The following is a 42,667-nucleotide window of genomic DNA, read 5'->3' on the forward strand; positions in this document are numbered from 1 at the left end:
TCTGACCTACCAGCTCACCAGCCAGCTGGGGCTGAGCCTGGCCGAGGCCGCGGTGATCTCGGGCGCCTCGGGACTGGTGGGCTGGGCGGGACAGATCTTCTGGGGGACGCTGAGCGATCACCGTGGCCGCAAGTTCGCCCTGGGCATCCTGACCATCGGCTTCTCGGTCTGCGTCGCCCTGTGCATGTTCATCGACAGCCGCGCCATGGCCTGGACCCTGCTGCTGGCCTGGGGCCTGTTTCGCAATTCGCCCTATGTGGTGCTCTATTCGCTGGCGGTGGATTCCTCGCCGCGCGCGGCCGGCAGCGGCCTGGGGCTGCTCATCGGCGTGGGGCTGGGCCTGGCGGGCTTTCTGGTGGGGCCGGTGGCCGGTTACGTGATCGAGCATTTCGGCTGGCATTGGAGCTACGCCATGCTCGCCCTGAGCTGCCTGCTGGCGCTGATACCGCTGCGCTTCGTGGAGGAGACCCGCCATGGCGCCACCTGAGTGCCTGTTCGACCATAGGGATGAACTGGGTGAGGGCCCGGTCTGGGATGCCCGGCAGCAGCGGCTGCTGTGGGTGGATATCCTCGCCGGGCGGCTGTTGCGCGCGGCGCCCCAGCCGGCGGCCCCGGTCGACATACTGGGCTTCGGCCGACCGCTGGGTTGCGCCGTGCCCCATGTCGACGGCTCCACCTGGCTGGCCCTGAGCGATGGCGTCTGGCGCCTGGCCGCCGGTGCCTCCCAGCCGGTGCCGATCGCACAGCCGCCCCAGGCGGTCCATGGAGCGCAGCACCGCTTCAATGACGGCAAGTGCGATGCGCTCGGCCGTTTCTGGCTGGGTACCACGCTGCTCGACGAGGCACCCGGCGGCGGCCGGCTGTATCGCCTGGACCTGGATGGCCAGCTGCAGCCGATGCTCGACGGCATCACCGTGTCCAACGGCCTGGGCTGGAGTCCGGACAACCGCACCTTCTACTACATAGATTCGCCCACCCGCCGGGTACAGGCCTTCGATTTCGATCTCGCCAGCGGCGCGCTCGGCCGCGGGCGCACCCTCATCGACTTCGGCGAGCAGCCCGGCGTGCCCGATGGCCTGGCCGTGGACAGCGAGGGGGCGCTGTGGATTGCCCACTGGGACGGCTACCGCCTGAGTCGCTGGAGCGCCGAAGGCGAATTGCTCGCCTGGGTGGAGCTGCCGGTGGCGCGGGTGACCTCCTGCGCCTTCTACGGCGAGCGCCTGGAGCAGCTGCTGATCACCACCGCCCGGGTGGGCCTCGATGAGTCCGCCCGCCAGGCGCAACCCCTGGCCGGACGTCTCTTTAGCCTCGATCCCGGCGTGACCGGCCTGGCGGTGTCCGCCTGCCGCGTGCGGGTTCCAGAGCACCTCCAGGAGTCTGCATGACGCTACCCCTCGTTTCGTCCCCGCTGACCCGCATCGGCCTCATCGGCGAATGCATGGTCGAGTTGCGCAGTCAGGGGGATGGCCAGCTGGGCCAGGCCTTTGGCGGTGACACCCTCAATGCCGCCGTTTATCTGCGACGGCTGCTCGGGGATGACCCGGTGCAGGTCGATTACCTCACCGCGGTGGGCGACGACAGCCTGAGCCAGGCCATGCGCGCCCGCTGGCGCGAGGAGGGGCTGAGTGACGCGCGGGTGCGGGTGCTGCCCGGACGCCTGCCAGGCCTCTATCTGATCCAGACCGATGCCGACGGCGAGCGGCGCTTTCTCTATTGGCGCGGCGAGGCGGCGGCGCGGGAATGTTTCGACGGCGCCGAGGCCCAGCCGCTGCTGGCGGCCCTGGCGGAGTACCAGGTGCTCTATCTCAGCGGCATCAGCCTCGCGGTGTTGACCGACACCGGCCGCGAGCGGCTGCTGGAGGCGCTACGCCAGGCGCGCGCCGCCGGCACCCGCATCGTCTTCGACAACAACTACCGGCCGCGGCTGTGGCCGAACCTGCAGGCGGCGCGCACGGCCTATCGCCGGCTGTTGCACCTCACCGATGTGGCGCTGGTGACCTGGGAAGACGACGCCGCGCTGTTCGGCTTCGCCGACGAGGCGGCGCTGTTCGCCCAGTACGCCGAATGGGGCGTGGCCGAGGTGGCGCTCAAGCGCGGTGCGCGCAGCTGCCTGCTGCAGCATCGCCAGGGGCGCCAGGAGGTGGCCGGCGAAGCCGTGGCCCGGGTGGTGGACACCACCGCCGCCGGGGATTCCTTCAGCGCCGCCTACCTGGCCTGCCGCCTCCAGGGCGGGGCCCCCGAGGCGGCCGCCGCCTGGGGGCATCGCCTGGCGGCCACGGTCATCCAGCATCCCGGGGCGCTCATTCCGCGCGCGGCCATGCCGGCGCTGCCGCCCCTGATTCCCGCTCTCACTGCCCAGGCCTGAAGCCATGAAGATCACCGAAGCCCGCGTCATCGTCACCTGTCCCGGTCGTAACCTGGTCACCCTCAAGATCGTCACCGACGAAGGCCTTTATGGCCTCGGCGACGCCACCCTCAATGGCCGCGAGCTGGCGGTGGTGGCCTATCTGGAAGAGCACGTGCTGCCAGCGCTGATCGGTCGCGATGCCCATCGCATCGAAGACATCTGGCAGTACCTCTACCGGGGCGCCTACTGGCGCCGCGGACCGGTCACCATGACCGCCATCGCCGCGGTGGACGTGGCGCTCTGGGACCTCAAGGCCAAGGCCGCTGGTATGCCGCTGTACCAGTTGCTCGGCGGCAAGAGTCGCGAGCGGGTGATGGTCTATGGCCATGCCACCGGCAAGGACATCGAGAGCTGCCTGGACGAGGTCGCCCGCCATGTGGAGCAGGGCTATCGCGCGGTGCGAGTGCAGTGCGGCGTGCCGGGCATTCCCACCACCTATGGCGTGGCCAAGCGCGAAGGCGAGCGATACGAGCCGGCCGACAGCGATCTGCCGGCCGAGCACGTCTGGGACACCGCCAAGTACCTCAATCACGTACCCAAACTGTTCGCCGCGGTGCGTGAGCGCTTCGGCGACGACCTGCACCTGCTGCACGACGTGCACCACCGGCTGACGCCCATCGAGGCGGGGCGGCTGGGCAAGAGGGTCGAGGAATACAACCTGTTCTGGCTGGAGGACTGCACCCCGGCGGAAAATCAGGAGGCCTTCCGCCTGATTCGCCAGCACACCACCACGCCGCTGGCGGTGGGCGAGGTGTTCAACTCCATCCACGACTGCCGCGAGCTGATCCAGGAGCAGTTGATCGACTATATCCGCGCCACCCTGGTGCATGCCGGCGGCATCACCCACATGAGGCGCATCGCCGACCTCGCGGCGCTCTACCAGGTGCGCACCGGCTTCCATGGCGCCACCGACCTGTCGCCGGTGTGCATGGGCGCGGCGCTGCACTTCGACACCTGGGTGCCCAACTTCGGCATCCAGGAGCACATGCCCCACGAGGCGCGCATCGAGGAGGTCTTTCCCCATGCCTATCGCTTCGCGGACGGCCATTTCACCCCGGGCGAGGTGCCCGGCCACGGCGTGGACATCGATGAAGACCTCGCCGCCCGTTATCCGTACCAACGCGCCAGCCTGCCGGTGAACCGGCTGGTGGATGGCACCCTGTGGCACTGGTGAGCGAGGAATCCCGGATGAAAGCCTTTCAGGTCAGAGCACCCCACGAATTCAGCATCGAAGAGGTCGCGGTACCCACGCTGGCACCCGGCGAGGTCCGCGTCGGGGTGGCCTATGCCGGCATCTGCGGCTCGGACATGCACATCATCCATGGGCAGAACGCCTTCGTGCGCTTTCCCCGCGTCACCGGCCACGAATTCGCCGGCGTGGTGCGCGAGCTGGGCGCGGGCGTGAGCGGCCTGGCGGTGGGCGATCCGGTCTGCGTCGATCCGGTGATCGCCTGCGGCAGCTGCTATCCGTGCCGCATCGGTCGGCCCAATGTCTGCAGTCGCCTGCAGGTGCTGGGGGTGCACCGCGATGGCGGCTTCAGTGAAGAGGTCTGCGTGCCCGCGGCCAATGCCCATCGCCTGCCGCCCGGTTTGCCGCTGGCCCAGGCCGCGCTGGTCGAGCCCTACAGCATCGCCCTCAATGTGCTGGAGCGGATGCAGTTCCTGCCCGGGGATTCCCTGCTCATCTACGGCGCCGGCGTGATCGGCCTGACCCTGGTGCAGATGGCCAGGGCGCTGGGCATCGCCGATATCACCGTGACCGATGTGCTGGACGATCGCCTGGCCACCGCCCGGACCCTGGGCGCGACCCGCACCCTCAATGGCCGCGAGACCAACGTCGAGGCGGCGCTGCGCGAGGCCACCGGCGGCGAGGGCGTGCCGCTGATCGTCGACGCCGCCTGCCATCCGGCCTTGCTGCCGGAGATCGTCCGGCTGGCGTCGCCGGCCGGGCGGATCGGCCTGCTGGGCTTCAGCGCCACGCCCAGCGAGCTGGTGCAGCTGGAGATCATCAAGAAGGAACTGACCCTGGTGGGTTCGCGGCTCAACAATGGCCGCTTTCCGCGGGTCATCGAGCTGCTGGCGGCGGGCAAGCTGGATGCCGCGGCGCTGATCAGCCACCAGGTGGCCAGCCAGGAGATGCCGGGTGCCATCGAGCTGATCGAAAGGCATCCCGAGCAGACACGCAAGGTGCTGGTGCAGTGGGGTGGCAACGCCTGACAATGCGCGCTCCGCAAGGGGCGTCGCTTCGATGCCTTACCGAATAAAGACAATGAGCGGGAGGTAACAAATGGCTGGACAAGGTCGTGGACTGGTACTCGTCATGCTGTTCCTGGCGGGGGTCGTCAACTATCTGGATCGCTCGGCGCTGTCGGTGGCAGCGCCCCTGATCCAGAAGGACTTCGGGCTGGGCGCCGGGGAGATGGGGCTGCTGTTCAGCGCCTTCTTCGTCGGCTATGCGGCGTTCAACTTCATCGGCGGCTGGGCCGCCGACCGCTATGGCGCCAAGACCACGCTGCTGCTGGCCATGGTGCTCTGGTCGGCGTTCAGCGGCCTGACGGTGCTGGCCTCGGGCTTCGCCGCGCTGATCGTGATCCGGGTGTTGTTCGGCATGGCGGAGGGGCCCCTGAGCGTCTCCACCAGCAAGATGGTCAACAACTGGTACGCGCCCCACAACCGGGGTCGCACCCTGGGCCTGTCGATGTCGGGCACGCCCCTGGGCGGCGCCATCTCCGGCCCCATCGTCGGGGTGATCGCGGTGACCTACGGCTGGAAGGTGTCCTTCGTCGTCATCATGCTGATCGGCTTCGTCTGGGCGGTGGCCTGGTACCTCTGGATCAAGGACAAGCCCACCGGCCAGCTGGCCGCCGACATCGCCGCCGAGGAGCGCGCCGTGGCCGTGGTGGATACCGAGGTGCGACCGCTCAAGTACTACCTGCGCCAGCCCACGGTACTGTTCACCGCCCTGGCGTTTTTCGCCTACAACTACACCCTGTTCTTCTTCCTGACCTGGTTCCCCAGCTACCTGATCCAGGCCTACGGCCTCAATGTGAAGGACATGAGCATCGCCACGGTGATTCCCTGGGTGCTGGGCTTCATCGGCCTGGCGGTGGGCGGCTATCTGTCCGACTGGGTGTTCCGCAAGACCGGTCGCCTGATGTTTTCGCGCAAGGTGGTGCTGGTGACCTGCCTGCTGGCCTGCGCCCTGTGCATCGGCGTGGCCGGCCTGGTCAGCACCCTCTATGCCGCGGTGGCCCTGGTGGCGCTCTCGGTATTCTTCCTCTATCTGACCGGCGCCATCTACTGGGCGATCATCCAGGACACGGTGCCGGCAGCGCGGGTGGGTGGGGTGAGCGGTTTCATGCACTTCCTGGCCAACACCTCGGGCATCATCGGCCCGGCGGTGACCGGCTATCTGGTGCAATTCACTGGCGCCTTCACCAGTGCCTTCCTGCTCGCCGGCACCCTGACCGTGATCGGTTCGCTGTGCGTGGCGCGCTTCGTCAAGCCGCTGGCCGAGCGGCCGGCGGAGGCACCCGCCACGCTGGCTACCGGAGGCGTCCGATGAGCGATTTCCAACGCATTCCCTCGCGCTATCCGGCGCCGGCCATCGGCATCGTCCACCTGGGGCTGGGCGCCTTCCATCGCGCCCACCAGGCGGTCTACCTGGAGCGCAATCTGGCCCGCCACGGCGGCGGCGCCTGGGGCCTGTGCAGCGCCAACCTGAGATCGGGGCGGGCGCTGGTGGAGACCCTGAACGCCCAGCAGGGCCGCTATCACGTGGCCGAATACCGCAACCGGCGCGAAGGGGTGCTGCGCGAGATCGGTGCCCTGCGCGAGGTGCTCTACGCCGGCGACGGTGGGGCCGGGCGCGAGGCCCTGCTGGCGCGGCTGGCCGATCCCGGGGTGCGCATCGTCACCCTGACGGTGACGGAAAAGGGCTATTGCCTGAGTCCGGCCAGCGGCGCCTTGCGCCGCGACGATCCCGGCATCGTCCATGACCTGGCCGAACCGCGGGCGCCGCGCACCGCGCCGGGGCTGCTGGTGGAAGGCCTGCGCCGGCGCCGCGCGGCCGGCATCGCGCCCTTCACCGTGCTCTGCTGCGACAACATGCCGGACAACGGTCAGCGGACCCGCCAGGCGGTGGTGTCCCTCGCCGAGGCCCAGGACGCTGGGTTGGCAGCCTGGATAGCCTCTACCGTGGCCTTTCCCTGCAGCATGGTCGATCGCATCGTCCCGGCCATGGACGAGGCGGCCTTCGCGCGGCTGCGCGACCTCGGCTGCGATGACACGGCCGCCGTGGTGGGCGAGGCCTTCAGCCAGTGGGTGGTCGAGGACCGCTTTCCGCAAGGGCGCCCGGACTGGGAACGGGAAGGGGTGCAGATGGTGGCGGACGTCCGCCCCTTCGAGACCATGAAGCTGCGCCTGCTCAATGGCAGTCATACGCTGCTGGCCTATGTCGGTAGCCTGGCCGGTCACGGCACTGTGGCCGAGGCCATGGCCGACGAACGCCTGGCGGCGCTGGTGCACCGCTACATGAGTCGCGAGGCGGCGCCGACCCTGGACATGCCGGAGGGCGTGGACCTGCAGGCCTACGCCGCGGCGCTGGTCGCGCGCTTCCGTAACGACGCCCTTCAGCACCGCCTGCGGCAGATCGCCATGGACGGCTCGCAGAAGCTGCCCCAGCGCTGGCTGCTGGGTGCCCAGCGGCTTTTGGAGCAAGGCGGCGAGCTGGCCTGCACCGCGCTCGGCGTGGCGGCCTGGATTCACTATGGTGAAGGCGAGGGCGAGGCGCTGGACGATCCCCTGCGCGCCACCCTGGCCGCCTTGCCTGCTGGCGCGGCGCGGGTGGACGCCGTGCTGGCGCTGGCCGAGGTCTTTCCACCGGCCCTGGTCGCGCAACCCGTCTTTTGCGACGCGGTGCGACGGGCCCACGCGCGCATCGCCACGGCGGGTATCGCCGCGGCCATTGCCGATCTCACCGAACAAGGAGTCTGACATGGAACACACCTGGCGCTGGTTCGGCCCGCGCGATCCCATCTCCCTCGCCGACATCCGCCAGACCGGGGCCACCGGCATCGTCACGGCGCTGCACGAGATTCCCAATGGCGAGGTCTGGCCGCTGGCGGCCATCGCCGAGCGCAAGGCGCTGATCGAGGCGGCGGGACTGACCTGGTCGGTGGTGGAAAGCATCCCGGTCCACGAAGACATCAAGCGCGGCCTGGGGGGGCGCGAGCGCTATCTGGACAACTATCGACAGAGCCTGCGCAACCTCGCCCAGTGCGGTATCGACGTGGTCTGCTACAACTTCATGCCGGTGCTGGACTGGACCCGCACCCAGTTGGCCCATCGACTGCCCGACGGCGGCTGGGCGCTGAGATTCGATCAGGATGCTTTCGCCGCCTTCGATCTCTGCATCCTGCAGCGGGAGGGCGCCGAGGCCGAGTACGCCGCCGAGGAGATCGAACGCGCGCGCCGCTATCACGCCGGGCTCGACGACGCCGGGCGCGAGGAGCTGGTGCGTACCCTCATCGCCGGTCTGCCGGGCGCCGAGGAGGGCTACTCGGTCGCCGACCTGCGCACCCTGCTGGCCACCTATGCCGGCATCGACACCGCGCGGCTGCGCGAGCACCTGGCGGTCTTTCTCCAGGCCGTGGTGCCGGTGGCGGAAGAGGTGGGCATTCGTCTGGGGGTGCACCCGGACGATCCGCCGCGCCCGCTGCTGGGGCTGCCACGGGTGGTCTCCACCGCCGCCGACGCCCAGTGGCTGCTGGACGCGGTACCGAGCCCGGCCAACGGGCTGACCTTCTGTACCGGCTCCTATGGCGTGCGCGCCGACAACGACCTGGTGGCCATGGCCCGCCAATTCGCGCCGCGCATTCACTTCGTCCACCTGCGGGCGACCCGGCGCGAAGCGGATCCGCGCAGTTTCCACGAGGCCCATCACCTGGACGGCGACGTGGACATGGTCGGGGTGATCCGCGAACTGGTACGCGAGGAGCGTCGCCGTGAACGCGCAGGCGGGGCGCGGCTGCCCATGCGTCCGGACCACGGCCACCAGCTGCTGGACGACCAGGGGCGACGGACCAACCCCGGCTATTCGCTGATCGGCCGGCTCAAGGGCCTGGCGGAATTGCGCGGCGTGGAACAGGCCGTGCGGCGGCTGGAAGAGGCGCATGACTGATGCGGATCGGCGTCTCTCGGATATACCTCGTGCCGGACCCCGCCACCGGCGCGGTCAAGGCCAACCTCGAATGCTGACGTGGAGACCCCTATGGAATTGATCACCCGCAGCGGCGCCGCGGCCGCTGCCCGCGCCACCCTGCGCCTGCATCCGCAAGACGATGTACTGATCGCCCGCCAGGCGCTGGTGCCGGGCCTCGACTTGCCGGAGGAGGGCGTGCAGGTCCGCGAGCCGGTGCCGGCCGGGCACAAGGTCGCCGTGCGCGCCATCGCCGCAGGCGCGCCGGTACGCCGCTATGGCCAGATCATCGGCTTCGCCCGCGAGGCCATCGCCGCCGGCAGCCATGTGCACGTGCACAACCTGGCCATGGGCGACTTCACCCGCGAGCACGCCTTCGGGATCGAGGCCCGCGGCGCACCAGCGCCCATCGAGCGCAGCTTTCTCGGCATCGTCCGCCCGGATGGCCGGGTGGCGACCCGCAATTACATCGGCATCCTCACCTCGGTGAATTGCTCGGCCACGGTGGCCCGGGCGGTGGCCGACCATTTCCGCCGCGACGTCCATCCCGCGGCGCTGGGGCCCTATGCCAACGTCGACGGCGTGGTCGCCCTGACCCATGGTGTCGGCTGTGGCATCGATACCCAGGGCGAGGGCATGGCGGTGCTGCGCCGGACCCTGGGCGGCTATGCGTCCCATCCCAACTTCGCCGCGGTGCTGTTCATCGGCCTGGGTTGCGAAGCCAACCAGATCCCCACGCTGCTGGCCGATCAGGGCCTCAGCGAGCACGCGGGATTGCGCACCCTCAATATCCAGGACAGCGGCGGCACCACCGCCACCGTGGCCCGGGGCATCGCCGCCGTGGAAGCCTTGCTGCCCGCGGCCAATGCGGTGGCGCGCGAACCGGTCAGTGCCCGCCATCTGATCCTCGGCCTGCAGTGCGGTGGCTCGGACGGCTATTCCGGCATCAGCGCCAACCCGGCGCTGGGCCGGGCGGTGGATATGCTAGTGGCCGCCGGGGGCACCGCCATCCTCTCGGAAACCCCGGAGATCTACGGCGCCGAACACCTGCTCACCCGGCGCGCCGCCAGCCCGGCGGTGGGCGAACGCCTGGTGGAGCGCATCCGCTGGTGGGAAGACTATTGCGCCCGCTTCGGCGCCAGCCTGGACAACAACCCCTCGGCGGGCAACAAGGCGGGTGGCCTGACCACCATCCTGGAAAAATCCCTCGGCGCGGTGATCAAGGCCGGCTCCACCGATCTCATGGCGGTCTATGGCTACGCCGAGCCGGTGCGCAGCCCGGGCCTGGTGTTCATGGACACCCCCGGCTACGACCCTGTCTCGGCCACCGGCCAGGTGGCGGGAGGGGCCAACCTCATCGCCTTCACCACCGGCCGGGGTTCGGCCTATGGCTGTGCGCCGACGCCGTCGCTGAAGATCGCCACCAACACCCGCCTCTGGGAAAGCCAGCGCGACGACATGGACGTGGATTGCGGCGGCCTGGTCGACGGCAGCACCACCCTGGAAGAGCGCGGCGCCTTCATCTTCGAACGGTTGCTGGCACTGGCGTCGGGGGAGCGTAGCCGCAGCGAGTTGCACGGCTACGGGCAGAACGAATTCGTCCCCTGGCAACTGGGCGCCACCACCTGAGCCCGAGCTTGCGGGAGGGGGACAGCCTCGCCGCCGGTGCCTCGTTCAGCTGTCCTGGCGCCGGCCATACAGCAGGGCGTAGAGCACCGGGATCAGCCCCAGGGTCACCAGGGTGCCCAGCGCCAGGCCGCCGATCATGCTGATGGCCATGCCGGTCCACAGCGGACCGGCAAAGAGCATCAGCGGGATGAGGCCGAGGACGCAGGTGAGCTTGGTCATGATGATCGGCCGCAGGCGCTCGCCGGCGGCGTCGAGCAGCGCCGGGACGAGGGGCTTGCCGGCCTGCCTTTCGGCTTCTATGCGTTCGAGCAGCAAGACCGCGTTGTTGACGATGATGCCGGCCAGGGACAGCAGGCCGAAGGTGGCCATGAAGCCGAAGGGATGGCCGCTCAGCCACAGCGCCAGGGCCACGCCGATGAGGATGAAGGGGATGCTGGCGACGATGATCAGCACCTTGCGCCAGGAATCGAATTGCCAGAGGAACAGCAACAGCATGGCCACGGCGGCCAGCGGCAGATAGCGCAGCAGGGCGTCGTTGGCGGCGGCGGAATCTTCGCTCTCGCCGCCCAGCTCCAGGCGGTAACCGGGCGGCAGCTGCAGGGTGGGCAACTGGGGCGCGAGGGTGGCGACCAGGGTGGCGGCGGTCATGCCGGGATTGCGCGCGCTGAGCGTGAGGGTGCGCTGCAGGTTGCGCCTGACCTTGACCCCGGCCTCGCTGGCCAGCTCGATCCGGGCCACCGCCGCCAGCGGTAGCGGCGTGGCGCCGCCCTGGGGATAGACCAGCAGGGTGCTCGGATCCCTACCGCGGGGCGTGCTGCGCGCCGCGATCTCGACCGGATACTGGCCGTCGCGCAGCTGGGCGCCGCTCAGGCCGTCGCCGGCCAGTTGCAGCGCCTGGGCCAGGTCGCGCCGGTCGAGTCCGGCGGCGCGGGCCCGGGCCGGGTCGACCTCGACCTGGTAGCGCAGCAGGCGCGGACCCCAGTCGTCCTGGATGTCGCGGGTCCCGGGGACGGCGGCGAGCAGGTCGGCGAGGTTGGCACCCAGCTGACGCAGGACCGTCTCGTCCGGACCGCTCAGGCGATAGACCGCCAGGCCGCTTTCGGTGGTGCCCAGGGAAAAGCGCTTGGGTTGGGCGCGCACCTCGGGATAGGCCCGGGTCAGCTGCTCGCCGACCCGGGCCATGACTTGGGCGAGATCGGCGTCCGGGCGGGTGGTGACGGTGAAATAGGCGACATCGGGACCGGGCAGCGGCGGATTCAGGCCCAGCACGATGCGTGGTCCGCCCTCGGCGACGTAGCCGATGCTCTCGACGATATCGGCATCCTCGCCCAGCCAGCGGCTGAAGCCCTGCATGAGTTCCAGGGTGCGCTGGGCCGAGGTGCCCGGTTCCAGCTGCAGGGGGATCTGGAACTGGTTGCGATCCGAGGGCGGCAGGAAGTCGTATGGCAGGCTGAGCACCTTGAGGGTGGCCAGGGCCAGCAGCCCGAGCATGGCCAGCAGATAGGCCAGCCGATGCCGCAGCAGGACCTCCAGCAGGCGGCGATAGCCGCGGTGCAGGGCGCTGTCGGTGCTGCTACCGCTATGGCTGGGGTCCGGCACCAGGCGCAGGCAGAGCAGCGGTGTCACCGTCAGGCTCAGCGCCCAGGAGCCCAGCAGGGTCAGCGCCAGCACCACGGCCAGGGACCTCAGGTATTCATTGGTGCTGGTCTGGCCGAGAAAGAAGGGCGAGAAGGCCAGGATGATCACCAGCGAGGAGGTCAGCAGCGGGATGGCCAGGGTCCGGCCGGCGGCTGCGCAGGCGGCGCGGCGCTCTTCGCCCGCGCGCAGGCGCCGTTCGATGTCCTCGGCGATGACGATGCCGTTGTCCACCAGCAGCCCCAGGGCCAGGATCAGCGCGGCGATGGACACCGTCTGCAATTCGATGCCCAGGGCGCGTATGACCAGCAGGGTCGCCAGCACCGTGAGCGGGACGATGGCGCCGACGATCAGCCCCAGGCGCCAGCCCAGGAACAGCATGACCACGGCCATGACGATCACCATGGTTTCCATCAGCACGTGCTGCATGCGCGCCATGGCGTGGTGCACCACCTCGGCCTGGAAGGTCACCCGATGCAGGGCGAAGCCGGTGGGCAGGGTGGTCGCCAACTCCTCCAGCCGGTCGTGCAGCGCGGCGCCGAAGGCTTCGACGTTGCGGCCCGGGGTCATGGCGATGCCCAGCACCAGGGCGCGTTCGCCTCGATAGAAGGCGGCGCTGCGTACTGGCTGCTCGGGCTCGACCTGCACCTGGGCCAGCTCGGCCAGGGGCACGGCGCGGCCTTCACCCAGCCGGATCGGCACGGCGCGCAGCGCGGCGGGATCGGCCAGTTCGCCGCTGATGGCCAGGCTGAGGACGCGTTCTCCCGCGCGCAGGCTGCCGCCGCTGACCAGTTCGTTACGGGTGCGCAATTGCGCCAGTAGCGCCTGGGGCGACAGGCCCAGGCGGGCCAGCGCCGTGGCGTCCAGGGTCAGGACGACGCGCTCGTCCCGCAGGCCATAGAGGGCGATACGGTCGACCCCGGGCAGGCCATAGAGGGCGCGGCGCAGGCCTTCCACCTCGCGGCGCAGTTCGCTCGGTGAAAAGCCGGGCGCGGTCACGGCGATGGACGCCACCGCCACTCGACCGAAATCATCGTCCACCCGCGGGCCCTGGGTGCCTTCGGGCAGGCCCGGAGCCACCTCGGCGACCTTGTTGCGGACGCGCTGCCAGAGCGCCGGCAGATCCTTGATCTCGTCCCGGGCGGTGAGCTGGATGATGGCCTGCCCGGGTCTCAGGGTGGTCACCAGGGTCTTGAGTTCAGGCAATTCGCGCAGCCGGTCTTCCAGCGGCTTGGCCAGCAGCTCCTCCACCCGGTCGCTGGGCAGGCCGGGCAGGGCGACGCTGACCAGGGCGTCGCGCACGGTCACGCTGGGTTCTTCCTGGGACGGAAAGCCGAGAAAGGCGTAGATCCCGCCCAGCAACAGGGCCAGGGCGATGCAAAGCACCAGGCGACCCCGGCGCAGGGCGAAAGCGGTCAGGGACATGGCCTACTCTCCCGTGAGCACGGTGCTGGGCTGATAGGGCAGCACATGCTCGCCGGCGCGCAGAAAGGCAGCGCCGGCCACCACGATCTGCTCGCCCTCGGCGAGACCGCTGGCGATCAGCGCCTGGTCCTGCCGCAGGGCCGCCACCGTGACCGGGCGCGGCTTCACCTGCTGGGTCTCCGGCTGGTAGACGAAGACCTGACCCGCGGTGCCGCGCTGTCCGGGCAGCAGCGCCCCCAGGGGTACGGCCAGCTGCGCCTGGGCCGGCAGCGGCAGGCGCACGTCCAGCAGACTGCCGCTGGGCAGGGCCGGCGCCTCGCTGCCAAGGGCGAAGACCGCTTCCTGTAGCAGGCCCTGCTCGGCACGCGGCGAAAGACCGATCAGCCGGAGCGCCAGGGGCGCGCCGTCGCGCGTGGCATAGGCCTTCGCCTGGGCGCCCGGTGTCAGCCCCTGGGCCAGGGCGGCTGGCACCTGCACCACCACCTGGCGTTCACCCTCGGCCTGCAATCCGAGCAGGGTCTCGCCCGCGCCCAGTAGCCGCAGCGGCTCCGGCACGCGCAGGATGATCTGGCCCGCGAAGGGCGCCACCAGCCGGGTCTGGGCCAGGGCGCGGCGCGCCAGCGCCAGCTCCGCCTCGGCGCCCCGTTGCTGCGCCTGGGCTGCGCCCAGGGCGGCATCGGCGCCTTCCAGCTCGGCCTTGGCCAGGTTGCCCTCGGCGAACAGCTGCCGTGCCCGTCGCTGCCCGGCGCGGCGCTGATCCAGCTCCACCCGGGCAGCCTGCACCCGGGCGCTGGCCTGGTCGAGGCGCAGACGCGCCGACTCGCCATCCTGCTCGGCGAGCACCTGACCGGCCGCAACCTGGGCGCCCACGTCCACGGCCACCCGCAGCACCCGCCCGCCATTCTCGAAGGCCAGCGCCGTACTGCGCGGCTGGCGCACCAGGCCGGGCAGCAGCGGCGCCTGGGCCGTCAGCCGGGCGACCGGCGCGAGCTTGACGGTGCGCAGGGGCACCGGACCGGGGCGTTCATCCGGTGAGCAGCCGCCCAGCAGGGGGAGCAGCAAGAGGAGTGTGAGGGCGGAGGTCAGGCGCGGGCCGGGCATGGCGGGCTCCAGGATCAGAAGCTGTAGGTCAGGGCGACTTGGGTGGTGGTGGCGGTGGCGCGCTGCCGCAGCGGGCTGTCGCGTGCCTGGTCGCCGTAATAGGTGGTGGTCAGGGTCGCCACCGAACTCCAGTGCGGATCGAAGGTGTGCAACCAGTTCAGCGCGACGGAATAGGCATAGATGCCCTGGTCGAGACGCGCCGGGGCGAAGCCGCTGGCGGCGCTCTGGGCGGCGGTGACGCCGAAATAGGTCTGGTTGAAGCGGCGGTCGCCGGCATGGGCGTCGAGATCCAGCGCCAGGGTGTCCTGGTCGGTGTGCAGGCCAATGGCTTCCATTCCCAGGCGATAGCGAGTGCCGCGCTGGGCCCCGGCCAGCCGCCATTCGCCCTCGGCGTTGAGACTGAGCCAGGGCGCCAGGGCCTGGCTCAGGGTGAGGTCCAGCACCGTGGATCCGTCGACCTCGCCCATCCCCCGCAGCCGGTCGGCGCCTGGCCGCGAGGCGTTTTCGCGGTCATCGCGGCCGACGTCGTAGTTCAGGGCGCCGCTGAGGGTCAGCCCCTGGGCCGACTGCCATTGCAGGCCGAGGCCACGACTGGTGTCGGCAAAGAAGGGGCCGCGCTGGACCACCACCAGGGGCAGCAGCTGCGGCCGATAGTCGGCCGAACCCAGGTAGCGACTGACCGCGCCGGCCACCAGGCCGAGGCTGACATCGGTGTGGTCGCCCCAGGGCGAGGCGTCGGCCGCCTGGCCGGCCAGGGGCGTCAGGCAGAGCAGCAGCGGCAGCAGGGGGGTGCGGGTCATGGCAGGTCCTCTCAGGTGGCGGAAGGGTGGTCCAGGCCGTGCAGGGCGCGGTGCAGGCGCAGGCGATTGAGGCGCAGCGCCTGCTCGGTCTGGCGCAGCGTCTCGCCGGCGCGTAGGTCGTCGAGACCGGCCTGCAGACTGGCGCCGGGATCGCCAGCCCCGGCCTGCCACTGGTGCGCCAGGCGCTGGCGGCGCTGGTGGCTCAGTTGCAGCTGGGCGTCCAGGGTCTGGCGCTGCGCGAGCAGCAGGCGGCGCTCTTCCAGGCCGTCGGCCAGTTCGCGAAAGGCGTCCTGCAGGGTGCGTTCGTAGGCGGCCAGGGCCAGGTCGCGAGCAGCCTTGGCCGCATCCAGATTGGCGCTGTTGCGCCCGCCGTCGAACAGCGGCAGGGACAGCGACGGCGTCAGCAGGCGCAGGCCATGGCCGGCGCTGAACAGATCCTGCAATTGCGGACTCGCCAGACCCACCGCGGTGCTCAGGCGGATGCTCGGGAAAAAGGTGGCGCGGGCCGCGCCGATGCTGGCGTTGGCCGCCTGCAGACGTTCCTCGGCGGCGCGCACGTCGAGACGCTCCAGCAGGCGGCTGGAGGGCAGGTCGGCCAGCTCGCCGGGCAGCTCCGGCGGAGGACCGGCGAGGGCAGGCGCAGCGCCGGGCGAGGGCGCCAGCCGGTAGCCGGTGACCCAGGCCAGCGCCCCATAGGCCTGGGTGCGCTGACTCAGCCGCTGCTGCAGCTGCTGGCGCGCCTCGAGAACGGCCTGGGTCAGGGGCTCCAGCGCGGCCGGAGCCAGGTCGCCGGCGGCGATGCGCGCCTGGGTCCGCTGCGCCAGCTGGTCGCTGAGCGCGGCCATCGCCTGGGCGCTGGCGACCTGGGCATCGGCCTCGCGGGCCAGCAGGAAGAGGCGCGCCACCTCGACCACCAGGGCGCCGCGCGCGGCCTGCTGACCATAGGCACTGGCCAGCAGCTGGTGGCGGGCTTCCTCACCCAGACTGGCCACGCGGCCGAAGAAATCCAGTTCGAAGGCGTCCACGCCCAGGGTGGCGGTGGCCAGGTCCTGCTGGTAGCGCTCGTCCAGCGCCTGATCGGCGAAGCGCTGACGCGGACGCTGCACCGCCAGGCCCAGGGTGGGCCAGCGCTCGGCCTGGCGGGCTCCCAGTTGCGCCCGCGCCTGCTCGACCCTGAGCTGGGTTATCCGGTAGTCTCGATTGCCCGCCAGCGCCTGGCTCGCCAGCGTTGGCAGGAGGGCTTCAGCGCTGACCGCGGCCAGCAGTTGGCGCTCCTCCGGACTGAGGTCGACGACCGCCGCGAGCGCCGCATCCTGCCGTTGCCACTGCCCCAGATGCGCGGGCACCGGCAGTGCCGGCCGCTGGTAGTCGGGAATCAGTGAGCAACCGCTGAGGCCCAGCAGGCTGATCAGCAGCAGCGGGCAGGTGACGGAAGCGGCGAGTGAAGGCATGGCAGGCAGACCCGGTGCAAGGCATGGATCGCAGCCTAGGGACGCCGAATCAAGATTCCTTCGGCGAATTGTCGAGATTCGATCAAGAGAGCGGACGTGGGCGACAAACTCATACTCATCGTCGAAGACGACGCCGACAGCGCCAGCGTGCTGGAGGCCTATCTGCTGCGTGACGGCTTCACGGTGATGCTCGCCGAGGACGGCCGCCAGGGGCTGGACCTGTTCCAGCGCGAGCGACCCGATCTGGTCCTGCTCGACATGATGCTGCCGCGCCTCGGTGGCACCGAGGTGCTGGCGCAGATCCGCCGCGCCGGGGATACCCCGGTGATCATGGTGACCGCCATCGGCGACGAGCCGGAAAAGCTCGGCGCCCTGCGCTATGGCGCCGACGACTATGTGGTCAAACCCTACAACCCCAAGGAGGTGGTGGCGCGGGTGCACGCGGTGCTGCGTCGCTGTCATCAGGCGCCGCGCGATGATCGCTGGCTGCGCCATGGCGCCCTGACGGTGGATCTGGAGCGTTTCAGCGCCACGGTCGAGGCACGCCTCCTGGAGCTGACGCCCACCGAATTCGGCCTGCTCGCCACCCTGATGCGCACCCCGCACAAGGCCTTTACCCGCGAGGAATTGCTGGAGCGCTGCCTGCCGGAGAGCGAGGCCCTGGCGCGGGTGGTGGACACCCACCTGCACAACCTCAGGCGCAAGCTGGAGGCGGCCGGCATTCCCGGCGTGCCGGTGACGGTACGCGCCATCGGCTATCGCTTTTCATGAAGCGCCAGGCCCCGCTGGGACGCTGGGTCGGCTGGCGCATGAGCCTGCTGGCACTGGGCGCGGTACTGCTGATCGCCGCCGGCATGTACCTCTGGTTTCTCTTCGGCGACTGGTGGGTGCTGCGCCAGGTGCCCCAGGCGGCGCGGGCGGAGATCCTCCAGCTGCGCGCCGATCCGCAGGAAAACGAGGCAAGGCTCTGGGCGCTGTTCAGCCACTACTATCCGGTGCGCTATTTCCTGCCCGGTATCGCCAGCCGCGACTGGTGGGTGCTGGCGGGCCTGGTGCTGGCAGCCGTGCCGTTGATCCTGCTGGCCGGCTTTCGGCTGTCACGCCCGCTGTCGAGCCAGTTCTCCGCCATCGCCGCGGCGGCGCGGCGGGTGGCGTCGGGCGATCTGGACACCCGGCTGGAGGTCGCCGAGACGGCACCCGCGGAGTTGCGCCGCCTGGCGCTGGACTTCAACAGCCTCACCGCGCGGTTGCAGCAATACGAACGCGACGTACGGGATTCCAGCGCCATCCTCGCCCATGAGCTGCGCACCCCGCTCAACGCCGCCTCGGTGCGGGTGCAGGGCATCCTCGACGAGGTCTTTCCCGCGGATGCCTGCCAGTTGCAGATGGTCAAGCGCCAGCTCGACCTGCTCAACACCCTGGTCGGCGATCTGCATACCCTGTCGCTGGCCGAGGCCGGGCAACTGGCGCTGGACCAGCGGCCCTTCGCCCTGGCGGCGCTGGTGGAAGAGCGACTGGCCTGGTTCGCGCCCCAGCTGCAGGCCGAGGCGATACGACTCCACCTGGAGCTGGATCCCCGCCAACGGCTGTACGCCGACCGCGATCGCATCGGCCAGTTGCTCAACATCCTGCTGGAAAATTTCCTGCGCTATGGCGCCAGCGGCGGCGAACTGGAGATCGTCCAGCGGGCTCTGGCAGAGGGGCTGGTGCTGGAATTCCGCGATCGCGGCCCGGGCATCGCCGAAGCCGACCGTGAGCGGGTCTTCCACCGCTTCTGGCGCGCCGACAGCTCCCGGGCGCGTCATCTGGGTGGCAGCGGCCTGGGCCTGTCCATCGCCCGCGCCATCTGCGCGGCGCACCAGGGCCGCATCGTCGCCCTGGGGCGCAAGGGTGGCGGCACGGTCATGCGGATCGAGTTGCCGGGACGGCTGTCCTAGCGCGGCAGGCGTCTTGGAACGACTACCCCTGTCAGGGCGACAGGGGCAGCGGGCCTCAGGCGGAGGCGTCGTCCGCAGGGGCGGCGACAGCCTCGGCCGCTGCAGGCGCCTCAGCTTCGACTGGCGTGGCGGTGTCCGCCTTGGCCTTGGCCTGCTCACGGCGGGCCTGGGCGCGCTGGCGGCGTGCCTGCTGCTTGGCATAGACCGCCTGGGAAGCGGTCACGGTGCCAGCCGGCTGGCCATCCAGATCCAGGCGCGGGGCGTTTTCGGTCATGGCCGCCCAGTAGCGGGTGCCACGGCACCAGGTGGCGATCGACTGCTTGAGCTGGTCACCGGTGATGCCCAGGCGCTCCAGGTGCTGCTCGGCGTCCTTCAGGATGCCTTCCTTGAGCGGCACCTTGGGGGCCGGATTGACCGGGAAGGCCAGCGGGAAGTGCTTTTGCAGACGGCGGATGCCTTCGACCACCGGATCCTGCTCGCGGGGCTTCTGCTCGCGGGGCTTGGCTTTCGGTGAAGGTCTCCGCGCCGGCCGCTCGTTGCTCTCGGTCTTTACCTGCGCTTTTTCGGCCCGCAGGCGGTCGCGTAGTTCAGCTAGTTGCTCAAAGCCCATCGTTCAGCTCACCGCTCCAATAGAATTCACGTGCAAGGGTAACCCATGCCGGGCTTGGACCGCGCCGATTGCAGATTGGCACGCCCAAGGCTGGCGGCCCGTCATTCTAAAGGCTGGTTTGCCGCTCGTGCATCCTCGGAAGCGTCATTCCCGGCGGATGGTGCGCCCTGCTGGGCGTTTTCTCGGCCCTTTACGAACGCCGCCGAGCGCAGGTGAGGCGAGTTGAAACGACCTTAGGGAGTAACGGCCCAAGGCGACTCGAAGGCTGAGCGCGCCCGAACCGGAAGGCCGAGGAAGGGCCGTGCAGGTGCGGTACACGAGGCTTCCGACCGGGCTGGCGATCCAGGCATTGCAACAAAGCAGCGCCGATGATGCAGGCACTTCGCGTACTGGATCTAGCCGCCTCCGGTCAGGCGCGACACCCATTGCGCCAGCCGCAGCTTGAACGGCGAATAGGGCGGCAGCAGCAGACGAACGGCCAGCAGCGGACCGGCGGCGAGCACGCTGCGCTCGTGGGAAAAGGTGCGAAAGCCCGCCTGGCCATGGGCGCTGCCGCTGCCGGAGTGATTGACGCCGCCAAAGGGCAGGTGCAGCTGGGTGTACTGCTGCATGCACAGATTGAGGCCGACGCTGCCGGAGCTGGTACGGGCGACGACCCGTCGCTGCACCGCGCGATCGCAACTCCAGAGATAGAGCGCCAGGGGCTTGGGACCGGCGTCGATGCGCTGCAGCACCTCCTCCAGGTCGTCGTAGGCGATCACCGGCAGGAGCGGACCGAACAGCTCCTGGCTGTCCAGGGGGCTGTCGACGGCCGAGCAATCCAGCAGCGTCGGGGCGAGATAGCACCCGGCCGCATCGTGCGCGCCGCCGTGGATCAGCTGCGCGCCGGCGGCCCGGGCCTGTTCCAGCAGCCCGATCAGCTGGCTGGCGTGGCGCGGGTGGATGAGCCGGGCGTAGTCCGGGCTGGCGGCGGCATCGGTGCCGTAGCGCTGCACCAGCAGGACACGACAGCGTTCCTTGAAGGCCGGCAGCAGGCGGCGGGCGACGAAGACATGATCGGGCGCGACGCAGGACTGGCCGGCATTGAGGAATTTGCCCCAGAGCAGCAACTCGGCGGCGGCGTCCAGGTCGGCGCTGGCGTCGATGATCGCCGGCGACTTGCCACCCAGTTCCAGGGTCACCGAGGCCAGGTGCTGGGCGGCGGCCTGCATCACCAGGCGGCCCACGGCCGTGGAGCCGGTAAAGAAGAAGTGATCGAAGGGCAGTGCCAGCAGCGCCTGGGCGGTGGTGACGTCGCCTTCGCAAAAGGCCACGGTGTCGGGGGTGAAGGCCTCGGCCAGCAGCTCGCGCAGCACCGCGTTGACCGCCGGGGTGAATTCCGAGGGCTTGAGCATCACGCTGTTGCCTGCCGCCAGCGCCGACACCAGCGGGCCGAGCAGGGTGGAGACCGGGTAGTTCCAGGGGCCGATGATCAGGCAGCGACCGCGGGGCTGGCTGTGGATGTGCGCCGGGCAGCCGAGGGAGGTCAGGGTCGGTCGCACCCGCCGCGGCTTCATCCAGCGGCGCAGATGGCGGCGCGCGTGCTGGATCTCTTCCAGCACCGGCATGATCTCCGACAGTTCCACCTCCACCTCGGGTTTGCCGAAGTCCTGGCGAAAGGCCGCATAGAGCGCCCCACGCCGCGCCACCAGGGCGCCATGCAGGCGCTGCAGCAGGGTCAGGCGCTCGGCGGCGCTGGAATCGCGCAGGGCCAGGGTGCGCGGTCCCTGGGCGGCGAACAGCCGCTGCAGGGTCTCGGGGTCGACCGGGGCGCAGGCAGAAGCGGGATCGGGGAGGGGCGCATTCATGGCAGCAGTCCGCAAGGGGGCAGGAAGGGGCGACACGGCGACGACGGCAGTATTCAGCCTGGGCGTTGCCAGCGCCAGCGTGGCAACGGCCGGGAGCCGGGGGCACTGAGGGCGAGCAGGGCCGCCAACCCCAGGGCCAGCAGGGCGAGCAGGGCGCTGGTCAGGGCGGCGGGCCGGACCGCGGCGCCCTGCAGCCAGAGGGACGCCAGCGCCGGGCCGGCGGCGCAGCCGAGCAGCTGCAGCGAAGGCACCAGGGTGGCGACGCGGCCACTGGCGTCCAGCCGCAGGGCCAGGCTGATCTGGAAGGGGGTGAGGGTCTGCCAGAGAAAGGTGAAGGCCAGGCACAGCAGCGCAAAGGTCAGGTGTGCCCCTGGTGCCAGGCCATAGATCAGCGCGGCCAGGCTGCCCAGCAACAGGGTCGCCAGGGTCAGGGTGGTGGCGGCCGGTAGCCAGGCCACCAGCGCCGCGCCGGCCAGACCACCGAGCAACTGCGCGGCGAAGCTGGCGGCGATCAGGGTCTGGGCCTGGCTGGCGTCCAGCCCGAGGGCTTCACCATAGGGCTCCAGATAGGCCCAGAGCGCACCGATCGCCGCCAGCTGGCAGCCGACGAAGGCCAGCAGCAGGGCCTGGGGCAGCCGCCAGCGATGGCGAACGGGCACGCTGCCAGGGAGCTCCAGCGCCGCCAGCCGGCGGGGCAAGGCGGCGGTCAGCGGCAGGGCCAGGGTGGTGACGCCGGCCAGCAGCCGGAAGCCGCCGGGGCTGCCCAGGCGCGGCAGGATCCACAGCGCCAGCAGGGCCGCCAGCAGTCCCTGGCAAAAGGTCTGCAGCGCCATGAACAGGCCGGATAGGCGCTCGGCGGCGGGCTGGCGCACGATCAGCGCCACCGCCGCCCAGAGCAGCAGGCCTTCGCCGAGGCCGGCGAGGGCGCGCAGGCCGAGCAGCAGCAGATCACCGCTGGCCTGGGCACTGGCGAGGTCGGCGGCGACCGCCAGCAGCGTCGCCGGTACCAGGACCCTCGGCAGTCCCAGACGGGGACCCAGGGCCTCGCCAGCGATGACCCCCAGGCCCAGGGCGACGATCTCGCCCATGGCCACCAGGCCCAGGCCATCGAGGCTGGCGCGACCGCTGGTGAACAGCTCGCCGAGCAGCAGCGGCTGCAGGCCGAGGATGAGCAGGGCCAGGGACCCCAGCAGCAGCGCGGCGCAGACCTGGCGGGGCGGAGAGGGCGAGGTGACGGTCATGGGCTCTACCTTCGATGAGTGGCTAGTAACCGCGACTTTCCGCCGGCAGCCGGCCCTGGCGGAAGGCCTCGGCGGCGGCGCGCTGGTCGAGCTGGAGCCGGCGGGTGGCGATCAGCACCACCCACCAGGGCAGGCGGGTGAGCACGGCGCCGGTGGCCTGGGCCAGGGTGTAGGCCTTGGCGCATTTCTCGAACAGCTCGGCATTGAGGGCGGCGCGGCTGGCGGTGGTCCCCAGGCACAGCGGCTGGCCGCCGAGCAGCTGGACGTTGCCCTGGTCGGCCAGGGCTTCCGCCAGGGCGTTGCTCCTGGTCACCGCGGGTGCCATCCGGCCCAGGTGCCGGGCCTGCTCGTCGAACAGCTGTGGCAGCTGGCCGCCGAAGTCCGCTACATGCTGCCCATAGCGCCCGGCCCCCTGGATGATGGCGCCGACATCCGGTCGCGAGCGGTAGATGAGTGCGTGATCGAGGGCGCCGCCGCTGCTGCGGGTCAGCTCGATCTCGCAGGGGGCGGCATCGCCCAGGGTGCCGTACCAGAGGCTGCCCGCCCCCGGTATGCGTACCGACAGGGCCAGGGCCGAGCGTTCGCCCTGGCGGGCCAGACGTTGCTGCAGATCCAGCCATTGCTGGCGCAGTTCGGCTTTCATGGGCGGCCTCATACCAGTTGGAAGACCCGGTCGAAACGCTCCAGGGCGTCGTCGATCACGGCGTCGGTGTCGGCCAGGCTGGTGTAGATGCGGCTGCCGGCCAGGGTGATGAGGCCATGGGCGGTATAGGCCGCGCCCATCTCTTCCATCATGTGCTTGCGCGCCTTGGCTTCGTTGCGCACCCGCAGCAGCTTGAGCGGGTTGCCGGTGTCGAGCAGCAGCACGCCGGAGGTCTGCAGATGGACGATGGAGCCCAGGTTGTAGGCGACATAGGGCAGGTTGCGGCGCTCGATGATCTCGTCCAGCCCTTGGCGCAGCCGATCGCCGGCACGACCGGCCTGGCCGGCGGCGTCGAGGCGCTGGATCTCCTTGAGGGCGTAGTAGCCGGCCACGCAGCACAGCGGATTGGCCGACAGGGTGCCGCCGACGAAGGCGCGCTTCGACGAGGTGCCGATGCCGCCCACCAGCAGCTGCATGACCTCGGCCTTGCCGCCCAGGGCCCCGGCCATGGGATAGCCGCCGGTAAGGCATTTGCCGAGCACGGTGAGATCCGGCAGCACCTTGAAGTAGCCCTGGGCACCGCCCATGCCGGCGCGAAAACCGGTCACCACCTCGTCGAAGATCAGCAGGGCGCCGAATTCGTCGCAGAGCTTGCGCACCTCGCGATTGAACTGTGGATGCACCGGGCGGGTGCCGCTCTCCGGGCCGAAGGGTTCCACCAGCACCGCCGCGGTACCGCCGCGCAGGCGATTGAGTTGCAAGCGCCGGCGCAGGGCGTCGAGGTCGTTGGGCGGGCTTTCCTGGGTGTGGGCGGTGGCGCCCCGGGGAATGCCGAGGGCCTCCATGCGTCCGGTGCCGGGCAGGCGCATGCCGTACACCAGCTGATCGCTCCAGCCGTGATAGGCCCCGCCGATCTTGATGATCCAGCGGCGCCCGGTATAGGCCCGCGCCAGGCGCACCGCGGCCATGGCCGCCTCGGTGCCCGAGCCCAGCAGCCGCACCTGGTCGATGCCGGGCACGCTCTGGCAGACCAGTTCGGCGAGCTTGACCTCGTATTCGTGCAGCAGGCCGGTGACCGGGCCGCACTCGGCGAGGATGCGCTGGACCTGCTCGCGCACGCCGGGGTGATTGGAGCCGAGCAGGGTGGGACCGCCGGCCTGGAGAAAGTCGATGTAGCGGTTACCGTCGACGTCGGTGAGGTGGCCACCTTCCGCCCGGGAGATGGCCAGCGGGAAGGGATGGTTGAACGCCAGGTTGTGCTGGATGCCCCCGGGGATGAAACGCTTGGCTTCTTCCGCCAGTCGCCGCGAGCCCTGGCAGCGCTCGTCGAAATAGCCCATGACCTTGGCCAGGGCATCGCGGCGCAGCGGGCGCATGGGTTGTTTGACCAGGGCGTCGAAACGGCGATAGAGCGTCTCGGTATCCGGCCAGGCGGAAATCGCCGGCGGCGTGGGTACCAGGGGCGGCGGGGTGGTCAGGGGCTGGTTCATGGCGGACCTCAGGACGGGAGGGAGGCGGTGAGAGTGGTCAGCAGGCGCTGGCGCGCCAGGCTGTCGGCGGCGGAGACGCCGGGGCGGTTGGCGATACGGCCGACCAGGTAGTGCTCGCAGAAGGCTTCCAGCTGCTCCAGCACCGCCAGGGTCTGCCGCGCGCTGGCGCCGTAGCAGAGCACCCCGTGGTTGCGCAGCAGATAGGCCGGGCTCTCGGCGCTCAGGGCGCGATCCAGGCGCTTGGCCAGCCAGCTGGTGCCGGAGGGGGCATAGCCCACCAGCGGCAGGTGGCGGCCCAGTTCGGGCCAGCGCTCGGGGTCGTCGACGCTCAGGGCCTCGCCCAGCAGGGTGCAGGCACTGGCCAGCGGCTGGTGGGTATGCAGGCTGCAGCCCGCGGCGGGAAAGCGCCGCAGCACCCGGGCGTGCAACCCGGTTTCCACCGAGGGCGCGCGATCGCCTTCGAGCTGGTGCAGGTCGGCCAGGCGCAGGATGCAGACGTCTTCCGCGCCCATCTGGTAGTAGTCGAGGGCGGAGGGGGTCACCGCGATGCGCTCGGCATCCAGGCGCAGGGCCAGATTGCCGCCGGTGGCGGCGAAGAAGCCGCGGCGCACCAGGTGCAGGCAGAGATCGACCACCTGTTCGCGCGCTTCGAGGGTATCGCTCATGGTCGGGCTCCCTGGTTGGGGTTGAGGCGGCGGTAGAGCGGCGCCAGGCGCCGGCGGACTTCGAGAAAGGTGGCGTAGCTGTCGTCGTAGCGCGCCCGCGCCTGGGGGCAGGGCTGGTAGAGGCGCGGCGGTCGCTGCAGCGCCGGCACATCGCTGAAGGTCAGGGCGCCGATGCCGGCGGCGGCGATATAGGCCGAGCCCCGGGCATTGGCCTGGATGGGCGCATCGGGCTGGGCGATCACGTGGCCGGTGACGTCGGCCATGATCTGGCACCAGAGATTGGACTGGGCGCCGCCGCCCACCGCGGTGATCCGCTCCGGTCGGCGGCCGAGAAAGCGGCCGAAGGGTTCCAGCATCCAGCGGGTGTTGAGCGCCACCCCTTCGAGAAAGGCGCGGATGATGTCTTCCCGAGTGTGCTCCAGTGACAGGTTGATCAGCGCCGCGCGCAGGCTGGGATCGTCCACCGGGCTGCGCTCGCCATACAGCCAGGGGGTGTAGAGCAGCCCGCGGGCGCCGGCCGGCACCCGGGCGGCGATGCGGTCGAGCAGCGCATAGAGATCCGGGTGCTGTTCGTCGCTGAGGAGTTCGTCCGGGTGGTAGAGCACCTTGTCGCGCAGGAAGGACAGGTTGGCACCCGCCGCGGTCTGCAGCGCCATGGCCAGGTAGCGGCCCTTGACCGCGCTGGGCACGGCGGCCATGTGGCGCAGGACATCGGACTTCTTGAAGGGCACATGGGCGCCCAGCCAGGAGGAGGTGCCCAGGTAGAGGTGCGGCGCGAAGTCTTCCACCGCGGAGCCCACCGCCACCGCCGAGGTGTCCACCGAGCCGGCCACCACTGGGGTGCTGCGCGGCAGACCGAGCTGGTCGGCCACCGCGCCGGTCAGGGTGCCGATCACCTCCGCGGAATCCACCAGGTCGGGCAGCTTGTCGCGGTCGAAGCCCAGGGTGCGGATCAGCCCGGCGTCGTACTTCACCTGGCGCGAATCGCGGTTGTCGGTGATCCAGGCGGTGCAGATGGAATCGGCGGTGGCGCAGCAGCGCCCGGTGAGGCGCAGATTCATGAAATCGAGGACATTGAGAAACTTCACCGTGCGCGCATAGCGCTCCGGCTGGTGGTCCTGCAGATAGGCGATGTGCCCGGCGGAATCCTTGCCCGACAGCGAGGGCGCGCCGCCGGTGAGGCGGATCCAGCGCCACAGCTTGAACGGGGAGTAGCCGGCCACCTTCAGCCGGCCGCCGCCGACCCGCCGCGCCACGGATTCGGCGCCGCGCATGTCCAGCCAGAGCAGCGCCCGGCCCAGGGCCTGGCCGTTGGCGTCCACGCACACCGTGCCCTCGGTCTGGGTCGAGCAGCACACCGCCACCACCCGCCGCCGCCGTGCCGGGTCCGCTGCCAGCAATTCGCCGGCGCCGCGCAGGAAGGCCTGCCACCAGTCTTCCGGTTCCTGTTCGGCGCTGTGGCCCTCGACGTGCAGGGTGACGCCATGGAAGGTCCAGGCGACCACCTCGCCGCCGAGGGTGACCAGGGCGCTCTTGCAGCCGGAGGTGCCGAGATCCACCACCAGCACCAGGCCGTCGAGGGCGGTGGCCTGGGCCGGTGCGGGCGGCGTGGCGAAGACGTGAGGTTTCATGGGCGCCGGCTCAGAAGGGACGGGCCACGGACAGCACCCAGCGGGCCTCGTCCGTCGCGCGCTGATGGTCGCCGTCTTCGGCGATGTAGAGTTCGCGCGCCCGGGTATGGGGGCTCAGGTAGTCCAGGCCGAAGTCGAAGCCCCAGTGGCGATGCACCAGGCCCACGCCGTAGTCGCTGAAGTTGGCCTCGGAGAAGTTGCGGATCTGCTGGTAGCCGGCGTGCAGCTTGAGGCTGGTGCGCGGGGTCAGCTCGTAGCGATAGTCCAGGTCGTAGAGCAGGCTGCCGCGGGAGTTGTGCTCGCCCTTGGCATAGCACTCCAGGCCCTTGGTCGGGTCGGGATTGAATTGCAGCTGGGCGCCGCAGACCCCGGCGGTGTTGGCGCCGCGATAGTTTTCCGAGAGCACGTTGAGGATGCGCCCCTGCAGGGCCCCGTAGCCGATCTCCAGCACCGCGAACTGGCTGTTGTAGTTGGTGCTGCGCAAGCCATCGGGAGCGCCGGTCTCCGGATCGATGCGGCTGGGCGCCTTGAAGTGGGCACCGGGAAAGAATTCCCCGGCCAGACCGACACCGAAGTGCCAGGCCTCCGGATCGCCGAAGCGGTAGCCGCCGGCCAGCAGCACGTTGGCGCCATCGCCGTCGATGAACTGCTTCTTGCTCACGGTGCCGATTTCCGCCAGGCCGATCAGGCCGCTTTCGTGGGCGAATTCCACGGTGACCTTCGCCCCCGGCCGATTGAGCGAGTCGGAGATGCCGCGGTTACGCACGTCCGAGAGCAGACGCGGGGTGATGGTCAGGGCATAGCTGGTCAGGTCGTCGTCGGCCTGGACCGCGCTGCCGAGAACGCTCAGGCACAGCAGGGCCGCCGCCTGGGTGCGGTGAAGAATCCGGTTCATGGGGTCGCTCCTTGCGGTGGCTTAGCTGCAGTGCGGGGTGGCGGGAAGGGCGCTCAGCGGGATGAGCTGTTCGGTCTTGCCGAGCACCTCGGTGCCGACATAGGCGCGGATGTTGAGGTCGTCGCCCTTGCGGCGGACGTAGCCCTTGTATTTCTTGCCATCGCGCGGATCGAATACCCAGCCGTCGCGCCAGGTGCCGCCGTCGTCGCGACTCATCTGGAAGATGCGGGTGCCGCAGGTGTCATGGGCATTGCCGGCGTCCTTGTCCCAGACGATGGTGCCGCACAGGGCACCGGCGTTGTCGGCGCAGGGCATGACCTTGACCGCGGCGCCCTGGTCGGCGGTCAGCCAGAGTCCCTGGACCGGTACGGCGTCGGCGGCCAGCACGGGGGCGAGGGGGAGCGCCAATAAGGCGGCGGCGAGCGCGAGGGGTGTTTTCATGGAGGAGACTCCTGCTGATTGTTGTGGTTGTGGCTGGAGGCAGTAAGGCAACGCTGTTGCTGATATGATAGTTATCGCTACACGATAGTTATAACTATCATTTTACTGCCCATCAAGGGTTTTTTCGTTCAGCCGAGAGCTTTTTCATGGTCGCCAAAGAGTCCGCTCCATCCTCCCGCGCCACGCCCAAGGCCCGCCCCAGCCAGCAGCGGGCAGCGGAAACCTATGAACGCATCCTGGCGGCGGCGGCGGAGGTGCTGTGTCAGGTTGGCATCGAGCGGCTGTCGACCAATCTGGTCTGCGATTGCGCGGGGCTGACCCCGCCGGCGCTCTACCGCTACTTTCCCAACAAGTACGCCCTGCTGGAGGAGCTGGGTCGGCGCCTGCTGGAAAAGCAGAATGCGCAGATAGACGGGCGGATCAATGCCGAGCTGCTGGCCGGTCCTTTGGAACGGGTGGAAGACGTCCTGACCGGGCTTTTGCTAGATACCTACCGGGTCACCGCCGAGACCGCCGGGGGTATGTGGATCCTCAAGGCGCTGCGCGCGGTGCCCTCGCTGGAGCACGTGCGCCTGGATTCGCACCGCCGGGTGGCGGCGCAGCAGACCGCGTTGCTGGTGCTGCTGCTGCCTGGCGTGGCGCCGGCCACCGTCGCCCAGGTCGCGCGGATCGTGGTCGAGCTGATCCACTCCACCGTGGAGCTGCTGTTCGATGAGGAGCTGCCGGCGGAAAGCACCTGCCGCACCGTCGCGGCCATGCTCAGCGGTCATCTGGGGCGCCTGCGCGACGGCTGAATCTTTCGCCCGCCGGGGCGAGCATCAAGCGGGGGACTCAGGTCAGAATCGGCAGGTGTTCCACCACTGCCGAGGCCCGTCATGCCTGATCTGGATATCGCCACCTTCATCGCTGCCTGGCCCACCCTGGGTCTGGAACCCGCTCAGCCCTGGACCCATACCGGCGCCTGCGAGCATCGGGTCAGGCTGCTGCTGGCGCGGCTCGGTCCCGGCTATCGCCGCCAGGGCGACAGTGCCATCCACGAGACGGCAATGGTTGAGCCCGGTGCCGTACTCAAGGGACCGATCATCATCGGCCCCGGCAGCCTGGTGGCGGCCGGCGCCTATCTGCGCGGCGGTGTCCATCTGGGCGCTCACTGCGTGGTGGGCCCGGCCTGCGAGCTGAAGAGCAGCCTGCTGCTGGACGGCAGCAAGCTCGCCCACTTCAACTTCGTCGGGGATTCGCTGATCGGCAGCGGGGTGAATCTGGAAGCGGGCGCCATCGTCGCCAACTACCGCAACGAAAGTGACGGCGCGCTCATCCGCATCCGCCACGGCGACCGGGTAATAGACACCGGGGTGGTCAAATTCGGCGCCCTGATCGGCGACGGCTGCCGGCTGGGCGCCAATGCGGTCATCGCGCCGGGCGCCCTGCTGCCGCCAGGCACCCGGGTCGCGCGGCTGGAACTGATCGACCAGGGGATGCCGGACGCCGCCGCGGGCGCGGCGCTCTCTCAGCCGGCGAGATAGGCGTCGGTGGCTTCCAGCGTCGCATAGGCGAAGGCCAGGGCCGCCATCAGGGCGGCATGCACCTGGGCCGCCGGCACCCTGACGCCCCCGAACTCCAGATCCAGGGTGGCACAGGCATCGTGGATCACGGTCACGGCGTACCCCATGTCGGCTGCGGCGCGCACGCCTGCGTCGATACACATATGACTCATGGCCCCCACCACCACCAGCGACTCGATACCGCGCTCGTCCAGCAGGTGCCTGAGGTTGGTTTCGCGAAAGGCATTGGGATAGTGCTTGAGCACCACCGGCTCGCCGGCCCGGGGCACGACCGCGGCCTGGATCTCGACGCCGTCGCTGCCGGGCACGAAGATCGGCGCCTCGGCGCTGAGCGACTGATGCTGCACATGAATCACCGGAATGCCCTGGTCGCGGGCGTGGGCGATGATCCGCGCGGCCTTGGCGACCGCGGCCTCGATGCCACTGAGGGGCAGTTTGCCGCTGGGAAGGTATTCGTTCTGCAGATCGATGACGACGACGGCGTGCTTGCTCATGTCCAGCCTCTCGGAAGATGCTTCAGGTTTGGGTCCGGCCATGATTGGCCAGCCGCGCCTCCGGGCGAAGAGGCGTGACCGACAACTTCAGGGGCGCCAGCGACACATGCACGATCAACCGCCGATCGAACTCGGTCTGCTGCTCTATCCCGGTGTGCAATGGGCGACGGTGCACGGCCTCACCGATCTGTTCGAGATCGCCGGGCGCTTCACGGGAACGGCGGAGGATGCCGAGCGGCCCCGCTTGCGCGTCAGCCACTGGCGGCTTGAGGAGGGCGCAGCAGCGCCCAGCCGGGTCTACGACTCACTGCCCGCAGCGAGCGGCTCACCCAGCGTGCTGATCCTGCCACCCAGCCTGGCTGAGCCAATCACAGCGGAGGCGGCTGCGCCCTATCGCGAGTGGCTACGTCGGCAGCATCAGAGCGGCGTGCGTCTGGCCTCGATCTGCGCCGGCGCCTTTCTGCTGGCTGAAACCGGCTTGCTGGACGGCCGGACCGCCACCACCCACTGGCTCTATGTCGAGCGCTTCAATGCGCGTTTCCCTGGCGTCCGCCTGGATGCCGACCAGCTCCTCATCGATGGCGAGGATCTCGTCACCGCGGGCGGCCTCATGGCCTGGACCGACCTCGGCCTGCGCCTGGTCGATCGCTACCTGGGCGCCAAGCGGATGCTCGGCACCGCGCGCATCCTGGTCATCGACCCGCCGGGTCGACAGCAGCGCTACTACAGCGCCTTTTCCCCGCGCCTCAGCCACGGCGACAGCGCCATTCTCGCCGTGCAGGAGTGGCTGCAGGAAAGCGGCGCCCAGGACATCGCCCTGGACACCCTGGCCCGCCGCGCCGGCCTGGAACCGCGCACCTTTCTGCGCCGTTTTCGCCAGGCCACCGGCATGACCGCCACCGCTTACGGCCAGCAACTGCGCGTCGGTCGTGCCCGGGAACTGCTGCAGGCCAGCCGCCTGCCCCTCGAACGGGTCGCCTGGGAAGTGGGCTACAGCGATCCGGGTGCCTTCCGCAAGGTCTTCACCCGCGTGGTGGGGCTGAGCCCGGGGGATTATCGGCGGCGGTTCGGGGGTGGATCGCCAGGTCGCTGAAGCCTAACTCGGCGCGTCGGTGCCCGGCGGAAAGCCCCCGTCGATCCGCTAAACCAGCGGCTCGGCGATCCGCTCCAGCAGTCCGGGTCCATCGTTTTTCACGCTGCCCACGGCCTTGCCGACCGGATACCAGTCGAAGGCCTCCACCGGCGTTGCTTCGATCTCACCAATCTCGGCGGCGCGCTCCATGGACAGCTCGGGGTCCAGCCATTCGCGGGCCACGGCCGGCGGCAGGACCAGCGGGCGGCGGTCATGGATATCGACCATGCCGGCGTCGGAGGCGGCGGTGACGATGACGAAGCCGTCATCCTCGTCGGGTGCCTGGTCAGCCGGGTGGAAGTGGCCGATGGCGGCGAAGAACAGCGGCTCGCCGGATTTCAGCCGGATGAAGTAGGGCTGCTTGAGCTTGGGATCTGTAGGGTCCTTTTTCCATTCGTACCAGCCATCCGCGACCACCAGGGCACGGCCGTTCTTCCAGAGGCCGCGAAACATCCGGCTGGTGGCCGCCGTTTCGACGCGCGCGTTGATCACCGGCGGACGCTTGGCCTGGCGCGCCCAGGCGGGCTGGTAGCCCCAGAGCACCGGGTCCAGGTGCAGGCCATCCTGCTGCTGGTGCAGCAGCTGGACGCGGGTGCCCGGCGCCACGTTGTAACGACCCAGGGCGCGGGGTTCCAGGCCGGTGCGGACATCCGCAGGCGCGGCGCCCAGGGCGTCCAGGTAATCGAGGGCATAGCGGTACTGGGCAAAGCGGCCACACATGGGATGCTCCTGTGCGCGGGAGACGCAGGTTGAAATGCCCCCGCATCCCTACCTAGGACCACGCCTCACGCCCGAAGTACCTGGCGCTCAGGCCTTGGGCGCCGCCGTCTCGCGTCGGGCCAGCCCCCGGTCATGCAGCACCATCCCCACGACCATCGCCGCGACGAAGCCATAGACCTTGGCGATACCCAGCCCCAGGCCTGCCAGCGCGGGCCCGGGGCATATCCCGGCCAGCCCCCAGCCCAGGCCGAAGAGCGCGGCGCCCAGCAGCAGGCGGCGGTCGACGGGTACGGTGGGCGGCAGGTGAAAAGCCCTGTCGAGCAGGGGGCGTGTCAGCCGGCGCTGGAGCTGGACCGCGGGTAGCGCCACCAGCAGGGCGCCGCCCAGGACGAACAGCAGGCTAGGGTACCAGCGTCCGCTGGCGAGGTCGAGAAAACCCAGTACGCGGGCGGGATCGAGCATCCCCGAGAGGGCCAGGCCGCTGCCGAAGAGCAGACCGGCCAGCAGCGCTACGACCAGGCGGCAAGAATTCATCGCAGCAGCCCCAGTAGGGTGGCCGTGGCCAGGCCACAGGCCAGGAAGACCGCCGTGGCGGCCAGCGAGCGGCGTGAACCGCGGGCCACGCCGAGGATGCCATGGCCCGAGGTGCAGCCCGAGCCCAGCCGCGTCCCGAAGCCGACCAGCAGCCCGGCCAGTAGCAGTTGGGGCCAGGTCGCGTCCACGCTCAGGGAAGGACGCGCGTGCAGGCCGCTCACCAGCAACGGCCCCAGCACCAGGCCCAGCACGAAGACCAGGCCGGTGCCGGCTTGTTGCGCCCCGAGCAGCCGACCAAAGATCCCGCTGATGCCGGCGATCCGGCCGTTGACCAGCAACAGCAAACTGGCGGCCAGGCCCAGCAGCAGACCGCCACCCAGGGCGGGCATATAGGAGGAGAGGATCATGGCGTCTGGCTCTCGGGCTGGCAGAAGATCTGGTAGAGCGCCTGCAACAGCTGGGCGGCCTTGTCTTCGGTGAGCCGGTAGAAGATCTGCTTGGCCTCGCGGCGGGTGGCGACCAGACCAGCCTCGCGCAACACGCCGAGTTGCTGGGAAAGGGTGGGCTGGTGGATGTCCAGACGGGCCTCCAGTTCGCCGACCGCGTATTCACCTTCGGCGAGGGCGCAGGCCAGCAGCAGCCGGACCGGATGCGCCAGGGTCTTGAGCAGGGCGGCCACTTCCTGGGCCCGCGCCTGCATGTCTTGAGAGGAGAGGGTGCCGCCGGGGAGGGGCCGGGTGGGAGGAGTCATCTTGAACGCGCCTGGGTCAGATCGATATACATTTTTATATAACGTATAATGTTCGTTGGCAAGCGTGCACTGTCGAGCCACCCAGCGCCAGGTTGATACCCGTCAGGCGATCAGCGCCCTGGCGAAGTCCCGATAGCTGTGCAGCGGTCGGCCCAGCAGCCGGACCAGCCGTTCACGGTCGCCGGGCTCGGGCAGCATGCCGTCGCTGACATAGCGCTCGGCCATGAGCCTCATTTCATAGGCCATCCAGGCCGGCATGAAGGTCGCCATGTTCTGCTCGAAGCCGTGCGGATCGTCACCGGCGTAGTGGACGGGGCGGCCCAGCAGGTCGCTCCAGATCGCCGCGGCGCCTGTGCCTGTGAGGCTGTCCGGGCCCACCAGGTTGATCGTTTCGCTGGGCAGCTTGTCGATCGCCTGATCGCGGCGGATGAGTTCGAGAGCGGCGACCTCGGCGATATCCCGGGCGTCGACCATGGCCACGCCCTTGCCGCCGAGGGGCATGGGATAGATCCCATGCTGCAGGATGATGTCCCTGATCATGACCTCGTTGTCGATGAAGTAGGTGGGCCGCAGGACGGTGGCACTGAAACCCATGGCGTCCAGCATCCGCTCGCCGCCGAATTTCACCGCGAAGTGCGGTACGCTGACCGCGCTGTCGGCGCCGAAGACCGAGAGATAGACGACCCGCTCGACGCCGCTTTCCCGGGCGATGTTGAGGGTGATGAGCGCCTGGGTGAATTCGTCGCCGGTCACGGCGTTGAGCAGGAAAAGGGTGGACACGCCAGCGAAGGCGCGGCGCAGGGCAGCGAGATCGAGCAGGTCGCCCTGCATGACTTCGACGGTGGCGGGAAAATCGGCGCTGGCCGGAGTGCGGGTCAGCACCCGCACCTTGGCATCGCGCTGCACGAGCTGTTGCACGAGGTGGTGGCCTACGCGGCCGGTGGCGCCAGTGACGAGGATGGTCATGTCGGTAACTCCAGGTGGGTGAGGGGTAGAGCCACCTTAAGTCGTCCCACCTTAGGCCAATAGCCGCTAGGATAGGGACATACCGTTCCATTATTGAGACAGCTTGATGGACTTCAGCCTGCTGGCCGATTTTCAGCTCATCGCCACTCATGGCGGCATTGGCAAGGCCAGTCGTGCCAGTGGCCGACCCAAGGCCAGCCTGTCGCGGCGGCTGGCCGAATTGGAAGAGGCGCTGGGGATACGCCTGATCGAGCGCGGCGGGCGCAGCCTCGTCCTGACGCCTGCCGGGGTTGAATTGGCGGCTCGTACCCTGGGGCCGCTGCGCGAGATTCAGGAGGCGGTGGCCGCGGTGCAGGAGGGCGTGGCTGTGCCCCGCGGACGGCTGCGCATCGCGGCGCCGCTGCTGTTTTCCCAGGTGGCGCTGGGCCGGCTGAGTGCGGATTTTCGCCGGCAGTACCCGGAGATCCTGATCGAGGCGGTGGCCGAGGATCGCCTGGTCGATCTGGTGGAGGAACACTTCGACCTGGCCATTCGGATCAACCCCGCGCCCGACATCACCCTGGTGGGTCGCTGCTTCGCCCGGGACCGCCGGGTGCTGGTCGCCGCCCCGGGCCTCGAAGGCCCTCTGACGGCTGGTGCCGAGCCTGCGCCTCTGCCTGCGGTGGTCATGCCCGGCCAGCGCGAGGGCGAGGTCTGGACGCTGACGGAGGGCGGGGAGCGCTTCCTGCCCCAGCCGGTCTTGCAGCTGACTTCGCTGCTGACCATCCGCGAGGCGGTACTGGCCGGTGCAGGTGCAGCGCTATTGCCGCTCTCGCTGGTGCAACGTCAGCTGGACGAAGGCGCGCTCAGGCGCTGGGGCACCCTCGCCGGTGAGACCGAACTCTGGGTGCTGCACACTTCGCGACGATTGCAGAGCCCCAAGGTGAAGGCCTTTGTCGACTTCCTCTGCGCACGGTATCCAGACGGCATCTTTCTGCTGGACTAACGACTGACGAGGCCTGCCCCGGGGTCCGCGAGACGACGGCCTGCATATCGCCCGCGCCCCTTTGTCCGGATAATGGCGGCCAATCTGTCTCCAAACCGGAATGCTGTGCATGGAAATCAAGGTCAATTTTCTCGACAACCTGAGGCTCGAGGCCAAGTTCGACGACTTCTCGGTGATCGCCGATCAGCCCATCCGCTACAAGGGTGACGGCTCGGCCCCGGGGCCCTTCGACTATTTCCTGGCGTCCTCGGCGCTCTGCGCGGCCTATTTCGTCAAGCTCTACTGCCAGACCCGCGACATTCCCACCGACAACATCCGCCTGGCGCAGAGCAACATCGTCGACCCGGAGAATCGCTACAAGCAGACCTTCAAGATCCAGGTCGAGCTGCCTGCCGATCTCTCCGACAAGGATCGCCAGGGCATCCTCAGGTCCATCGACCGCTGCACGGTGAAGAAGGCGGTGCAGGCCGGTCCCGACTTCATCATCGAGGCGGTGGAGAGTCTGGACGCCGATGCCCAGGCCCTGCTGCTGCCCAGCGATACCGGTAGCCAAACCTACATCCCCGGCAAGGACCGGCCGCTGGAAGAGACCATCGCCAAGCTCTCCGGCATCCTCGCTGACCTGGGCATGAAGGTGGAGATCGCCTCCTGGCGCAACATCGTGCCTAACGTCTGGTCGCTGCACCTGCGCGATGTGCAGTCGGCGCTGTGCTTCACCAATGGCAAGGGCGCGACCAAGGAAGCGGCCCTGGCCTCGGCGCTGGGCGAATTCATCGAACGCCTCAACTGCAACTTCTTCTACAACGACCAGTACTGGGGCGAGGCCATCGGCAACGCGGCCTTCGTCCACCACCCCGACGAGCGCTGGTTCCAGCCCGGGCCCAAGGACGCGCTGCCCCGGGAGATCCTCGACCGCTATTGCCGCAAGCTCTACGACCCGGAAGGCGAGCTGCGCGCCTCGCACCTGCACGACACCAACTCCGGCAACGTGGCGCGCGGCATCTGCGCGCTGCCCTTCGTGCGCCAGTCCGATGGCGAGGTGGTGTACTTCCCCTCGAACCTGATCGAGAACCTCTACCTCAGCAACGGCATGAGCGCGGGCAACACCCTGGCCGAAGCCCAGGTGCAGTGCCTGTCGGAGATCTTCGAGCGGGCGGTGAAGCGCGAGATCCTCGAAGGCGAGCTGGCCCTGCCGGATGTTCCTGACGAGGTGCTGGCCCGGTTTCCCGCCATCGTCGACGGCATCCGCGGCCTGGAAGCCCAGGGCTTTCCGGTGCTGGTCAAGGACGCCTCCCTGGGTGGCGAATTCCCGGTGATGTGCGTGACCCTGATGAATCCGCGCACCGGTGGGGTGTTCGCCTCCTTCGGCGCCCATCCGCGCCTGGAGATCGCCCTGGAGCGCAGTCTCACCGAATTGCTGCAGGGCCGCAGCTTCGAGGGCCTCAACGACCTGCCGCAGCCGACCTTCGAGAGCCAGGCGCTGATGGAGCCGAATAACTTCGTCGAGCACTTCATCGACTCCAGCGGCCTGGTCTCCTGGCGCTTCTTCAGCGCCAGGGCCGACCATGAGTTCGTCGACTGGGATTTCTCCAGCGAGGGCGAAGACGCCACCGCCCAAGAGGCCGCCACCCTGTTCGGCATCCTCGCCGAACGGGATCTGGAAGCCTACATGGCGGTGTACGAGGAGTTGGGCGCGCCGGCCTGCCGCATCCTGGTGCCGGGCTATTCGGAGATCTATCCGGTCGAGGACCTGATCTGGGACAACACCAACAAGGCGCTGGCGGTGCGCGAGGACATCCTCACGCTGCACCAGCTGGACGATGCGGCCCTGGAATCCCTGCTCGAACGCCTGGACGATACCCAGGTGGACGACTACACCCGCATCGCCACCCTGATCGGCGTGGAATTCGACGAGAACACCGTCTGGGGCCAGCTGACCGTGCTGGAGCTCAAGCTGCTCATTCACCTGGCGCTGCAGCAATTCGAAGAGGCCAAGGAAGAGGTCGAGACCTTCCTGCAGTTCAACGACAACACCCTGGAGCGCGGTCTGTTCTACCAGGCGCTCAATGCGGTGCTGGAAGTCGAAATGGACGACGAACTGGAACTGGCCGACTTCGAAGTCAATTTCCGCCGGATGTTCGGCGAGGAGCGCCTGGACGCCGCCCTGGGTTCGGTCTCGGGCAAGGTGCGCTTCCCTGGCCTGACGCCCACCAGCCTCGGGCTGGAAGGCCTCGACAAGCACCTGCGGCTGATCGACAGCTATCGCAAGCTGCACGCGGCGCGGGCCAGGGCGGCTGGTATCGCGCTCTGAGGGGGCGCCCCGCCCGGAGCCGGGCGGGGCCGTTCCGGCGGTCAGCAGACCGCGATATGGGAATCCGCGCGCGGCTCGGTGCCGCCGCAGAGCACGCCGGTCTGCGGATCGCGGACGATGATCTGGCCGCGGCCGAAATCGGTGGAGTCGTGGGCGATCTCGATCTGGTGACCGCGCCGCGCCAGGCCGCTGGCCAGGGCCCGCGAAGCGGCCTGTTCGATGCCGACCTTCATCTCGCCCAGCCACTGCCAGCGCGGGGCGTCCAGCGCCGCCTGGGGATTCAGGCCGAAGTCCACCAGATTCATCACCATCTGCACGTGGCCCTGGGGCTGCATGTAGCCACCCATGACGCCGAAGGGGCCGATAGGCACGTCACCCTTGCTCAGGAAGCCCGGGATGATGGTGTGGAAGGTCTGCTTGCCCGGCGCCAGGGCGTTGGAGTGGCCGGCATCCAGGCTGAATTCCGAGCCGCGATTCTGCAGGCCGATGCCGCTGTCGGGCAGCACCACGCCGGAGCCGAAGCCGTGGTAGGCGCTCTGGATGAAGGACACCATGTTGCCCTCGCCATCGGCGGTGGCGATGTAGACGGTGCCGCTGGCCTGGGGATCGCCATGCTGCGGCGGCTGGGCCTGGTCGGTGATCTCGGCGCGGCGGCGCTCGGCATAGGCATCGTCCAGCAGGACGCTGGCGGCGACCCTCATGTGCTCGGGATCGGTGATGTAGTGCAGGCCGTCGGCATAGGCCTTCTTCATGGCCTCCAGCTGGCGGTGCCAGGTGAGCTGGCTGTCGCGCTGGTCGAAGTCATAACCCTTGAGGATGTTCAGGGTCATGAGGGCGATCAGGCCCTGGCCACTCGGCGGAATCTCCCACACCTGATAGCCACGGTAGTCGACCTTGATCGGCTCCACCCAGCGCGGCTGGTAGCCGGCCAGGTCCGCCGTGGTCAGGTGACCGCCGCTGGCCGCGGCATGCTCGGCCAGGCGCTGGGCGATGGCGCCCCGGTAGAAGCTCTCGCAGCGGGTCTGTGCCAGTTCCTCCAGGGTGCGGGCCTGGGCGGGGTTGCGAAACAGCTGGCCGGCGACCGGCGCCTGGCCGTCGATGAGGAAGGTGTCGAACCAGGCTGCAAGCTCAGGCGCCTGGTCCCGGCTGGCCTGGTACTCGGCCTGGGCGATGCGCCACTGGTAGGCGACCACCGGCGACACCGGGAAGCCGTCTCGGGCCAGGGCGATCGCGGGTTCGAACAGGGTGGCGAAGGGCAGCTTGCCGAAGCGGCGCGACAACTCGGCCCAGGCCGCTGGGCAACCCGGCACCGTGACCGGCAGCCAGCCGTGCACCGGCATGCGTTCGTGGCCGGCGGCCTTGACCGTGGCGATGTCGAGGCTGGCCGGGGCATGGCCGCTGGCGTCCAGGCCATGCAGCTGGTCCTTGACCCAGACCAGGGCGAAGGCGTCGCCGCCGATGGCATTGCCGGTAGGTTCCACCACGGTCAGGGCCGCGGCGGTGGCGATGGCCGCGTCGATGGCGTTGCCACCCTGGCGCAGCATGGTGATGCCGGCTTCGGCGGCCAGCGGCTGGGAGGTGGCGACCATGCCATTGCGCGCGAAGACGCTCTGGCGTTGCGAGGCATAGGGGTAGTCGTGAGCAGAGAAATTCAGCATGGCAGGCTCTTCGAGGTCATTGTCCGGTCTTGATGCGGGTCCACTCGCGGGTCATCAGCCGCTGGATCTGCGGCGGCAGATCGGCGGAGACGTAGAGGCGCTCGGCGATGGCCGCGCTCGGGTAGATGCCCGGGTTGTCGCGGACCTTGGCATCGAGCAGGGCGGTGGCGTCGCGGTTGGGATTGGCGTAGCCGACATAGTCGCTGACCGGGGCGATCACCTCGGGGCGCAGCAGGTAGTCGATCAGCGCCAGGGCTCCTTGGGGATTCTTGGCGTCCTTGGGGATGGCCAGCATGTCGAACCAGAGATTGGCGCCTTCCCTGGGGATCACGTAGCGCACGTCGCTGGTCTTGCCGGCTTCCCTGGCGCGGCTCTGGGCCTGCAGGACATCGCCCGAATAGCCCATGGCCACGCAGACGTCGCCGTTGGCCAGGTCGGTGATGTACTTGCTGGAGCTGAAATAGGTCACCGACGGCTTGAGCTGCTGCAGCAACGCGGAGGCCTTGCGGTAGTCCTCGGGTTTCCGGCTGTTGGGGTCCAGGCCCAGGTAGTGCAGGGTCTGGGCGAAGACCTTTTGCGGCGCATCGAGCAGGGCCACGCCGCAGCCCTTGAGCCTGGCCAGGTTCTCCGGCTTGAACAGCAGGTCCCAGGAATCCACCGGGGCGCCATCGCCCAGGGCGGCGCGCACCTTGGCGGCGTTGTAGCCGATGCCCACGGTGCCCCAGAGGTAGGGGACAGCGTAGCGATTGCCGGGATCGGCCGCTTCCAGGCGCTGCATGAGCCGTGGATCCAGATGCTGCCAGTTGGACAGCCGGCTGCGATCCAGTGGCTGGTAGGCGCCCGCCTTGATCTGCTTGGTGAGGAACTGGTTGGACGGCACCACCAGGTCATAGCCGGAGTGGCCGGACAGCAGCTTGGCTTCGAGCATCTCGTTGGTGTCGAAGACGTCGTAGCGCACCTGGACGTCGCTGGCCTCGGTGAACTGCTTGAGGGTGTCCGGACCTATGTAGTCCGACCAGTTGTAGAAACGCACTTCGGACTCGGCGGCCTGGGTCAGGGGCGTCAGGCAGAGGGCGAGGGCGGCCAGCAGGGGACGAACGGCCATGGAGGTCTCCGGTCTAGAGCACGCGGCTGAGGAATTCGCGGGTGCGCGGATGGGTGGGATTGCCGAACACCTGGGCCGGCGGGCCTTCCTCGATCAGCTCGCCCTGGTGCAGCACCACCACGCGATCGGCCACCTCGCGGGCGAAGCCCATCTCGTGGGTCACCACCACCATGGTCATGCCGTCTTCGGCCAGCTCCTTCATCACCTGCAGCACCTCGCCCACGGTTTCCGGGTCGAGGGCGCTGGTGGGTTCGTCGAACAGCATGGCCTGGGGTTTCATCGCCAGGGCGCGGGCGATGGCCACGCGCTGCTGCTGGCCGCCGGAGAGTTGCGCCGGATAGTGCTCGGCCTTGTCGGACAGCCGCACCCGGGCGAGCAGGGCGCGGGCCTGTTCCACGGCGGCGGCCCGCGCCACGCCCAGCACCTGGATCGGCGCCTCGATGATGTTTTCCAGCACCGTCATGTGCGGGAAGAGGTTGAACCTCTGGAACACCATGCCGATGTCGCGGCGGCGGCGGGCGATATTGCGCTCGGAGTCTCTGACTCTCGAGCCATCGGCACGCTCGCGAAAGCCCATCAGCTCGCCGTTGACGCGGATGGTGCCGCCCTGGATGTCTTCCAGGTGGTTGAGGCAGCGGATGAAGGTGGTCTTGCCCGAGCCGGAGGCGCCGATCAGCACCACCACCTCGCCGCGGCGCACCTCCAGGGTCACGCCCTTGAGGATCTCCAGCTCGCCGAAGGCCTTGTGCACCTCCAGCGCCTGGATCACGGATTCTTGCGTGGTCGTCATGGCTAGCGTCCCCGTAGCTTGAAGCCCTGCAGGCTGAACAGCCGGCCGGTGGCGGTGGGTCGGTGACCGTCGGCCTTGCCGAAGCGCCGCTCCAGCCAGGCCTGGAAGAAGCCCCAGAGGGTGGTCAGGACCAGGAAGTAGATGGCCACCACCAGGTACAGCTCGAAGACGCGGAAGGTCGCCGAGGTGATCATCTGGGTGCTGAGCAGCAGCTCCTGCACCCCGATGACGCTGACCAGGGTGGTGTTCTTGAGCATCACGTTGAACTCGTTGCCGAGCGGCGGAATGATCACCCGCAGCGCCTGGGGCAGTACGATGCGGCGCATCAGCTTGGCCGGCGTCATGCCCAGGGAGCGCGCCGCCTCGTACTGGCCGCGATCCACCGCACCGATGCCGGCGCGGATGATCTCGGCCATGTAGGCGCCTTCGTTGAGGCCCAGGGCGATGATGGCCGCCTGGATGTTGCCCGGGATCACCAGGAAGCCCAGGTCCAGGTCCTCGAAGCGAAAGATGCCGCCGGCCGCCAGGGCCGTGTAGAGGAAGACGATCTGCACCAGCAGCGGCGTGCCGCGCATCAGCCAGACATAGCAGCGCACCGGGTATTGCAGCGCCCGATAGCGCGACAGCCGTGCCAGCGCCGCCAGCAGGCCGAGCGCGCAGCCTAGCAGCATGGCGCCGATGGCGATGACGCAGGTCAGCCCGAGGCCGTAGAGGTAGACGTCGCTCGGGTGCAGCAGGTACTGCCAGAACACATCCCAGCTGAAGTTCATCGTGGCCTTCCCTTAATCGAGCTTGTCGCCTTCCAGGTGCCACTTGGCCATGAGGGTGGCGTAGCTGCCATCGGCCTTCATGTCGGCGAGGATCTGGGTGAGGGCGCTGCTGAGCTGGCTGTCGTCCTTGCGTACGCCGATCCCGGTGAGGATGCGGGCGAAGGCCGGCACGCCGGTCTCGAACTGGCCGGGCGCGACGCCCTGGTAGTAGGCGGCGGTTTCCACGGTGGTGCCGTAGGCGTCGGTCTGGCCCAGGCGCAGGGCCTGGAAGGCGTCGGTGTCGCTGTTGTAGGCGACCAGCTTCATGGGCGCCTTGCCGGCCTTCTTCAGCTCCTCGTTGTGGGCGTCGAGCAGGGTGCGGATGGTGGAGCCATTGAGCACCGCCACCTTCTTGCCGGCGAGGTCGTCCAGGGTGTGGATGCCGGCCTTGTTACCGGCCGGCACCACCACCGCCTGGCTGGAGTACATGTAGTTGACGATGTCGATCACCTGGCGCCGCTCGGGCTTGTCGAACAGCTGGTCGATCAGCAGATCGCACTGGCCGGCCAGCAGCGCCGGGATCAGGCCGGAGAAGGGCACCACGCGCCAGTCGACCTTCTTGTCGCCGAGGCGCTTGGCGATCTCGGCGCCGAGGTCGACGGTGAGGCCCTTGGGCTTCTGGGCTTCGTCGAAGAAGCCGATCGGTGGGGTGTCGAGAGCGCCGCAATAGGTGATCTTGGACGCCTTGGCCAGGCGCTCGGGGATCTGCGGGGCGGCCTGGGTGAAGCCGGCGACGAGGGTCAGGGCGAGCAGACTGCAGGAAAGCCGGTGGCGGGTCATGGTCTTCTCCGGAAGGACGGGGG

At 69.3% G+C, this 42,667-nt stretch carries 40 protein-coding genes (1 of these 40 running past the window's edge); 16 read left to right on the top strand and 24 right to left on the bottom strand.

Annotation, left to right across the window (positions count from 1 at the left end):
* The 9 genes from OMP44_RS04445 to OMP44_RS04485 all read left to right on the top strand — a co-directional run.
* Positions 1-487, top strand: partial view of an MFS transporter gene (locus OMP44_RS04445; protein WP_273862130.1) — the 3' end only. It extends 809 nt beyond the left edge of the window; only the last 487 of its 1,296 coding nucleotides appear in the window; the start codon falls outside the window, past its left edge; its stop codon occupies positions 485-487.
* The gene (locus tag OMP44_RS04450) at positions 474-1,385 is read left to right on the top strand and encodes an SMP-30/gluconolactonase/LRE family protein (RefSeq protein ID WP_280306696.1); all 912 of its coding nucleotides are present in this window, start codon (positions 474-476) and stop codon (positions 1,383-1,385) included. The genes OMP44_RS04445 and OMP44_RS04450 overlap by 14 nt, the downstream gene beginning before the upstream one ends.
* Positions 1,382-2,365, top strand: coding sequence for a sugar kinase (locus tag OMP44_RS04455; protein WP_280306697.1), 984 nt, complete (start codon positions 1,382-1,384; stop codon positions 2,363-2,365). Before OMP44_RS04450 ends, OMP44_RS04455 begins: the two co-directional genes overlap by 4 nt.
* 4 nt (positions 2,366-2,369) lie before the next feature.
* The gene (gene manD / locus OMP44_RS04460; RefSeq protein ID WP_187979509.1) at positions 2,370-3,581 is read left to right on the top strand and encodes a D-mannonate dehydratase ManD; all 1,212 of its coding nucleotides are present in this window, start codon (positions 2,370-2,372) and stop codon (positions 3,579-3,581) included.
* Positions 3,582-3,595: 14 nt separating this feature from the next.
* Positions 3,596-4,624 (top strand): Zn-dependent oxidoreductase, encoded by a 1,029-nt coding sequence (locus OMP44_RS04465; protein ID WP_280306698.1) that lies wholly within the window; start codon positions 3,596-3,598, stop codon positions 4,622-4,624.
* A 70-nt stretch (positions 4,625-4,694) separates the two neighbouring features.
* Positions 4,695-5,972 (top strand): MFS transporter, encoded by a 1,278-nt coding sequence (locus OMP44_RS04470; RefSeq protein ID WP_133860844.1) that lies wholly within the window; start codon positions 4,695-4,697, stop codon positions 5,970-5,972.
* Entirely contained in the window at positions 5,969-7,402 is a 1,434-nt protein-coding gene (locus OMP44_RS04475) for a mannitol dehydrogenase family protein (protein ID WP_280306700.1), read from the top strand. Before OMP44_RS04470 ends, OMP44_RS04475 begins: the two co-directional genes overlap by 4 nt.
* Before the next feature lies 1 nt (position 7,403).
* Positions 7,404-8,588 (top strand): mannonate dehydratase, encoded by a 1,185-nt coding sequence (gene uxuA, locus OMP44_RS04480; protein WP_280306701.1) that lies wholly within the window; start codon positions 7,404-7,406, stop codon positions 8,586-8,588.
* Between the two features lie 90 nt (positions 8,589-8,678).
* The gene (locus tag OMP44_RS04485) at positions 8,679-10,235 is read left to right on the top strand and encodes a UxaA family hydrolase (protein ID WP_280306703.1); all 1,557 of its coding nucleotides are present in this window, start codon (positions 8,679-8,681) and stop codon (positions 10,233-10,235) included.
* A gap of 45 nt (positions 10,236-10,280) precedes the next feature.
* Here the strand turns inward: OMP44_RS04485 and OMP44_RS04490 are convergent, their stop codons facing one another.
* Genes OMP44_RS04490 through OMP44_RS04505 form a run of 4 tightly spaced genes read right to left on the bottom strand, consistent with a single transcriptional unit; the run spans position 10,281 to position 16,647 of the window.
* Positions 10,281-13,295, bottom strand: a complete 3,015-nt coding sequence (locus OMP44_RS04490) for an efflux RND transporter permease subunit (RefSeq protein ID WP_280306705.1) — start codon at positions 13,293-13,295, stop codon at positions 10,281-10,283.
* Positions 13,296-13,298: 3 nt separating this feature from the next.
* Positions 13,299-14,396, bottom strand: a complete 1,098-nt coding sequence (locus OMP44_RS04495; RefSeq protein WP_280306707.1) for an efflux RND transporter periplasmic adaptor subunit — start codon at positions 14,394-14,396, stop codon at positions 13,299-13,301.
* A 14-nt stretch (positions 14,397-14,410) separates the two neighbouring features.
* Positions 14,411-15,196, bottom strand: coding sequence for a MipA/OmpV family protein (locus tag OMP44_RS04500; RefSeq protein WP_280306708.1), 786 nt, complete (start codon positions 15,194-15,196; stop codon positions 14,411-14,413).
* Between the two features lie 11 nt (positions 15,197-15,207).
* Complete coding sequence (locus OMP44_RS04505) at positions 15,208-16,647, bottom strand: efflux transporter outer membrane subunit (protein WP_280306710.1); 1,440 nt, start codon at positions 16,645-16,647, stop codon at positions 15,208-15,210.
* Between the two features lie 96 nt (positions 16,648-16,743).
* Here OMP44_RS04505 and OMP44_RS04510 point away from each other — a divergent pair, with 96 nt between their 5' ends.
* The gene (locus tag OMP44_RS04510) at positions 16,744-17,418 is read left to right on the top strand and encodes a response regulator (protein ID WP_133860836.1); all 675 of its coding nucleotides are present in this window, start codon (positions 16,744-16,746) and stop codon (positions 17,416-17,418) included.
* Complete coding sequence (locus OMP44_RS04515) at positions 17,415-18,584, top strand: sensor histidine kinase (protein WP_280306712.1); 1,170 nt, start codon at positions 17,415-17,417, stop codon at positions 18,582-18,584. Before OMP44_RS04510 ends, OMP44_RS04515 begins: the two co-directional genes overlap by 4 nt.
* Before the next feature lie 55 nt (positions 18,585-18,639).
* Here the strand turns inward: OMP44_RS04515 and OMP44_RS04520 are convergent, their stop codons facing one another.
* From OMP44_RS04520 to OMP44_RS04560, 9 genes are all read right to left on the bottom strand, one after another.
* On the bottom strand, positions 18,640-19,194 hold the full coding sequence (locus tag OMP44_RS04520; protein WP_187979500.1) for a ProQ/FinO family protein: 555 nt from the start codon (positions 19,192-19,194) through the stop codon (positions 18,640-18,642).
* Positions 19,195-19,589: 395 nt separating this feature from the next.
* Positions 19,590-21,041, bottom strand: a complete 1,452-nt coding sequence (locus tag OMP44_RS04525) for an aldehyde dehydrogenase family protein (protein ID WP_280306715.1) — start codon at positions 21,039-21,041, stop codon at positions 19,590-19,592.
* A 53-nt stretch (positions 21,042-21,094) separates the two neighbouring features.
* A complete protein-coding gene (locus tag OMP44_RS04530) occupies positions 21,095-22,282 on the bottom strand; it encodes a hypothetical protein (protein WP_280306716.1) in 1,188 nt (395 codons plus the stop codon).
* Positions 22,283-22,304: 22 nt separating this feature from the next.
* Positions 22,305-22,925 (bottom strand): class II aldolase/adducin family protein, encoded by a 621-nt coding sequence (locus OMP44_RS04535; protein WP_187979497.1) that lies wholly within the window; start codon positions 22,923-22,925, stop codon positions 22,305-22,307.
* An 8-nt stretch (positions 22,926-22,933) separates the two neighbouring features.
* Positions 22,934-24,415: an aspartate aminotransferase family protein gene (locus tag OMP44_RS04540; RefSeq protein WP_280306718.1), complete on the bottom strand. Its 1,482-nt coding sequence runs from the start codon at positions 24,413-24,415 to the stop codon at positions 22,934-22,936.
* Between the two features lie 8 nt (positions 24,416-24,423).
* On the bottom strand, positions 24,424-25,080 hold the full coding sequence (locus tag OMP44_RS04545) for a class II aldolase/adducin family protein (RefSeq protein WP_273862114.1): 657 nt from the start codon (positions 25,078-25,080) through the stop codon (positions 24,424-24,426).
* Positions 25,077-26,711 carry a xylulokinase gene (locus OMP44_RS04550; RefSeq protein WP_280306721.1) on the bottom strand — a complete coding sequence of 545 codons (1,635 nt, stop codon included), beginning with the start codon at positions 26,709-26,711 and terminating at the stop codon, positions 25,077-25,079. The genes OMP44_RS04545 and OMP44_RS04550 overlap by 4 nt, the downstream gene beginning before the upstream one ends.
* A gap of 10 nt (positions 26,712-26,721) precedes the next feature.
* A complete protein-coding gene (locus OMP44_RS04555) occupies positions 26,722-27,606 on the bottom strand; it encodes a TorF family putative porin (RefSeq protein ID WP_280306722.1) in 885 nt (294 codons plus the stop codon).
* A gap of 21 nt (positions 27,607-27,627) precedes the next feature.
* Positions 27,628-28,047 carry a DUF2147 domain-containing protein gene (locus OMP44_RS04560; protein ID WP_280306724.1) on the bottom strand — a complete coding sequence of 140 codons (420 nt, stop codon included), beginning with the start codon at positions 28,045-28,047 and terminating at the stop codon, positions 27,628-27,630.
* Between the two features lie 146 nt (positions 28,048-28,193).
* Here OMP44_RS04560 and OMP44_RS04565 point away from each other — a divergent pair, with 146 nt between their 5' ends.
* Positions 28,194-28,841, top strand: a complete 648-nt coding sequence (locus OMP44_RS04565; RefSeq protein ID WP_280306725.1) for a TetR/AcrR family transcriptional regulator — start codon at positions 28,194-28,196, stop codon at positions 28,839-28,841.
* Between the two features lie 81 nt (positions 28,842-28,922).
* Positions 28,923-29,570 carry an LbetaH domain-containing protein gene (locus OMP44_RS04570; RefSeq protein ID WP_187979493.1) on the top strand — a complete coding sequence of 216 codons (648 nt, stop codon included), beginning with the start codon at positions 28,923-28,925 and terminating at the stop codon, positions 29,568-29,570.
* Here the strand turns inward: OMP44_RS04570 and OMP44_RS04575 are convergent.
* Positions 29,555-30,103, bottom strand: coding sequence for a cysteine hydrolase family protein (locus tag OMP44_RS04575; RefSeq protein WP_280306726.1), 549 nt, complete (start codon positions 30,101-30,103; stop codon positions 29,555-29,557). The genes OMP44_RS04570 and OMP44_RS04575 overlap by 16 nt on opposite strands.
* A 106-nt stretch (positions 30,104-30,209) precedes the next feature.
* Between OMP44_RS04575 and OMP44_RS04580 the strand changes: the two genes are divergently transcribed.
* Positions 30,210-31,196, top strand: a complete 987-nt coding sequence (locus OMP44_RS04580) for a GlxA family transcriptional regulator (RefSeq protein WP_280306728.1) — start codon at positions 30,210-30,212, stop codon at positions 31,194-31,196.
* 48 nt (positions 31,197-31,244) lie between these two features.
* On the opposite strand, the gene OMP44_RS04585 is transcribed toward OMP44_RS04580, so the two are convergent.
* From OMP44_RS04585 to OMP44_RS04605, 5 genes are all read right to left on the bottom strand, one after another.
* Complete coding sequence (locus OMP44_RS04585) at positions 31,245-31,955, bottom strand: SOS response-associated peptidase family protein (RefSeq protein ID WP_187979491.1); 711 nt, start codon at positions 31,953-31,955, stop codon at positions 31,245-31,247.
* An 87-nt stretch (positions 31,956-32,042) separates the two neighbouring features.
* Entirely contained in the window at positions 32,043-32,489 is a 447-nt protein-coding gene (locus OMP44_RS04590; protein WP_280306730.1) for a DUF6691 family protein, read from the bottom strand.
* A complete protein-coding gene (locus tag OMP44_RS04595; protein WP_280306731.1) occupies positions 32,486-32,896 on the bottom strand; it encodes a YeeE/YedE family protein in 411 nt (136 codons plus the stop codon). Before OMP44_RS04595 ends, OMP44_RS04590 begins: the two co-directional genes overlap by 4 nt.
* Positions 32,893-33,240 (bottom strand): sulfite-sensing transcriptional repressor BigR, encoded by a 348-nt coding sequence (bigR, locus tag OMP44_RS04600; RefSeq protein WP_431312618.1) that lies wholly within the window; start codon positions 33,238-33,240, stop codon positions 32,893-32,895. The genes OMP44_RS04595 and bigR overlap by 4 nt, the downstream gene beginning before the upstream one ends.
* Before the next feature lie 102 nt (positions 33,241-33,342).
* Positions 33,343-34,206, bottom strand: coding sequence for an SDR family oxidoreductase (locus tag OMP44_RS04605; protein WP_280306733.1), 864 nt, complete (start codon positions 34,204-34,206; stop codon positions 33,343-33,345).
* A gap of 106 nt (positions 34,207-34,312) precedes the next feature.
* On the opposite strand from OMP44_RS04605, the gene OMP44_RS04610 reads away from it, so the two are divergent.
* Together OMP44_RS04610 and OMP44_RS04615 are read left to right on the top strand one after the other, a co-directional pair.
* Positions 34,313-35,191, top strand: a complete 879-nt coding sequence (locus OMP44_RS04610; RefSeq protein WP_280306735.1) for a LysR family transcriptional regulator — start codon at positions 34,313-34,315, stop codon at positions 35,189-35,191.
* 109 nt (positions 35,192-35,300) lie between these two features.
* Positions 35,301-37,502 carry an OsmC domain/YcaO domain-containing protein gene (locus OMP44_RS04615; RefSeq protein WP_280306737.1) on the top strand — a complete coding sequence of 734 codons (2,202 nt, stop codon included), beginning with the start codon at positions 35,301-35,303 and terminating at the stop codon, positions 37,500-37,502.
* A gap of 41 nt (positions 37,503-37,543) precedes the next feature.
* Here the strand turns inward: OMP44_RS04615 and OMP44_RS04620 are convergent, their stop codons facing one another.
* From OMP44_RS04620 to OMP44_RS04640, 5 genes are read right to left on the bottom strand one after another with little or no spacing between them, the layout of a single operon-like run.
* Positions 37,544-39,160 carry a gamma-glutamyltransferase family protein gene (locus OMP44_RS04620; protein ID WP_280306738.1) on the bottom strand — a complete coding sequence of 539 codons (1,617 nt, stop codon included), beginning with the start codon at positions 39,158-39,160 and terminating at the stop codon, positions 37,544-37,546.
* 16 nt (positions 39,161-39,176) lie between these two features.
* A complete protein-coding gene (locus tag OMP44_RS04625; RefSeq protein ID WP_280306740.1) occupies positions 39,177-40,265 on the bottom strand; it encodes a polyamine ABC transporter substrate-binding protein in 1,089 nt (362 codons plus the stop codon).
* A 13-nt stretch (positions 40,266-40,278) separates the two neighbouring features.
* The gene (locus tag OMP44_RS04630) at positions 40,279-41,055 is read right to left on the bottom strand and encodes an amino acid ABC transporter ATP-binding protein (protein WP_187979483.1); all 777 of its coding nucleotides are present in this window, start codon (positions 41,053-41,055) and stop codon (positions 40,279-40,281) included.
* Between the two features lie 2 nt (positions 41,056-41,057).
* On the bottom strand, positions 41,058-41,825 hold the full coding sequence (locus OMP44_RS04635; RefSeq protein WP_187979482.1) for an amino acid ABC transporter permease: 768 nt from the start codon (positions 41,823-41,825) through the stop codon (positions 41,058-41,060).
* A gap of 12 nt (positions 41,826-41,837) precedes the next feature.
* A complete protein-coding gene (locus tag OMP44_RS04640; RefSeq protein ID WP_017641252.1) occupies positions 41,838-42,644 on the bottom strand; it encodes an ABC transporter substrate-binding protein in 807 nt (268 codons plus the stop codon).
* Positions 42,645-42,667: the final 23 nt, after the last annotated feature.

It is taken from the genome of Pseudomonas flavocrustae, assembly GCF_029872515.1.
In the GTDB taxonomy this organism is placed as follows: Bacteria; Pseudomonadota; Gammaproteobacteria; order Pseudomonadales; family Pseudomonadaceae; genus Chryseomonas; species Chryseomonas aestiva.

Excerpts from the sequence above, each read along its gene's own strand:
- OMP44_RS04570 (WP_187979493.1), top strand. The coding sequence starts at position 28,923 with ATGCCTGATCTGGATATCGCCACCTTCATCGCTGCCTGGCCCACCCTG.
- OMP44_RS04605 (WP_280306733.1), bottom strand. The coding sequence starts at position 34,206 with ATGACCATCCTCGTCACTGGCGCCACCGGCCGCGTAGGCCACCACCTC.
- OMP44_RS04550 (WP_280306721.1), bottom strand. The coding sequence starts at position 26,711 with ATGAAACCTCACGTCTTCGCCACGCCGCCCGCACCGGCCCAGGCCACC.
- OMP44_RS04590 (WP_280306730.1), bottom strand. The coding sequence starts at position 32,489 with ATGAATTCTTGCCGCCTGGTCGTAGCGCTGCTGGCCGGTCTGCTCTTC.
- OMP44_RS04575 (WP_280306726.1), bottom strand. The coding sequence starts at position 30,103 with ATGAGCAAGCACGCCGTCGTCGTCATCGATCTGCAGAACGAATACCTT.
- bigR (WP_431312618.1), bottom strand. The coding sequence starts at position 33,240 with ATGACTCCTCCCACCCGGCCCCTCCCCGGCGGCACCCTCTCCTCTCAA.
- OMP44_RS04505 (WP_280306710.1), bottom strand. The coding sequence starts at position 16,647 with ATGCCTTCACTCGCCGCTTCCGTCACCTGCCCGCTGCTGCTGATCAGC.
- OMP44_RS04545 (WP_273862114.1), bottom strand. The coding sequence starts at position 25,080 with ATGAGCGATACCCTCGAAGCGCGCGAACAGGTGGTCGATCTCTGCCTG.
- OMP44_RS04495 (WP_280306707.1), bottom strand. The coding sequence starts at position 14,396 with ATGCCCGGCCCGCGCCTGACCTCCGCCCTCACACTCCTCTTGCTGCTC.
- OMP44_RS04515 (WP_280306712.1), top strand. The coding sequence starts at position 17,415 with ATGAAGCGCCAGGCCCCGCTGGGACGCTGGGTCGGCTGGCGCATGAGC.
- OMP44_RS04465 (WP_280306698.1), top strand. The coding sequence starts at position 3,596 with ATGAAAGCCTTTCAGGTCAGAGCACCCCACGAATTCAGCATCGAAGAG.
- OMP44_RS04615 (WP_280306737.1), top strand. The coding sequence starts at position 35,301 with ATGGAAATCAAGGTCAATTTTCTCGACAACCTGAGGCTCGAGGCCAAG.
- OMP44_RS04630 (WP_187979483.1), bottom strand. The coding sequence starts at position 41,055 with ATGACGACCACGCAAGAATCCGTGATCCAGGCGCTGGAGGTGCACAAG.
- OMP44_RS04560 (WP_280306724.1), bottom strand. The coding sequence starts at position 28,047 with ATGAAAACACCCCTCGCGCTCGCCGCCGCCTTATTGGCGCTCCCCCTC.
- OMP44_RS04520 (WP_187979500.1), bottom strand. The coding sequence starts at position 19,194 with ATGGGCTTTGAGCAACTAGCTGAACTACGCGACCGCCTGCGGGCCGAA.
- OMP44_RS04525 (WP_280306715.1), bottom strand. The coding sequence starts at position 21,041 with ATGAATGCGCCCCTCCCCGATCCCGCTTCTGCCTGCGCCCCGGTCGAC.
- OMP44_RS04485 (WP_280306703.1), top strand. The coding sequence starts at position 8,679 with ATGGAATTGATCACCCGCAGCGGCGCCGCGGCCGCTGCCCGCGCCACC.
- OMP44_RS04535 (WP_187979497.1), bottom strand. The coding sequence starts at position 22,925 with ATGAAAGCCGAACTGCGCCAGCAATGGCTGGATCTGCAGCAACGTCTG.
- OMP44_RS04565 (WP_280306725.1), top strand. The coding sequence starts at position 28,194 with ATGGTCGCCAAAGAGTCCGCTCCATCCTCCCGCGCCACGCCCAAGGCC.
- OMP44_RS04475 (WP_280306700.1), top strand. The coding sequence starts at position 5,969 with ATGAGCGATTTCCAACGCATTCCCTCGCGCTATCCGGCGCCGGCCATC.
- OMP44_RS04635 (WP_187979482.1), bottom strand. The coding sequence starts at position 41,825 with ATGAACTTCAGCTGGGATGTGTTCTGGCAGTACCTGCTGCACCCGAGC.
- OMP44_RS04585 (WP_187979491.1), bottom strand. The coding sequence starts at position 31,955 with ATGTGTGGCCGCTTTGCCCAGTACCGCTATGCCCTCGATTACCTGGAC.
- uxuA (WP_280306701.1), top strand. The coding sequence starts at position 7,404 with ATGGAACACACCTGGCGCTGGTTCGGCCCGCGCGATCCCATCTCCCTC.
- manD (WP_187979509.1), top strand. The coding sequence starts at position 2,370 with ATGAAGATCACCGAAGCCCGCGTCATCGTCACCTGTCCCGGTCGTAAC.
- OMP44_RS04625 (WP_280306740.1), bottom strand. The coding sequence starts at position 40,265 with ATGGCCGTTCGTCCCCTGCTGGCCGCCCTCGCCCTCTGCCTGACGCCC.
- OMP44_RS04540 (WP_280306718.1), bottom strand. The coding sequence starts at position 24,415 with ATGAACCAGCCCCTGACCACCCCGCCGCCCCTGGTACCCACGCCGCCG.
- OMP44_RS04555 (WP_280306722.1), bottom strand. The coding sequence starts at position 27,606 with ATGAACCGGATTCTTCACCGCACCCAGGCGGCGGCCCTGCTGTGCCTG.
- OMP44_RS04530 (WP_280306716.1), bottom strand. The coding sequence starts at position 22,282 with ATGACCGTCACCTCGCCCTCTCCGCCCCGCCAGGTCTGCGCCGCGCTG.
- OMP44_RS04500 (WP_280306708.1), bottom strand. The coding sequence starts at position 15,196 with ATGACCCGCACCCCCCTGCTGCCGCTGCTGCTCTGCCTGACGCCCCTG.
- OMP44_RS04620 (WP_280306738.1), bottom strand. The coding sequence starts at position 39,160 with ATGCTGAATTTCTCTGCTCACGACTACCCCTATGCCTCGCAACGCCAG.
- OMP44_RS04580 (WP_280306728.1), top strand. The coding sequence starts at position 30,210 with ATGCACGATCAACCGCCGATCGAACTCGGTCTGCTGCTCTATCCCGGT.
- OMP44_RS04450 (WP_280306696.1), top strand. The coding sequence starts at position 474 with ATGGCGCCACCTGAGTGCCTGTTCGACCATAGGGATGAACTGGGTGAG.
- OMP44_RS04610 (WP_280306735.1), top strand. The coding sequence starts at position 34,313 with ATGGACTTCAGCCTGCTGGCCGATTTTCAGCTCATCGCCACTCATGGC.
- OMP44_RS04595 (WP_280306731.1), bottom strand. The coding sequence starts at position 32,896 with ATGATCCTCTCCTCCTATATGCCCGCCCTGGGTGGCGGTCTGCTGCTG.
- OMP44_RS04470 (WP_133860844.1), top strand. The coding sequence starts at position 4,695 with ATGGCTGGACAAGGTCGTGGACTGGTACTCGTCATGCTGTTCCTGGCG.
- OMP44_RS04455 (WP_280306697.1), top strand. The coding sequence starts at position 1,382 with ATGACGCTACCCCTCGTTTCGTCCCCGCTGACCCGCATCGGCCTCATC.
- OMP44_RS04490 (WP_280306705.1), bottom strand. The coding sequence starts at position 13,295 with ATGTCCCTGACCGCTTTCGCCCTGCGCCGGGGTCGCCTGGTGCTTTGC.
- OMP44_RS04640 (WP_017641252.1), bottom strand. The coding sequence starts at position 42,644 with ATGACCCGCCACCGGCTTTCCTGCAGTCTGCTCGCCCTGACCCTCGTC.